General features: G+C 60.9%; 61 protein-coding genes, 3 tRNA genes and 1 rRNA gene (1 of these 65 cut by a window edge). 20 read left to right on the top strand and 45 right to left on the bottom strand.

The features are described 5' to 3' along the window. Window positions 1-279 carry the 3' portion of a DUF3299 domain-containing protein gene (locus BM019_RS22905; RefSeq protein ID WP_037005021.1) on the top strand. It extends 240 nt beyond the left edge of the window, so the window shows 279 of its 519 coding nt (coding positions 241-519); the start codon falls outside the window, past its left edge; the stop codon is at window positions 277-279. 236 nt (window positions 280-515) lie between these two features. Then, on the top strand, window positions 516-1,214 hold the full coding sequence (locus BM019_RS22900; RefSeq protein WP_009045833.1) for an OmpW/AlkL family protein: 699 nt from the start codon (window positions 516-518) through the stop codon (window positions 1,212-1,214). A 58-nt stretch (window positions 1,215-1,272) separates the two neighbouring features. Here the strand turns inward: BM019_RS22900 and BM019_RS22895 are convergent, their stop codons facing one another. Both BM019_RS22895 and BM019_RS22890 read right to left on the bottom strand, forming a co-directional pair. Further along, on the bottom strand, window positions 1,273-2,202 hold the full coding sequence (locus BM019_RS22895) for an NAD-dependent epimerase/dehydratase family protein (protein WP_092420542.1): 930 nt from the start codon (window positions 2,200-2,202) through the stop codon (window positions 1,273-1,275). Beyond that, window positions 2,195-3,079: a sugar nucleotide-binding protein gene (locus BM019_RS22890; RefSeq protein WP_023969342.1), complete on the bottom strand. Its 885-nt coding sequence runs from the start codon at window positions 3,077-3,079 to the stop codon at window positions 2,195-2,197. Before BM019_RS22890 ends, BM019_RS22895 begins: the two co-directional genes overlap by 8 nt. A 222-nt stretch (window positions 3,080-3,301) precedes the next feature. Between BM019_RS22890 and BM019_RS22885 the strand changes: the two genes are divergently transcribed. From BM019_RS22885 to BM019_RS22860, 6 genes are all read left to right on the top strand, one after another. Next, window positions 3,302-7,618, top strand: a complete 4,317-nt coding sequence (locus BM019_RS22885) for a DEAD/DEAH box helicase (RefSeq protein WP_092420539.1) — start codon at window positions 3,302-3,304, stop codon at window positions 7,616-7,618. A 192-nt stretch (window positions 7,619-7,810) separates the two neighbouring features. Continuing rightward, window positions 7,811-9,022: an MFS transporter gene (locus BM019_RS22880; RefSeq protein WP_009045837.1), complete on the top strand. Its 1,212-nt coding sequence runs from the start codon at window positions 7,811-7,813 to the stop codon at window positions 9,020-9,022. Between the two features lie 261 nt (window positions 9,023-9,283). Then, a complete protein-coding gene (locus tag BM019_RS22875) occupies window positions 9,284-10,210 on the top strand; it encodes a DUF72 domain-containing protein (RefSeq protein ID WP_092420536.1) in 927 nt (308 codons plus the stop codon). Further along, entirely contained in the window at window positions 10,207-11,004 is a 798-nt protein-coding gene (locus BM019_RS22870; RefSeq protein ID WP_092420533.1) for an endonuclease/exonuclease/phosphatase family protein, read from the top strand. The genes BM019_RS22875 and BM019_RS22870 overlap by 4 nt, the downstream gene beginning before the upstream one ends. Continuing rightward, window positions 11,001-12,302: a cardiolipin synthase ClsB gene (gene clsB / locus BM019_RS22865; protein ID WP_092420530.1), complete on the top strand. Its 1,302-nt coding sequence runs from the start codon at window positions 11,001-11,003 to the stop codon at window positions 12,300-12,302. The genes BM019_RS22870 and clsB overlap by 4 nt, the downstream gene beginning before the upstream one ends. Next, window positions 12,289-13,284 (top strand): lysylphosphatidylglycerol synthase domain-containing protein, encoded by a 996-nt coding sequence (locus tag BM019_RS22860; protein WP_092420527.1) that lies wholly within the window; start codon window positions 12,289-12,291, stop codon window positions 13,282-13,284. Before clsB ends, BM019_RS22860 begins: the two co-directional genes overlap by 14 nt. Window positions 13,285-13,367: 83 nt before the next feature. Here the strand turns inward: BM019_RS22860 and BM019_RS22855 are convergent, their stop codons facing one another. The 3 genes from BM019_RS22855 to BM019_RS22845 form a co-directional block, all read right to left on the bottom strand. Further along, window positions 13,368-14,123, bottom strand: a complete 756-nt coding sequence (locus BM019_RS22855; RefSeq protein ID WP_062824457.1) for an alpha/beta hydrolase family protein — start codon at window positions 14,121-14,123, stop codon at window positions 13,368-13,370. Beyond that, window positions 14,113-15,222, bottom strand: a complete 1,110-nt coding sequence (locus tag BM019_RS22850) for a DUF3182 family protein (RefSeq protein WP_092420524.1) — start codon at window positions 15,220-15,222, stop codon at window positions 14,113-14,115. Before BM019_RS22850 ends, BM019_RS22855 begins: the two co-directional genes overlap by 11 nt. A gap of 182 nt (window positions 15,223-15,404) precedes the next feature. After that, window positions 15,405-16,412 carry a GlxA family transcriptional regulator gene (locus BM019_RS22845; RefSeq protein WP_092420521.1) on the bottom strand — a complete coding sequence of 336 codons (1,008 nt, stop codon included), beginning with the start codon at window positions 16,410-16,412 and terminating at the stop codon, window positions 15,405-15,407. 103 nt (window positions 16,413-16,515) lie between these two features. Between BM019_RS22845 and BM019_RS22840 the strand changes: the two genes are divergently transcribed. The 11 genes from BM019_RS22840 (at window position 16,516) to BM019_RS22790 (ending at window position 29,884) form a co-directional block, all read left to right on the top strand. Next, on the top strand, window positions 16,516-17,082 hold the full coding sequence (locus tag BM019_RS22840; protein ID WP_092420518.1) for a cysteine hydrolase family protein: 567 nt from the start codon (window positions 16,516-16,518) through the stop codon (window positions 17,080-17,082). A gap of 732 nt (window positions 17,083-17,814) precedes the next feature. After that, complete coding sequence (locus BM019_RS22835; RefSeq protein ID WP_092420515.1) at window positions 17,815-19,698, top strand: 3-dehydroquinate synthase; 1,884 nt, start codon at window positions 17,815-17,817, stop codon at window positions 19,696-19,698. Beyond that, a complete protein-coding gene (locus BM019_RS22830) occupies window positions 19,695-20,579 on the top strand; it encodes a UbiA family prenyltransferase (RefSeq protein WP_092420512.1) in 885 nt (294 codons plus the stop codon). The genes BM019_RS22835 and BM019_RS22830 overlap by 4 nt, the downstream gene beginning before the upstream one ends. After that, complete coding sequence (locus BM019_RS22825) at window positions 20,576-21,343, top strand: EboA domain-containing protein (RefSeq protein ID WP_092420509.1); 768 nt, start codon at window positions 20,576-20,578, stop codon at window positions 21,341-21,343. Before BM019_RS22830 ends, BM019_RS22825 begins: the two co-directional genes overlap by 4 nt. A gap of 49 nt (window positions 21,344-21,392) precedes the next feature. Continuing rightward, entirely contained in the window at window positions 21,393-22,277 is an 885-nt protein-coding gene (locus BM019_RS22820; protein WP_092305544.1) for a TatD family hydrolase, read from the top strand. Further along, entirely contained in the window at window positions 22,274-23,506 is a 1,233-nt protein-coding gene (gene eboE, locus BM019_RS22815; protein WP_092420506.1) for a metabolite traffic protein EboE, read from the top strand. The genes BM019_RS22820 and eboE overlap by 4 nt, the downstream gene beginning before the upstream one ends. Further along, complete coding sequence (locus BM019_RS22810) at window positions 23,496-24,941, top strand: alkaline phosphatase family protein (protein ID WP_092420503.1); 1,446 nt, start codon at window positions 23,496-23,498, stop codon at window positions 24,939-24,941. The genes eboE and BM019_RS22810 overlap by 11 nt, the downstream gene beginning before the upstream one ends. Further along, on the top strand, window positions 24,920-26,059 hold the full coding sequence (locus BM019_RS22805) for a hypothetical protein (protein ID WP_092420500.1): 1,140 nt from the start codon (window positions 24,920-24,922) through the stop codon (window positions 26,057-26,059). The genes BM019_RS22810 and BM019_RS22805 overlap by 22 nt, the downstream gene beginning before the upstream one ends. A 10-nt stretch (window positions 26,060-26,069) precedes the next feature. After that, window positions 26,070-28,466 carry a hypothetical protein gene (locus BM019_RS22800; RefSeq protein ID WP_092420497.1) on the top strand — a complete coding sequence of 799 codons (2,397 nt, stop codon included), beginning with the start codon at window positions 26,070-26,072 and terminating at the stop codon, window positions 28,464-28,466. Window positions 28,467-28,589: 123 nt separating this feature from the next. Further along, entirely contained in the window at window positions 28,590-28,799 is a 210-nt protein-coding gene (locus BM019_RS22795; protein ID WP_092420494.1) for a hypothetical protein, read from the top strand. 29 nt (window positions 28,800-28,828) lie between these two features. Next, window positions 28,829-29,884, top strand: a complete 1,056-nt coding sequence (locus BM019_RS22790; RefSeq protein WP_092420491.1) for a hypothetical protein — start codon at window positions 28,829-28,831, stop codon at window positions 29,882-29,884. A gap of 95 nt (window positions 29,885-29,979) precedes the next feature. Here BM019_RS22790 and BM019_RS22785 read toward each other — a convergent pair whose 3' ends face one another. Further along, entirely contained in the window at window positions 29,980-30,492 is a 513-nt protein-coding gene (locus BM019_RS22785) for a single-stranded DNA-binding protein (protein WP_009045846.1), read from the bottom strand. A gap of 9 nt (window positions 30,493-30,501) precedes the next feature. Beyond that, a complete protein-coding gene (locus BM019_RS22780) occupies window positions 30,502-31,896 on the bottom strand; it encodes an MFS transporter (protein WP_092420488.1) in 1,395 nt (464 codons plus the stop codon). 180 nt (window positions 31,897-32,076) lie between these two features. On the opposite strand from BM019_RS22780, the gene uvrA reads away from it, so the two are divergent. Beyond that, window positions 32,077-34,911 carry an excinuclease ABC subunit UvrA gene (gene uvrA / locus BM019_RS22775; protein WP_007924172.1) on the top strand — a complete coding sequence of 945 codons (2,835 nt, stop codon included), beginning with the start codon at window positions 32,077-32,079 and terminating at the stop codon, window positions 34,909-34,911. Window positions 34,912-35,002: 91 nt separating this feature from the next. Here uvrA and bfr read toward each other — a convergent pair whose 3' ends face one another. The 38 genes from bfr to rrf form a co-directional block, all read right to left on the bottom strand. Further along, window positions 35,003-35,467 carry a bacterioferritin gene (bfr, locus tag BM019_RS22770; RefSeq protein ID WP_007924173.1) on the bottom strand — a complete coding sequence of 155 codons (465 nt, stop codon included), beginning with the start codon at window positions 35,465-35,467 and terminating at the stop codon, window positions 35,003-35,005. A 155-nt stretch (window positions 35,468-35,622) separates the two neighbouring features. Next, on the bottom strand, window positions 35,623-37,071 hold the full coding sequence (locus tag BM019_RS22765) for a catalase (protein WP_053262849.1): 1,449 nt from the start codon (window positions 37,069-37,071) through the stop codon (window positions 35,623-35,625). Window positions 37,072-37,242: 171 nt separating this feature from the next. Further along, on the bottom strand, window positions 37,243-37,629 hold the full coding sequence (gene rplQ / locus BM019_RS22760; RefSeq protein WP_007924175.1) for a 50S ribosomal protein L17: 387 nt from the start codon (window positions 37,627-37,629) through the stop codon (window positions 37,243-37,245). Window positions 37,630-37,671: 42 nt separating this feature from the next. Then, window positions 37,672-38,673, bottom strand: coding sequence for a DNA-directed RNA polymerase subunit alpha (rpoA, locus tag BM019_RS22755; protein WP_007924176.1), 1,002 nt, complete (start codon window positions 38,671-38,673; stop codon window positions 37,672-37,674). Window positions 38,674-38,695: 22 nt separating this feature from the next. Next, a complete protein-coding gene (gene rpsD / locus BM019_RS22750) occupies window positions 38,696-39,316 on the bottom strand; it encodes a 30S ribosomal protein S4 (RefSeq protein ID WP_003176404.1) in 621 nt (206 codons plus the stop codon). Between the two features lie 18 nt (window positions 39,317-39,334). Next, on the bottom strand, window positions 39,335-39,724 hold the full coding sequence (rpsK, locus tag BM019_RS22745) for a 30S ribosomal protein S11 (protein WP_007924177.1): 390 nt from the start codon (window positions 39,722-39,724) through the stop codon (window positions 39,335-39,337). Window positions 39,725-39,754: 30 nt separating this feature from the next. Beyond that, window positions 39,755-40,111 carry a 30S ribosomal protein S13 gene (gene rpsM / locus BM019_RS22740; RefSeq protein ID WP_009045849.1) on the bottom strand — a complete coding sequence of 119 codons (357 nt, stop codon included), beginning with the start codon at window positions 40,109-40,111 and terminating at the stop codon, window positions 39,755-39,757. Window positions 40,112-40,241: 130 nt separating this feature from the next. Beyond that, on the bottom strand, window positions 40,242-40,358 hold the full coding sequence (rpmJ, locus tag BM019_RS22735) for a 50S ribosomal protein L36 (protein WP_002555468.1): 117 nt from the start codon (window positions 40,356-40,358) through the stop codon (window positions 40,242-40,244). Between the two features lie 24 nt (window positions 40,359-40,382). Continuing rightward, a complete protein-coding gene (gene secY, locus BM019_RS22730; protein ID WP_007924182.1) occupies window positions 40,383-41,711 on the bottom strand; it encodes a preprotein translocase subunit SecY in 1,329 nt (442 codons plus the stop codon). Then, entirely contained in the window at window positions 41,712-42,146 is a 435-nt protein-coding gene (gene rplO, locus BM019_RS22725) for a 50S ribosomal protein L15 (protein ID WP_092420485.1), read from the bottom strand. Between the two features lie 3 nt (window positions 42,147-42,149). Next, window positions 42,150-42,326 carry a 50S ribosomal protein L30 gene (rpmD, locus tag BM019_RS22720; RefSeq protein ID WP_003176408.1) on the bottom strand — a complete coding sequence of 59 codons (177 nt, stop codon included), beginning with the start codon at window positions 42,324-42,326 and terminating at the stop codon, window positions 42,150-42,152. A 2-nt stretch (window positions 42,327-42,328) separates the two neighbouring features. Beyond that, a complete protein-coding gene (gene rpsE / locus BM019_RS22715) occupies window positions 42,329-42,829 on the bottom strand; it encodes a 30S ribosomal protein S5 (protein ID WP_007924184.1) in 501 nt (166 codons plus the stop codon). A 3-nt stretch (window positions 42,830-42,832) separates the two neighbouring features. Continuing rightward, complete coding sequence (rplR, locus tag BM019_RS22710) at window positions 42,833-43,183, bottom strand: 50S ribosomal protein L18 (RefSeq protein ID WP_003186037.1); 351 nt, start codon at window positions 43,181-43,183, stop codon at window positions 42,833-42,835. Window positions 43,184-43,193: 10 nt separating this feature from the next. Beyond that, window positions 43,194-43,727: a 50S ribosomal protein L6 gene (gene rplF / locus BM019_RS22705; RefSeq protein WP_007924185.1), complete on the bottom strand. Its 534-nt coding sequence runs from the start codon at window positions 43,725-43,727 to the stop codon at window positions 43,194-43,196. A 12-nt stretch (window positions 43,728-43,739) separates the two neighbouring features. Next, a complete protein-coding gene (gene rpsH, locus BM019_RS22700) occupies window positions 43,740-44,132 on the bottom strand; it encodes a 30S ribosomal protein S8 (RefSeq protein ID WP_003228724.1) in 393 nt (130 codons plus the stop codon). A 208-nt stretch (window positions 44,133-44,340) separates the two neighbouring features. After that, on the bottom strand, window positions 44,341-44,646 hold the full coding sequence (rpsN, locus tag BM019_RS22695; protein ID WP_003228726.1) for a 30S ribosomal protein S14: 306 nt from the start codon (window positions 44,644-44,646) through the stop codon (window positions 44,341-44,343). Between the two features lie 13 nt (window positions 44,647-44,659). Next, entirely contained in the window at window positions 44,660-45,199 is a 540-nt protein-coding gene (rplE, locus tag BM019_RS22690) for a 50S ribosomal protein L5 (RefSeq protein WP_007924186.1), read from the bottom strand. 20 nt (window positions 45,200-45,219) lie between these two features. Beyond that, a complete protein-coding gene (rplX, locus tag BM019_RS22685) occupies window positions 45,220-45,534 on the bottom strand; it encodes a 50S ribosomal protein L24 (RefSeq protein WP_003186046.1) in 315 nt (104 codons plus the stop codon). Window positions 45,535-45,545: 11 nt separating this feature from the next. Beyond that, window positions 45,546-45,914 (bottom strand): 50S ribosomal protein L14, encoded by a 369-nt coding sequence (rplN, locus tag BM019_RS22680; RefSeq protein ID WP_002555479.1) that lies wholly within the window; start codon window positions 45,912-45,914, stop codon window positions 45,546-45,548. A 23-nt stretch (window positions 45,915-45,937) separates the two neighbouring features. Continuing rightward, window positions 45,938-46,204, bottom strand: coding sequence for a 30S ribosomal protein S17 (rpsQ, locus tag BM019_RS22675; RefSeq protein ID WP_003194644.1), 267 nt, complete (start codon window positions 46,202-46,204; stop codon window positions 45,938-45,940). Between the two features lie 2 nt (window positions 46,205-46,206). Continuing rightward, window positions 46,207-46,398: a 50S ribosomal protein L29 gene (gene rpmC / locus BM019_RS22670; RefSeq protein WP_002555481.1), complete on the bottom strand. Its 192-nt coding sequence runs from the start codon at window positions 46,396-46,398 to the stop codon at window positions 46,207-46,209. Next, entirely contained in the window at window positions 46,398-46,811 is a 414-nt protein-coding gene (gene rplP / locus BM019_RS22665) for a 50S ribosomal protein L16 (protein ID WP_003228729.1), read from the bottom strand. The genes rpmC and rplP overlap by 1 nt, the downstream gene beginning before the upstream one ends. A gap of 12 nt (window positions 46,812-46,823) precedes the next feature. Beyond that, window positions 46,824-47,510, bottom strand: coding sequence for a 30S ribosomal protein S3 (rpsC, locus tag BM019_RS22660; RefSeq protein ID WP_007924192.1), 687 nt, complete (start codon window positions 47,508-47,510; stop codon window positions 46,824-46,826). A 13-nt stretch (window positions 47,511-47,523) separates the two neighbouring features. Beyond that, a complete protein-coding gene (rplV, locus tag BM019_RS22655) occupies window positions 47,524-47,856 on the bottom strand; it encodes a 50S ribosomal protein L22 (protein ID WP_003103908.1) in 333 nt (110 codons plus the stop codon). Window positions 47,857-47,869: 13 nt separating this feature from the next. Continuing rightward, complete coding sequence (gene rpsS / locus BM019_RS22650) at window positions 47,870-48,145, bottom strand: 30S ribosomal protein S19 (RefSeq protein ID WP_002555486.1); 276 nt, start codon at window positions 48,143-48,145, stop codon at window positions 47,870-47,872. A 16-nt stretch (window positions 48,146-48,161) separates the two neighbouring features. After that, a complete protein-coding gene (gene rplB / locus BM019_RS22645; RefSeq protein WP_007924198.1) occupies window positions 48,162-48,986 on the bottom strand; it encodes a 50S ribosomal protein L2 in 825 nt (274 codons plus the stop codon). Between the two features lie 14 nt (window positions 48,987-49,000). After that, entirely contained in the window at window positions 49,001-49,300 is a 300-nt protein-coding gene (gene rplW, locus BM019_RS22640; protein WP_002555488.1) for a 50S ribosomal protein L23, read from the bottom strand. Then, window positions 49,297-49,899 carry a 50S ribosomal protein L4 gene (gene rplD, locus BM019_RS22635; RefSeq protein WP_007924200.1) on the bottom strand — a complete coding sequence of 201 codons (603 nt, stop codon included), beginning with the start codon at window positions 49,897-49,899 and terminating at the stop codon, window positions 49,297-49,299. Before rplD ends, rplW begins: the two co-directional genes overlap by 4 nt. A gap of 12 nt (window positions 49,900-49,911) precedes the next feature. Next, entirely contained in the window at window positions 49,912-50,547 is a 636-nt protein-coding gene (gene rplC, locus BM019_RS22630; protein WP_092420482.1) for a 50S ribosomal protein L3, read from the bottom strand. A gap of 80 nt (window positions 50,548-50,627) precedes the next feature. Continuing rightward, a complete protein-coding gene (rpsJ, locus tag BM019_RS22625; protein ID WP_003186070.1) occupies window positions 50,628-50,939 on the bottom strand; it encodes a 30S ribosomal protein S10 in 312 nt (103 codons plus the stop codon). A 140-nt stretch (window positions 50,940-51,079) separates the two neighbouring features. Next, window positions 51,080-52,273 carry an elongation factor Tu gene (tuf, locus tag BM019_RS22620; RefSeq protein WP_007924207.1) on the bottom strand — a complete coding sequence of 398 codons (1,194 nt, stop codon included), beginning with the start codon at window positions 52,271-52,273 and terminating at the stop codon, window positions 51,080-51,082. 84 nt (window positions 52,274-52,357) lie between these two features. After that, a tRNA-Thr gene (locus BM019_RS22615) sits at window positions 52,358-52,433 on the bottom strand. Window positions 52,434-52,459: 26 nt separating this feature from the next. After that, window positions 52,460-52,533: transfer RNA gene (locus BM019_RS22610), tRNA-Gly, on the bottom strand. 24 nt (window positions 52,534-52,557) lie between these two features. Continuing rightward, a tRNA-Tyr gene (locus BM019_RS22605) sits at window positions 52,558-52,642 on the bottom strand. 142 nt (window positions 52,643-52,784) lie between these two features. Beyond that, entirely contained in the window at window positions 52,785-53,225 is a 441-nt protein-coding gene (locus BM019_RS22600) for a hypothetical protein (RefSeq protein WP_092420479.1), read from the bottom strand. Window positions 53,226-53,232: 7 nt separating this feature from the next. After that, window positions 53,233-53,982, bottom strand: a complete 750-nt coding sequence (locus tag BM019_RS22595; RefSeq protein ID WP_037005026.1) for a pantothenate kinase — start codon at window positions 53,980-53,982, stop codon at window positions 53,233-53,235. Beyond that, on the bottom strand, window positions 53,972-54,931 hold the full coding sequence (gene birA, locus BM019_RS22590) for a bifunctional biotin--[acetyl-CoA-carboxylase] ligase/biotin operon repressor BirA (RefSeq protein ID WP_009045856.1): 960 nt from the start codon (window positions 54,929-54,931) through the stop codon (window positions 53,972-53,974). The genes BM019_RS22595 and birA overlap by 11 nt, the downstream gene beginning before the upstream one ends. Window positions 54,932-55,129: 198 nt before the next feature. After that, window positions 55,130-55,245 (bottom strand): 5S ribosomal RNA (gene rrf / locus BM019_RS22585). Window positions 55,246-55,426: the final 181 nt, after the last annotated feature.

Here is a 55,426-nt window from a genome sequence, read left to right as displayed (position 1 = left end):
CGCCTGCCCGGCTACATCGTGCCGCTGGAAGTCAGCGAGGAAGGCCGCACCACGGAGTTTCTGCTGGTGCCGTATTTCGGCGCCTGCATCCACGTGCCGCCACCGCCGTCGAACCAGATCGTGCACGTGAAAAGCCAAGTCGGCGTGAAGCTCGACGAGCTGTATCAGCCGTACTGGATCGAGGGGCCGATGCAGGTCAAGGCATCCACCAGCGAAATCGCCGACGCGGGTTACCAGATGGAGGCAGAGAAGATTTACGTGTACGAATTACAGGAGTGAAACCGCCGGTTTTGCAGTGCCGCACATAACCTCATCGCGAGCAAGCTCGCTCCTACAGGTAACCGCACTGTTCATGTAGGAGCGAGCTTGCTCGCGATCGATTCCAAAGCGCCTAGAGCCCCCTACCCCCCCTCGTTCCCACGCTGATCCGCTTTTCATTGAGCTGAGTCAAAGCCTGTTCCTTGACGATCCTTACCATTGGACCTAGCCAACTCGAATCGTCCTTTGGAGCTCCCATGCACAAGCCCCTGCTCAGCGCCTCCCTGTTCGCGCTCGCGCTCGCCGCCCCGATCGCCCACGCCCACGAAGCCGGCGACATCATCGTTCGCGCCGGTGCCATCACCGTCAATCCGAAAGCCGACAGCGGCGACGTCAAGGTCGATCGCGGTCCATTGGCCGGTGCCAACCTCGGCGGCAAGGCGACCATGAGCAGCGACACTCAGCTGGGCCTGAACTTCGCCTACATGCTGACCAACAACGTCGGTATCGAACTGCTCGCTGCCACCCCGTTCGAGCATGACGTCAAGCTCAAGGGCACCGCGCTGGACGCCGCCAACGGCAAGCTCGGTACCCTCAAGCACCTGCCGCCGACCCTGAGCGTCGTGTACTACCCACTGGACCACAAGGCCGCCTTCCAGCCTTACGTGGGTGCCGGTATCAACTACACCTGGATCTATGACGAACACGTCGGCAGCCGTGCCAGCGCCGCCGGTTTCGACAATTTCCGGGCGAAGAACTCCTGGGGCCTGGCCTGGCAGGTCGGTGCCGACTACATGCTGACCGACAACGTGATGATCAACGCCCAGGTGCGCTACGTCGACATCGACACCACCGCCTACGTGAACAACAACGCGGTCGCCGGCGGCACCCGGGCCAAGGTCGACGTGGATGTCGATCCATGGGTCTACATGGTCGGCCTGGGCTACAAGTTCTAAATCGGCCAGACAAAAAAAGGCGCCTGCAAAGGCGCCTTTTTTCATCGCTGGGGAAAGCTCAGCGGCCCAGCAAACGTGCCAGCCCGACGCTCATCGGCGTCGGTTCGGGGAGTTTGAAGCGCTGCAACAGGCGCTGGTTGTTCGCCCGCGAATGGCGAATGTCCCCAGAGCGCGCCGGGCCGTAGCTGATCGGTGGCAACTGCCCTACCACCTCGCCCAGGACCTCGAGCAATTGCTTGAGGGTGGTGGCCTGGTTCAGGCCGACATTGACCGCGCCGACTTCCAGTTGCGGTGTTTCCAGGGACTGCACCAGCACGTCCACCAGGTCTTCGACATACATGAAATCGCGAGTTTGCTCGCCATCGCCGAATACGGTGATCGGCAGGCCTTTCTGCGCGCGCTCGCAAAAGATGCTGATGACCCCGGAGTACGGCGAGGATGGATCCTGGCGCGGCCCGAAGATGTTGAAGAAGCGGAAGATCGCCGGCTCCAGCCCATGCTGGCGGCGATAGAAATCAAAGTAGTACTCGCTGGCCAGCTTGTCCGACGCATAGGGCGTCAGTGGTGCCTTGGGCGTGTCTTCGTCGATCGATTCGCCCTCGCCATTGTTGCCATACACCGCCGCGCTGGAAGCAAACAGCACACGCTTGACGCCAGCCTGGCGCATGGCTTCGCAGACGTTGAGGGTGCCGATGAAGTTGCTCTGGTGGGTACGCACCGGGTCGTCCACCGAAGCCTGTACCGAAGCGACCGCCGCCAGGTGCGCCACCGCGCGGCAGCCGCTCATGGCCCGCGCCACCAGGGCCGCATCGGCGACGTCGCCTTGGATCAGTTCGACCCGTGGGTTGTCCAGCGGCAGGTTGCCGGGTTTACCCGTGGACAGATCGTCGAGGATCCGCACCGAGTAGCCCTTGGCGAGCAAAGCGTCGGTCAGGTGCGAACCGATGAAGCCGGCACCGCCGGTGATCAAGATTGGGCCATCAGCCATGACGATAAAACCTATCCAGTAGAGCCGGGAGTGCCGCGCGCCAGGCGCGAGGCTTGATCCCGAAGGTGTGCAGAATTTTTTTGCAGGCCAGCACCGCGTGCTGCGGTTCTTCGGCAGCGTCCGGCCGGGCGGCGTGGGCCTGGGCGGTCGGCGCTTCGATGGCCAGCGGATGCAGGCTGCGGGCCTCGGTGAGGATCGCCTGGCCCAGCGCCAGCGGCGTGGTCGCCTCATGGCCGGCGTAGTGGTAAGTGCCCCACAGCGGCGCGGCGCAATCGAGTTGCTTGAGTACGGAGATGATCACCCGGGCGGCATCGTCCACCGGCGTCGGGTTGCCCCGGCGGTCGTCGGCCAGCAGCAGCTCTTCGGGTTGCTCGGCACGGGCCAGGAAACGCCCCAGGGTGCCTTCGGCGCTATCGTCCAGCAGCCAGCCGAAACGCAGCAGCACATGCTGTGGGCAGGTGGCGCGCACATTCTGCTCGATCCGCCACAAGGCCTGGCCACGCAGGCCCAGCGGTACCGGTTCGTCCTTTTCGCTGTAGGCGGTGGCCCGCGAACCGTCGAACACGCGGTAGCTGGAAGGCTGCAGAAGTATGATGTTGTGATGCTGGCACAGCTCGGAAAGCCGCTCGACCGCTCGTTCCTGGCTGGCCAGGCGTGCCTCGGGGACACTCTCCGCCTGGAACCAGTCGAAGTAGTACGCAAGGTTGATCAAGGCATCCGGACGGGTGTCGTCGAGCAGTTGCGTCAGGCTCGCGGCATCCCAGCCGTCTTGCGGCGGACGGGGGGCGAGGAAACCGATGTCTTCCTCCGCACCGAGGCGAATCAGCGCCTGCCCAAGGGCATTTCCGCCGCCCAGTAACATAAGGCGCATTCGCATAGAGTCAGCAGGCCCAATCTGTTCGGAACGATGGTTTGAATCGGCCAGACCCGCGGGTCTGGCCATGAATATTGCTCAGAATCGTTGCATTTTGCGGGTTTCCGGCGCAACCGTCACTGAGAAAGTGTAGAGCAACAAAGCACACAGCCCTTCAGGGCCGCTGCCGCCAGCGGCGACAAGGCAGGCTTGCAACTTCACTCCGGCGGTCGCATAACGTTGTGCATGAACCTTCCCCAGATCCCCGCCAACGCCCTGCCGGGTTTTCATCCCGCGGTCAGCGCCTGGTTCGACAGCTGCTTCCCGGCGGCGACCGCCGCCCAGGCCCGGGCCTGGCCGCTGATCCGCCAGCGCCGTTCGACGCTGATCGCCGCGCCCACCGGCTCGGGCAAGACCCTGACCGCCTTCCTCGCGGTGATCGACGAGCTGGTGCATCGCGGCCTGGAAAACGGCGGCACGCTGCCGGAGCAGACCCTGGTGGTCTACGTCTCGCCACTCAAGGCTTTGAGCAACGATATCCAGATCAACCTGCAGGACCCGCTGGCCGGGATCACCGCGCAACTCGAACGCATGGGCCTGCCGCAACTGCGCATCAGCACCGCGGTGCGCACCGGCGACACCCCGCAGAAAGACCGCAGCGCCATGCGCAAGAGCGCGCCGCATATCCTGGTGACCACCCCCGAATCGCTGTATGTGCTGCTGGGCTCGGCCTCCGGCCGGCAAATGCTGGCCAGCACGCGCACGGTGATAGTCGATGAGATCCACGCCATCGCCGCCAGCAAACGCGGCAGCCACCTGGCGTTAAGCCTGGAGCGCCTGCAAGCGCTATGCGCCGAGCCGCTGACGCGCATCGGCCTGTCGGCCACGCAGAAGCCCATCGAAGCGGTGTCGCGTTTCCTGGTGGGCCATGAACGCCCCTGCGAGATCGTCGATATCGGCCACGCCCGCCCCCGGGACTTGGCCATCGAAGTGCCGCCCGTGCCGCTGTCGGCGGTCATGGCCAACGACGTCTGGGAACGGGTCTACGAACGTATCGCCGAACTGGCGCGGGAACACCGCACCACCCTGGTGTTCGTCAACACCCGGCGCCTGGCCGAACGCCTGAGCCGCCACCTCAGCGAACGCCTGGGCAAGGACGCGGTGGCCGCCCACCATGGCAGCCTGGCCAAGGAGTTTCGCCTGGACGCCGAACAGCGCCTCAAGCGCGGCGACCTGCAAGTACTGATCGCCACCGCCTCGCTGGAACTGGGCATCGATATCGGCGATGTCGACCTGGTGTGCCAGATCGGCTCGCCGCGTTCGATCTCGGCCTTTCTACAAAGGGTTGGACGCTCCGGGCACCAGGTCGGCGGCACGCCCAAGGGCCGCCTGTTCGCCCTGAGCCGCGACGACCTGATCGAATGTGCCGCCCTGCTCGACTGCGTGCATCGCGGCGAACTCGACACCCTGCAGATCCCCAGGGCGCCGCTGGATGTGCTGGCGCAGCAGATCGTCGCCGAAGTCAGCAACCAGGAATGGCAGGAGCAGCCGCTGCTGGAGATGATCCGTCGCGCCTCGCCCTACAGCGACCTCGACGAAGGGCATTTCCAGGCGCTGCTGCGCATGCTCGCCGAGGGCTACAACGGGCGCCAGGGCATTCGCAGCGCCTATCTGCATCGCGATGCCGTCAACCGTAGCCTGCGCGGCCGGCGGGGCAGCCAGCTGACGGCGGTGACCAGCGGCGGCACCATCCCCGACAACGCCGACTACGCCGTGCTGCTGGAGCCCCAGGCGCTGAATATCGGCAGCGTCAACGAAGACTTCGCGGTGGAAAGCATCGCCGGCGATGTGTTTCAGCTGGGCAACACTTCGTACCGCATCCTGCGGGTGGAAACCGGCCGGGTGCGGGTCGAGGACGCCCACGGCCAGCCGCCGACCATTCCGTTCTGGCTCGGCGAAGCCCCCGGGCGCAGCGCCGAACTGTCGTTTGCCGTGGCGCGCCTGCTGGGCCGGCTCGACGAGTTGCTCGGTGCCACCCCCGGCCAACTACAGCCCGCCCTCGACTGGCTGGGCGACAGCCTGGGCCTGGACGCCGCCAGCGCCGAACAACTGGTCGAGTACCTGGCCCGCGCACGCCAGGCCCTGGGCGCGCTGCCGTCCCAGGACACATTGATCATGGAGCGCTTTTTCGATGAGTCCGGCGGCACCCAACTGATCATCCACACGCCGTTCGGCAGCCGGATCAACCGCGCCTGGGGCCTGGCGCTGCGCAAGCGCTTCTGCCGCACCTTCAACTTCGAACTGCAGGCCGCCGCCAGCGAAGACGCCATCGTGCTGTCGCTGTCCACCGGCCACAGTTTCGAGCTGGACGACGTCTGGCGTTACCTGCACAGCAACAGCGCCGAACACATCCTGGTCCAGGCCGTGCTGGAGGCGCCGCTGTTCGGCGTGCGCTGGCGCTGGAATGCCGGCGTGGCCCTGGCGCTGCCGCGCTTTGTCGGCGGGCGCAAGGTAGCGCCGCAGATCCAGCGGATGAAAAGCGAAGACCTGATCGCCAGCGTGTTTCCCGACCAGATCGCCTGCCTGGAGAATCTCGCCGGCGAACGGCAGATTCCCGATCACCCGCTGGTGGAACAGACCCTCGACGACTGCCTGCACGAAGCCATGGACAGCAAGGGCTGGCTGGCACTGTTGCGGCGCATCGAGCGCGGCGAGCTGCGCCTGATCAGCCGCGACCTGCCGGCGCCCTCGCCCCTGGCCGCGGAAATCCTCAGCGCCCGGCCCTATACCTTCCTCGACGACGCACCGCTGGAAGAGCGCCGCACCCAGGCCGTGCTCAGCCGCCGCTGGAGCGACCCCGAGTCCAGCGACGACCTCGGCGCCCTGGACGCCGAGGCCATCCAGTCGGTGCGCGAGGAAGCCTGGCCCGCCCCCGGCAACCCGGACGAAATGCATGAAGCGCTGATGAGCCTGGCCTGTATCAGCGAGGACGAAGCCCAGGCCAACCCGCGGTGGACCGACTGGCTGCAAGCCCTGGCGGACAGCGGGCGCGCCAGCCGCCTGCAGATCGGCGACGGACAGGCCCTGTGGCTGGCCGTCGAGCGCCTGGGCTGCCTGCGGGCGATTTATCCACAGGCGCCACTGCAACCGCTCCTCGAGGCGCCGCCCGGCTTCGATGAGCGATGGCAGCGCGATGAAGCGGTGGTCGAAGTGATTCGAGCCCGGCTCAGCGGCTTCGGCCCGTTGCCGCTGGAGAGTATCGCCATGCCCCTGGGCCTGAGCGCCGGCGAGGTCACCCAGGTCCTGGCGCAGCTGGAAGGCGAAGGTTATGTGCTGCGCGGCCGCTTCAGCCCCGGCGAGGCCCGGGAAGAGTGGTGCGAACGGCATCTGCTGGCGCGGATTCATCGCTACACCGTCAAACGCCTGCGCCGGGAAATCGAACCGGTGTCGCTGCAGGACCTGATGCGTTTTCTGTTCGACTGGCAGCACCTGTCCAGCGCCACCCAGGGCCAGGGCAGTGCCATGCTGGCGCAGACGGTCGCCCAGTTCGAAGGCTATGCCGCCGCGGCCGGTGCCTGGGACAGCGACCTGCTGCCGGCGCGGATCAAGGATTACTCCGCCACCTGGCTGGATGAGCTGTGCCGCAACGGCAAAGTGGTCTGGAGCCGGCTCAGCGCGCCGCACAAAACCGCCGGCGCGACCCTGCGCAATACGCCGATCGTGCTGCTGCCGCGCAACCAGGTCGCGCTGTGGAGCGGGCTGGGCGCACAGCCCGACAGCAGCGAGCTGTCACCCAAGGCGCAGAAGGTCCATGAGGCCCTGAGCCAGCACGGCGCCTTGTTCTTCGATGAATTGCAGCATGAAGCCCATATCCTGCGGACCGAACTGGAGATCGCCCTGCAGGAACTGGTGGCCGCAGGGTGGGTGAATGCCGACAGTTTTGCCGGCCTGCGTGCCTTGATCACCCCGGCCAGCAAGCGTCTGGCCCGTAGCGGCCGACGCGGGCGCGGGGCCGTGGTCGGCGGCATGGACGATGCGGGGCGCTGGGCGCTGCTACGGCGTCCGTCGCCAGTACCGGAGGGCGTCGGCGGTCATGGGCAGGCAACCCCACCGGCCACCCTGGAACACATCGCCATGACCCTGTTGCGGCGTTATGGCGTGGTGTTCTGGCGCCTGCTGGAGCGCGAGGCCGACTGGCTGCCGAGCTGGCGCGAACTGCTGCGTACTTTCCATCGGCTGGAGGCCCGCGGCGAAATTCGCGGCGGGCGTTTTGTCAGCGGCCTGGCCGGCGAGCAGTTCGCCCTGCCCGAGGCCATCGCCCTGTTGCGTGAAGTGCGCCGCCGCCCGCTGGATGGCAGCCTGATCGCGGTGTGTGGCGTCGACCCGCTGAACCTCGCCGGCACCTTGCTGCCCGGGCCGAAGGTCCCGGCCCTGGCTGGCAACCGGCTGGTGTACCGCGACGGCCTGCCCGCAGCCGCCGAGATCGCTGGCAAACCGCATGTCTGGCTGGACCTTGAGCCGCAGGCCAGCCTTGAGCTGCGGACCCGGTTGATTCGCCACTGATATCGGGCCGTGGGCGGCCTGGTGCATCGCGCCAGCCTTATCGCGAGCAAGCGTCGCTCCTACAGAAGCGGGTTGATTGCTCAGCTCGATATTTGCCTTCAGGTCAAATATCAAATACCGGAACCGCTATTTTTCCGCACGATTCAAATCCGGACACTGCGCTCCATTGTCAAATCCACCGGAGTTGCAGCCATGCCCATTGCCTTGCTCGCGCTGACCCTCAGCGCCTTCGCCATCGGGACGACTGAGTTCGTCATCGTTGGCCTGTTACCCACCATCGGCGCCGACCTCGGCGTCAGCCTGCCATCCGCCGGGCTGCTGGTCAGCCTGTATGCCCTGGGTGTCGCCGTCGGCGCGCCGGTGCTCACCGCGCTGACCGGCAAGGTCCCGCGCAAACTGTTGCTGCTGTCGCTGATGGTGCTGTTCACCCTCGGCAACCTGCTGGCCTGGCAAGCGCCCAGCTATGAATCCCTGGTCCTGGCGCGAATCGTCACCGGCCTGGCCCATGGCGTGTTCTTCTCCATCGGCTCGACCATCGCCACCAGCCTGGTGCCCAAGGAAAAAGCCGCCAGCGCGATTGCCATCATGTTCACCGGCCTGACGGTGGCCCTGGTCACCGGCGTGCCGCTGGGGACCTTTATCGGCCAGCATTTCGGCTGGCGCGAAACCTTCCTCGCGGTGTCCGCCCTGGGTGTGATCGCCTTTATCGGCAGCCTGATCTACGTGCCGAAAAACATCGCCCACAGCAAACCGGCGTCCTTGCTGCAACAACTGCAAGTGCTGAAACAACCGCGCCTGCTGCTGGTGTACGCCATGACCGCAGTGGGCTACGGCGGCTCGTTCATCGCCTTCACCTTCCTCGCGCCGATTCTCCAGGACATTTCCGGCTTCAGCGCCAGCACCGTCAGCCTGGTGCTGCTGGTCTACGGGATCTCGGTCGCCGTAGGCAACATCTGGGGCGGCAAGCTGGCGGACAAGCGCGGCCCGATCAGCGCCTTGAAGATCATCTTTGCCCTGCTGGCCGGCGTGCTGTTCCTGCTCACCTTCACCGCCGGCAACCCGTGGCTGGCACTGGCCACCGTACTGGTGTGGGGCGCCGTGGCCTTCGGCAACGTACCGGGCCTGCAGGTCTACGTGGTGCGCCAGGCCGAACACCACACCCCGCAAGCGGTAGACGTGGCCTCGGGCCTGAACATCGCCGCCTTCAACCTCGGCATCGCCGGCGGCGCCTGGGGTGGCGGCCTGATCGTCGCCCACCTGGGGCTGATCCACACTGCCTGGATCGGTGGCCTGGTGGTACTGGGCGCCCTGGCCCTGACCGCCTGGAGCGGCCGCCTGGATCGCCTCGGCCCGGTGTACGCCGAGCCGGCCGAGGGGGCGAGCCGGGTGGTGGTCGGGCATTGAGCCCACCAGCAGCCCCCAACCAGAAAAGCGCAGCCCTGACCGGCTGCGTTTTTTTATGCCCGGCCGTAAAGGGTGGCGCCTGGTGGGGCTGGCGTCAGCGACTGCCCGGCGCAGGGTTTGCCACCGCCGGGCGGCCCATCGCCCGCCAGCCCGCGGCTACGGGCTGGAAAACACCGTCCGTAGGAAGGTCGAAACTTTCCCGTCAGCCGGGCAGTCATCAAAAGACAGAGGTGGTTCGAAGGCCCCAAGACGGGAGCGGACATGGCGGCGATTCATATCGGTATTTCCGGCTGGCGCTACAAGCCCTGGCGTGGAGATTTCTACCCCGAGGGGCTGACGCACAAGCGCGAGCTGCAATTCGCTTCGCGCGCAGTCAACAGCATCGAAATCAACGGTTCGTTCTACGCGCTGCAGACCCCCGAGCGTTATGCCGACTGGTATGCCGATACGCCCAAGGACTTCGTGTTCAGCGTCAAGGCGCCACGCTACATCACCCATATCCTGCGGCTGCGGGATGTGCACAAGCCGATCGCCAACTTCTTCGCCTCGGGCGTGCTGGAGCTCAAGAACAAGCTCGGACCGATCCTGTGGCAGTTTCCGCCAAGCTTCCGGTTCGACGCCGAGCTGTTCGGCGCCTTTCTTCAGCAATTGCCCGCCGATACCGAACAGGCCGCCGCCCTCGCCCGCCAGCACGAACCACGCCTCAATGGCCACGCCAGCACCAAGGCCTACGGCAAAAAAGCCATGCGCCATGCCGTGGAAATTCGCCACGCAAGCTTTGCCGTGCCCGAATTCACCCATCTGCTGCGCCAGCACGGCGTGGCACTGGTGGTGGCCGACACCGCTGGCAAGTGGCCCTATTGCGAGGACCTGACCGGTGATTTCGTCTACTTGCGGCTGCACGGCGACAAGGAGCTGTACGCCAGCGGCTATACGCCCCAGGCCCTGAAGCGCTGGGGCGACCGGATCGAGGCCTGGCACAACGGCAAACAACCCGCCGATGCCCGGCTGATCGACGCCCGGCACACCCCCAGGGCGCGCAAGAGCCGGGAGGTGTTCTGTTATTTCGACAATGATCTCAAGGTCCGCGCGCCCTTCGACGCCCGTCGCTTGCTGCAGCGCTTCGGACTCGACAAGACACTGGCGACAGCGCCCGGCGAGCCTGCCGCGCCCGGGGTGCTGCCATGAGCCATGACGAGTCGGCCCACAACCCGGTACCGCCCGCGATCGGGCTCGCCGCCGCGCGCCGCTTCACGGTGCTGACGGTAAATACCCACAAGGGGTTCACCGCCCTGAACCGGCGCTTCATCCTGCCCGAGCTGCGCGAGGCGGTGCGCAGCGTGGCCGCCGACGTGGTGTTCCTGCAGGAGGTGCACGGCGCCCACGACCAGCACCCGCAGCGCTACAACAATTGGCCGAGCATGCCGCAATACGAATTCCTCGCCGACAGCATCTGGCCGCAGTTCGCCTATGGACGCAATGCGGTGTACCCGGCCGGCGACCACGGCAATGCGCTGCTCTCGAAATTCCAGATCATTCGCTACGACAACCTCGACATCTCCCTGTCCGGGCACGAGAGCCGCGGCCTGCTGCATTGCGTGTTGCGCCTGCCCGGCGATGCCCTGGAAGTGCACGCCATTTGCGTGCATCTGGGGTTGCGCGAAAGCCATCGCCAGCAACAGCTGGATCTGCTGCTGCAACTGATCGCCGAGCTTCCCGTCGATGCGCCCTTGATCGTCGCCGGCGACTTCAACGACTGGCGGCTGCGCGCCGATGCACAGCTCGCCCCCAGTGGCTTGCAGGAGGCCTTTGTCAGCCAGCACGGCAAACCGGCGCGCAGCTTCCCCGCGCGCCTGCCGCTGCTGCGGCTGGACCGGATCTACGTGCGTCACCTGAAAATCCACCGCCCCCAGGTCCTGGCCTCCCATCCCTGGTCCCATCTCTCCGATCATGTACCGCTGTCGGTCGAGGTCGAGTTATGAACGACATGCCCCTGGAAAAAACCACGGTGGACCACCCGCCTGACGCGGGGCTGGCCCATGAGCCGCTACGGATGGACCTCGAATACGGTTGGCACAGCAACAACCGGGTGGTGCTGCTGGAGAATGGCGAGGCGTATTTTCCCCGGGTGTTCGAAGTGCTGCGCCAGGCGCAGAACGAGATCCTGCTGGAGACCTTCATCCTCTTCGAGGACAAGGTCGGCCATGAGCTGCACCGTATCCTGATCGAGGCCGCACAGCGTGGCGTGCGTGTCATCGTCAGCCTGGACGGCTTCGGTTGCGGCGAATTGAGCACCGAGTTCCTTGCCGCCATGAGCAATGCCGGGGTGCGCTTGCAGATATTCGACCCGGCGCAGCCGATTTTCGGGGTGCGCACCAACTGGTTCCGCCGCCTGCATCGCAAGATCGTGGTGGTCGACGGCGCCATCGCCTTTGTCGGCGGGATCAATTTCTCCGCCGACCACCTGGCCGATTTCGGCCCCCAGGCCAAACAGGATTACTCGGTAGAGATCCAGGGGCCGGCGGTGGTGGATATCCACCATTTCGCCCTGCTGCAAGGCGACCGCCCGGCCCGCGCCCGCTACTGGTGGCAACGCCGCCGGCAGCGCCGCGCGGAGCTGGCCCTGACCGACCATGACGGCCAGGTGCGCCTGGTCTACCGCGACAACCGCCAGCACCGCAGCGATATCGAAGAGGTCTACCGCCAGGTATTGCGCGGGGCCCGCCAGCGGGTGGTGATCGCCAATGCCTACTTCTTCCCCGGCTATCGGCTGCTGCGCGAGATCCGCAACGCCGCGCGCCGTGGCGTCGAGGTGCGACTGATCCTGCAGGGCGAGCCGGACATGCTGGTGGCCAGGCTGGCGGCGCGCATGCTCTACGACTATCTGCTCAAGGACGGCGTGACCATCTACGAATATTGCGAACGGCCACTGCACGGCAAGGTGGCGCTGGTGGACGACGACTGGAGCACCGTGGGCTCGAGCAATCTCGACCCGCTGAGCCTGTCGCTGAACCTGGAGGCCAATGTGCTGATCCGCGACCGGGCGTTCAATCGCGACCTGTTCGAGCGCCTCGACCGACTCAGTCGCGACCACTGCCAGGCCATGCCGGCCAAGGGCTCCGGGCGTGGCCGCTTGTGGCGCCTGACCGTGGGCTTCCTGGTGTTTCACATCCTGCGTCACTTCCCGGCCTGGGCCGGCTGGCTACCCGCCCACAAGCCGCAATTGAAGCCCTTCGGCCAGGCCGCCACCCCGCGGGAGTCGCCCCATGAGCCGCACTGACGCCCATGGCTCGACGCCCGCCGCGTCGCACTCCCGATCGCGCTGGCAACGCCTGAAGAAACCGCTGACCATCGCCTTCTTCCTGCTGTTGATCGTGCTGTTCACCCTGCTGGCCCGGCGCATCGACTGGAGCGAAGTACTCGGCACCCTGGCCGACTTCAAGGTGCGCACCCTGATCATCGCCGCGGGCCTGACCCTGGCCAGCTTCCTGGTCTATGCCTGCTTCGACCTGATCGGTCGCACCTACATCCGGCAGAACCTCGGCTGGCGGCAGATCCTGCCGGTGGGGTTCATCAGCTACGCCTTCAACCTCAACCTCAGCGCCTGGGTCGGCGGGATCGCCATGCGCTACCGGCTGTACTCCAGGCTCGGGGTGAGCACCGGCAATATCGCCAAGATCCTCGGCCTGAGCCTGGCCACCAACTGGTTCGGCTACATGGTCCTGGCCGGCACGGTATTCGCCAGTGGCCTGATGAAGTTGCCGCCCGGCTGGCAACTCAGCAACGGCGCGTTGCAGGGCGTGGGCGTCCTGCTGCTGGTGCTGGGCGTGGGTTACCTGGCGGCCTGTCGGTTTTCCCGACGGCGCGAGTGGTCGATACACGGGGTCGAGATCAACTTGCCCTCGTTGCACATGGCCCTGCTGCAACTGGCCCTGGGCGCACTCAACTGGTCGCTGATGGCAGCGGTGATCTTTACCCTGCTGCCCAGCAAGCTCGATTACCCGGTGGTGCTCGGGGTGCTGCTGATCAGCAGCATCGCCGGGGTCATCACCCATATTCCGGCGGGGCTCGGGGTGTTGGAGGCGGTGTTTATCGCCCTGCTGCAACATGAGGTGTCCCGCGGCAGCCTGCTGGCCGGGTTGATCGCCTACCGGGCGATCTACTTCATCCTGCCGCTGCTGATCGCGCTGCTGATGTACCTGGTGGTGGAGGCCAGGGCCAAGGCGTTGCGCGTGGAGAAAAATCCGCGCCAAGGCAGCTGAGGCTATCGCGCAAACGCGCGCGCTCCTCTCCAGGAGCGAGCTTGCGCGCCTATTCGAGCAACGCCTTCAACCAACGCTTGCGACTATCGCGACTGAATGATGCTCAAGCGTTCTCCCACCACCATTTCCGTGATCCAGTCCACCAGGATCGAGGTGTAGGCCTGCTGCGACACAGGATCGCTCAGGGCATGGTCGGCGCCGTCGATGATCCGGTGGGTCATGGAATGGGTCTGCTGGCAGGCCGCGCGGTAGCTCATGAAGGTGGCATGGGGCACATGCTCGTCGTTTTCCGACTCCACCAGCAGCACATCCCCGGTGAACGTCGAACAGGCATGCAGCGCCCGGTTGCTGTCGGCACGCACCAGGCTGCTGCGGTAATCCAGCAGGTCGGCCTTGTCCAGGTCGCGCTTGGGGCTGTTCCAGGCTTCGTCGCGGTACAGCGCCGGGACCCGCAGCGCCAGCCAGCGCACCGGTCGCAGCGAGGTCAGGATGCTCGCCAGGTAGCCACCGTAACTGGTGCCCACCACCGCAATCGCCGAGGTATCGAGGGCCGGATGGGCCAGCAGGCGGTCATAGGCCGCCAACAGGTCGCGCAGGTTGTCTTCGCGGGTCACCCGGTTCAGCGGGATGCCGCTGCCGGCATGGCCCCGCAGGTCGAAGGTCAGGCACACGCAACCCAGCCCGGCGATGCCGCGGGCGCGCTCCAGGTCGCGCTCCTGGCTCCCACCCCAGCCGTGGACAAACAGTACGCCGGGGACTTTCGACTTGGGGCTGAGGAAAGTCCCGCGCATCTGCTCGTCATCGATGTCGATTTGAATGCTTTCGCTTCTAGCCGTCATAGGATTGGACCGTTACATATTTGAGAAGAAAATCACTGTGTTCCGCGGGCCCGCGATAGACCTCGATGGCATCGGTCGGCAAGGGCCGGTCGACATAGGTTTCCACCGCGGACACACGAATCGCGCGCATCTCCGGATGATCGATAAAGGCCTGCAAAGCCGCCACCTCGGCGCTGCTGGCACCGCCCATGCGCCACGATTGCTCGAGTACGCCGCTGCGCTGCCGGCCTTCGGCGTCCAGGCCCTGGGCGATGTCGTAGTTGCGCCGGGAGGCGAAAAACCGTGGATAGGCCTCATCGGCGGCGGCGTCGAAAACCCGCGCCTGCTGCACCGCCAGGCGCACTTCCTGCGGCAGTTGCAGTGCCAGCAACTCAGGGTAGCCACCCTGCACCACCAACAGCTCGGAACCGCCGTAGACCTGCTCGCCGTCGGCGTCTTCGGTCAGGTACTGCTGGCCGCAGTAACTGAGGACGTGGTCGGCGATAAAGGACTGGCCGACGCTGTAGGTAGCCACCTGTTGCAGATCCTGCTCCAGGACCACGCCTTCATTGAACTGCCGGGCGACGTCCGGTTGCGCCAGCAGCTCGTCGAAGCGATCCAGGTTCTCGATCACCTGCTGGCCGCGACCGGCGCAGGCATGGATCGGTTTCATGCGGATCGGCCCGCTGTAAAGCAAATGACTGGCCGCTGGCCGGGCGTCATTCAGGGAAAACACGCTCAGGCCGTCCAGCACCACATTGCGCACCCGCTGGGAGAACAGCGGCGCCCAGCCCGGCGGGGCCACGGCGTTCCTGTTCAACAGACCATGGGTAATGGCCTTGGTGCAGATAAAGTCATGCTCGACATACCCGCCCCACAGATCGTCCGGCCCCTTGAGCCGCAATTGCCGGGCCGCGGCGGGGCCGACGATGGTCTGCGTCGGCAACAGGTACAGCTCGTCCTGGCGATGCACGAGCGGGTCGTAGTCACCGGCGAACTCCAGCCCGAGGATCTGCGCCAGCCAGCGGGCCAGCGCGCGATTGGTCTCCACGACATGCTGCGAGGCCCCCGGATGGACCGAGTGGGCGACCACCCGTTTCTTGCGTTGCGTCGGGGTCATGCGTCCCCCTTCGTCATCGGCGTGATGAATGTACAAGACAGGGTGCAGGGATCACGCCAAGGCCAGGGGGAAGTCGAATGCCCCCATGGAATAAGCGCTCCAGGCCATCGCTGCTGGCATTGCGCCTGTTTTATTTTGCACGATCGGCCCGCAACGCCCGGTATTTTGCACGACCCGCAGGGTCAGCCCTGCCCGGCCCGCGCCAGCGGTGCCGGCGGGGTCACGCCGAAACGCGCGCGATACTCGCTGGGCGCAAGCCCCGTGATCTTCTTGAAGGTGGCGCGGAACGCCCCCGGGTCCTGGTAACCGACCGTCCAGGCGATATGGTCGATGGTGCCGTTGGTGAACTCGAGCATTTCCCGTGCCTTGCCTACCCGCAAGTGCTGGCAATATTCAGTGGGCTTGAGCCCGGTGGCGGCCCGGAAGCGCCGCAGGAAGGTGCGCTCCTCCAGCCCGGCCTGCTGCGCCATGACGGCAAGGGAAACGTCCACCGCGCCATTGGCCTGCAGCCAGTGCTGCACCTTGAGGATCGCCGCGTCGCCATGGCCGAGGATCGGCGCGAAGTTACTGCCGCACTGGCTGGCGCTGTCGCTGTGTTCGATCACCAGGAAACGCGCGGTGCCGCTGGCGATGCTCGGGCCCAGCAGGCGGTCGACCAGGCGCAGCCCCAGCTCGGACCAGGCCATCAGGCCGGCGGTGGTGATCAGGTCGCCGTCGTCGACGATCGGCTTGTCGGCGTTCAGGCGGATGTTCGGGTAGCGCTCGGCGAACCGCTTCGCCGAGGTCCAGTGGGTGGTGGCGCTGCGGCCGTCGAGCAGGCCACTTTCGGCCAGCAGGATCGAACCGACACAGACCCCGCCCAGGGTCGCGCCATTGGCATGCTGCTGGCGCAGCCACTGGATCAGTGCCTGCGGTGCCTGCGCCTGGGAAAAACCGGCCACCGAGGGCGGGATCAGCACCGCCAGCAATGGACCGTCAGCACCCGGGCGACTGTCGTACACCCGTACGGGCGCCTGGTCGGCCTGGGCCTGCCAGTGGCTGATGCGCAGCAGCGGCAACTGTGTGCTGCGCTGTTCGGCGGCAATGCGGTTGGCGACCTCGAACAGGTCAGTCAAACCATGCACCGCGGCCATCTGTGCGCCGGGATAGATCAGCACGCCCAGTTCGGCCACTGCGCTTTCCATACCCATTGTCAGTTTTCCCCCTGCTATTGTCGGTGCGGCCAATCCTCGACCGGCCCGCCGGAGCCAATACTGGACTCCACAGCCAACCACTACTTCAGAGGAAACACCCATGGCCAAGCAAGCGCTCATCGTAATCGATATCCAGAACGACTACTTCCCCAACGGCAAGTGGCCCCTGGTCGGCGCCGAAGCCGCCGCCGACAACGCCGCGCGGCTGATCCAGGCCTTCCGCGACAGCGGCCAGCAGGTGGTGCACATCCGCCACGAATTCACCTCCGACGGCGCACCGTTCTTCACCCCCGGCTCCAGCGGCGCGCAACTGCATCCGAAGGTCAGCAACCGCGCCGACGAGCCGGTGGTGCTCAAGCACTTCGTCAACTCGTTCCGCGAAACCGAGCTCAAGGCCATTCTTGACCAGCACGGCATCGAACAACTGGTGGTGGTCGGCAGCATGAGCCACATGTGTGTGGAAGGTACCGCCAGGGCCGCCGCCGACCTGGGCTACCCGGTGAAAGTGATCCATGACGCCTGCGCCACCCTCGACCTGGAGTTCAATGGCCAGCGAGTCGCCGCGGCACAGGTTCAGAGCGCAGTGATGTCAGCCCTGGCGTTCGCCTATGCCAGCGTCTTGTCCACCGAAGAGTTCCTTGCCGCCGAACGCATCACTCCGGCCTGAGCCCACGGCTGCGGTGAGTTTTCCCTCACCGCAGCCGCCGTGCAGCCCGATCTTCACGGACAACCGGTGCAGAAACAGCCAGGTCCATGGCGCACGACATACATGTTGTTTCAAGCAAGGCAACTTAACCGAACAACTTCACGAATGATTCTTACTACCAAATAAACAACCTCCCCCTTGAATAAGTCCATACAGTAAATTCGCCCATACAACTCAATAAAGCCCAAACCAACAAGTCACCTATTCAATAGCCAACTAATAGTCAGCCTAAGAATAGTTATTTCAAATCCTGCCTTGCCCCCCCTTCCCAAAGTATTCCCTTTATAAATTGCCGCGTTTATTTCCTTTGGTTACTTCTCTTGCATATAAAAAAAAGCAATACACTCTATAGCCGAACACCACACCAAAAAATCTTGTACTACCCCGAACCCATTGACTAAAACCCACAAAAACAGGTCATCACCGTCAATCCACAAGACTGTTCGCAACAGTACAAACACATTATTCCCAGGCTTTCCCAACGAACCAGAAAAGCGTATTGCAGCCAGCTCGCTCGGTTTACTTGCAAAACTCTCGGCCTTGGCTAAGTTGATGACTAATCGCGATCCAAGTGTTCTCCAACGGGGCAAAAACCAATAAGAACCTTTCGAGGAATTCAATAACCAAACATCTCCCCTGCCTTACAAGCTGAACTGACACGGAATAAGTCATATCAATCAAGAGGGATGCTTGATGAAGCGCAGCTCGTTGCCTCGTGCCTTCTCGCTGAAGGGTACGACTGAGAATTACTGGCTCTCGTTATTCCTGTTCTCGACCCTCGTGGTCGCCAGCTTCCTGCTGTTCGAACAGCAGATCCAACAACTGCTGAACCATCTGGGCAGCTTGCTACCCACCGACCCCACGCAACGTTTAGGCCTGGCCCTGCTGCTGGTAGCCCTACTGACGCTGGATGTGCTGCTGCCAGTACCTTCAAGCCTGGTGGCGCTGCTGGCCGTGGCAGCCCTGGGTGCCATCGGCGGCTACCTGGTGATCTTTATCGGCCTGTGCCTGGGAGCCTGCCTGGGCTACTGGCTGGGGGCGGGCTACTTTCGCCTGCTCTCCAACTGGCTCGGTCTCAGAAGCTGGCAACCCGGGCAACTGGCCTATCGCCTCAGTACCTTGTCGCTGGTCTGCCTGCGTGGTGTGCCAGTGCTGGCCGAGACCTCGGTGCTGGCCGCCGGCATGCAGCGCTACCCACAGCGCCAGTTCCTGCTGGTCACCACCCTGGCCAACGCCGGACTGGCCCTGGCCTACAGCGCCATCGGCAGTCTGCTGGTAGAGCAGAATGCCCTGCTGGCGACCATTCTCGCCAGCATGGTCCTGCCGGGTCTGTTCCTGGGCGGCCGCAGCCTGCTCAAGTCACGCGTCGCGCAGCCGCAGGGTGATCGAGCGCGCTCCCTGGAGGGTCGCTTCGAGGTGAGCTACCACTATCCGGTACTGTTCACCGACCACATCTTCCAGGCGGACAATGCCTGCCTGCACCAGCAACTCACCCGGCAGCATCCGGGGCGGACCACCGTGCTGGTGTTTGTCGACGAGCAACTGCTGCAGTGCTCCGCGCAATTACCACGGCAGATCAGCGATTACTTCAGCGCCCACACCGCCGACCTGCATCTGCAGGCCGCGCCGATCGCGGTGCCGGCGGGGGAACTGAGCAAAACCCCGGAAGTGCTCCAGCAGTTGTATGCGCACATGCTGCAGCATGGCCTGGACCGGCACTGCTATGTGCTGGCCCTGGGCGGCGGAGCGGTACTGGACGCCGTGGGCTACGCCTGCGCCACCTTCCACCGGGGCATGCGCCTGGTCCGCATCCCGACCACGGTGCTGGCCCAGAACGACGCGGGCATCGGGGTGAAAAACGGCATCAACGCCTTCGCCCAGAAGAACCTGCTGGGGGCGTTCTACCCCGCCACGGCAGTGATCAACGACTTCCAACTGCTGCTCAGCCTGTCACACCGGGACCAGATCGCCGGCCTCGCCGAGGCGGTGAAAGTCGCGGTGATCAAGGATCATGCGTTCTTCCAGTGGATGGAGCAGCAGGTCGAGGCCCTGGCCAGTTTCGAGCACAGCGCCAGCCGTTATGCCATCCGCCGCTGCGCCGAGCTGCACCTGGGCCATATCAATGGTGCCGGCGACCCCTTTGAACGGGGTAACGGCCGGCCTCTGGATTACGGCCACTGGGCCGCCCACAAGCTGGAAAACCTCAGTCGGCACCGCTTGCGCCATGGTGAGGCGGTGGCCGTGGGCATGGCTCTGGATGCGCTCTACGCCAACGCCATCGGCCTGCTGTCCGATGGGGAAGCCCAGCGCCTGCTGCACGTGCTCGACAAGCTCGGCTTCAACCTGTGCCCCGTGGAACTGCGCCTGAAAGACGCCCAGGGTGGCTCTCTGGTGCTGCAAGGGCTGGAAGAGTTCCGCCAACACCTGGGGGGGCAGTTGTCGATCCCGATGCTCAACCGCCTGGGCCAGTCCATCGATGTGCACCACATCGAACTGCCAGTGATGGAACAGGCCCTGTTGCGCCTGGCCAGCTTCGGCAGAGCGGACTTCGCCTGGAGCGAGGGCTGCGCGCAATGACGCCTTCAGCACTGAGCACCTGGCTGACCCTGGGGCGGGTCTCCAACCTGCCGACGGTATGGACCAACACCCTGGCCGCCGCCCTGCTGGCCAGCAGCGCCACCGCCCTGGCGCCGCCCTCGTCGCTGGTCTGGACCCTGCTGCTGGTGGTGCTCTCGGCGCTCTACCTGGCAGGCATGCTGCTCAACGACCTGCTGGATGCCGACTGGGATCAGCGGCACCAGAACCCGCGCCCCATTGTCCTCGGCCTGATCAGCCGCACTCAGGTGAGCCTGGCCACCATCGCCCTGCTGCTGTTGGCGCTGCTGTCGCTGCTGGGGCTCAGCCAGTTGATCGCCCAGCCTCGCTGGCTGCTGGCCAGCGCCGGGTTGTTGCTGCTGTTCATCCTGGCCTACAACCTGCTGCACAAAAAACACCCCCACAGCGTCTGGCTCATGGGCGGCTGCCGCTCGGCCCTGTACCTGACCGCCGCCGCCAGCCTGGCCATGCCACCGCAACCGTTGTGGTTGTGCGCCGCGTTGCTGGGCGCCTACATCGCCGGCCTGACTTACCTGGCCCGGCTGGAACATAAGAACCAGTTGCTCAGCCGCCTGCCGCTGCTGCTGATGCTCAGCCCGCTGGCCCTGGCCGCTTACGCCGACAACGGCGTGTTCTGGCTGGTGCTGCTTCTGTGGCTGGGCTGGTTGGGCTGGCACTACCGGCGCCATCTGGCCAACCCGCGGCAGCGACAGATCCGTGCCTTTATCGGTGCCGGCCTGGCCGCCCTGCCACTGTTCGATGCCCTGGTGCTGGCCCTGGCCAACCAACCCCTGGGCAGCCTGCTGTGCGTACTGGTGTTTTTCCTGCTTCCCCACCTTCAACGCTGGATCAAGCCGACATGAGCATGGACGTCATTGCCCCATCCTCGAATGCGCTCGCCCCCCGCCATGCCGCCTTCGCCGAACGGCGCCGGCAGCTCGACGGACAGCTCGACCCCGACACCCGCCGCTGGTGGCAAGAGGCCCTGGAACAACTGGCCCGGAAGCCTTCGGCCAATACCCTGGTGCTGCTCAGCAGCCAGTGCAAACGCCGCCTCGGTGACAGCCTGGTGCCCGACAGCCCAGGCTGGACCCGGAGCCAGCTGGCCCGCGCGCTGTTGTTGGCGCAGCTTCTGCAACAGCAGGCCAGCGCCGATCGGTTGCCCTTGTTGCGCCAGCTGTTCCTCTGGGCCGACGACTCGGAAAAGAGCGCCCTGCTCAAGGCCCTGGACGACCTGGATAGCCAAGGCCACAGCCTCGACCTGGCGCTGCAGGCGGGGCGCACCAACAACCGCGAGGTGTTCGCCGCCATCGCCCTGGACAACCCCTTCCCGGCCCGCCACTACAACGACCGGGCCTTCAATCAACTGGTGCTCAAGAGCCTGGGCATGGGCCTGGACAGCCGCCGGATCAACGGTCTGGCCCAGCGCCGCAGCGTCGATCTCAACCAGCTGGCGCTGGACCTGATGGAGGAGCAATTGGCGGCGCAGCGCAACGTTTCCGACGGGTTGCCCCAGGCCATCGCCTTCGAGTTGTTGAGCCCGGCCCAGCGTCTGCGTCTGCGCGACCTGTGCCAGCAGCGAAGACTGCCGCCGCACTGGCTCGAACACCTCCCGGCCGACGCCTGAACAAACCAGGCGCCACCACGGTTTTCTACAACCACATCAGGGACTCACCATGCTGAAATACTTCGACCCGCATATTCATATGGTCAGCCGCACCACCGACGACTATCAGAACATGGCCGCCGCTGGCATCACCGGGGTGATCGAGCCGGCTTTCTGGCAAGGCCAGGCGCGCACCAGCGTCGGCAGCTTCATCGACTACTTCGATACCCTGCTGGGCTGGGAACGCTTTCGCGCCAGCATGTTCGGCATCCACCACTTTTGCACCATCGGCCTCAACCCCAAGGAGGCCAATGACCTGTCGCTGGCCAACGAGGTGCTGGAGATCCTGCCGCGCTATCTGGTCAAGGACGGCGTCGTGGCTGTAGGGGAAGTCGGCTACGACGACATCACCCCGGAGGAAGACCGCTTTCTCGCCGCGCAACTGGAACTGGCCAAGCAGTTCAACCTGCCGGTGCTGGTGCACACCCCGCACCGCGACAAGATCGGCGGCACCAAGCGCACCCTGGCGGTGATCCGCGAAGTGGGCATCGCCGAACATCTGGTAATCATCGATCACCTCAACGAACTGACCCTGCCCCTGGTGCTCGACAGCGACTGCTGGCGCGGGCACTCCATCTACCCCAACACCAAGATGTCGGAGCAGCGCATGGTGGCCCTGCTCAAGGAGTACGGCACCGAGAAAATGGTGGTCAACAGCGCCGCCGACTGGGGCATCAGCGATCCGCTCAAGGTGCCCAAGACCGGACAGGCCATGCTCGCCGCCGGCTTCAGCGAAGCCCAGGTGGAGCAGGTGCTGTTCCACAACCCGGTGGATTTCTTCGCTCAGAGCGGGCAGCTGGACAAGCAGTGGGTGAGTGCCCCGCTGCCCATCGATCAGCGTCGTCAGTGGCAGGACAACTCCGCCCTGCGCGGCCAGGAACCGGTGGTCAAATGAGCGCTCGTCGGGGCTGGAGCGCCGCCCGGATCGGCTATTGCAGCAACGTGCACCCGGCCCCCGACCTGGCCACGCTGAGCGCCTCGATCGAGACGCACTTCCAGGGCGTGCGCCAGCAACGCGGCCTGCCCGAACAGGACAGTGGGTTGTGGATCAGCGCCCAGGCGGCGGCCGAGCTGCAACAGCCGCAGGCCCTCATGGGATTTCTCAGGTTGTTGCGGCACAGCGGGCTGCGCCTGACTTCGCTCAATGGTTTTCCCTACGGCCAATTCCACCAGGGTGCGGTGAAAGCCGAAGTCTATCTGCCCAACTGGGCCGACCCGCAGCGCCTGGAGTACAGCCTGCAACTGGCGCGGATCCTCGCCGCGGCCCTGCCGCAGGATTGCCCCAAAGGGGTGATTTCCAGCGTGCCGCTGGGGTATGCCGCCACCTGGAGCCTGGCCCACCGGCAACGGGCCGAGCAACAGCTGCGCCAGCTGACCCAGGCCCTGGCCAGGCTGCGCCGGGAGACCGGCAAGCAGATTCTGTTCTGCCTGGAAATGGAGCCCGACTGCGTGCTGGAGCACACCGACCAGGCCATCGAATTCTTCCGCCGCTGGCAAGCCACGGATCCTCATCATGAGCATCTGGCCCTGTGCTTCGATGTCTGCCATCAAGCCGTGGTCTTCGAGCATTGCCATGACGCCCTGGAGCGGCTGCGCCAGGCGGGTGTGCCGGTGGGCAAGATCCAGCTCTCCAATGCCCTGATCTGCCGTCTGCCGGACGCGGACCCGCTGCGGCGCCAGCAGGTGCTGACGGCCCTGGGGGACTTTGTCGAGGCCACCTATCTGCATCAGGTCAAAGCCCAGAACCACCAGGGCCGCCTGCTGGCCTGGCCGGACCTGCCCGCCGCGCTGCAGGCCGGCGAGCTGGCGTCCTGCCCCGAGCTGCGCATTCATTTCCATGTGCCGCTGTTCAGCGAGCAGTTGTTGCTGCCCGAACTCAGCGGCAGCCAGAGCGCGCTGTTGCAGACCTTCGATTACCTGGCGGAGCACCCGGAAGTGCGCCCGGTACTGGAGGTGGAAACCTACAGCTGGAATGTGCTGCCCGCTCCGCTGCGGCCACAGACCGAACAGGCGCTGCTCCAGGGCATCGTTGCCGAGTTGCGCTGGGTCGAAGGGCAATTACGCGAGCGGCAACTGCTGAGCGCCCCATCCCCCGCGCAGGAGGCCTGCCCCCATGGTGTCTGAAACGAGCTGCCCACCGCTGTTGCTGATCAATGTGGTTGGCTTGACGCCGAGCCTGCTGGGCGAGGCCACGCCACGGATCAATGCCCTGCTGCGCAACGCCGCGATGACCAGCCTGCAACCGGTGTTCCCGGCCGTGACCTCGACCGTGCAGGCCTCGCTGCTGACCGGCCTGACGCCCGCGGAACACGGCATCGTCGGCAACGGCTGGTACTTTCGCGACCAGGCCGAAGTGCGCTTCTGGCTGCAATCCAACGCCCTGGTCCAGGGGGAAAAGGTCTGGCAGACCCTCAAGCGCCAGCGCCCCGACTTTCGCTGCAGCCAGTTGTTCTGGTGGTTCAACATGTACGCAGAGGTGGATGCGGCCATCACCCCACGCCCCCACTACCCGGCCGATGGGCGCAAGGTGTTCGGGCTCTATTCGACGCCCGCCAGCCTGCACCAGACCCTCGAGCGGCAGATCGGCGAGTTTCCCTTCCCCGGTTTCTGGGGCCCCGCGGCGGGCATCGCCTCCAGCCGCTGGATCGTCGATTGCGCCATGGCCGAGTTCCAGCTCAACCGACCCGACCTGCAACTGATCTACCTGCCGCACCTGGATTACAGCCTGCAACGCCTGGGCCCCCAAGCCCCGTCGATCGCCGACGAGGTCCGCGCCATCGACCAGCAGGTGGGGCGCCTGCTGAGCTTCGCCCAAGCCCAGGGCGCCAGGGTGATGCTGCTCTCCGAATACGGCATCGAGGCGGTCCGGCAATCGGTGTCGATCAACCGCCTGCTGCGCCGTGAAGGATGGCTGCAGGTCCGCCAGTCGCTGAGCTGGGAATTGCTCGACCCTGGCGCCAGCGCCGCCTTCGCCGTGGTGGACCATCAGGTCGCCCATGTCTACGTGAAACGCGCCGAGGACGTGGCCCGGGTCAAGGCGCTATTGCAGCGCCAGCCGGGCATCGAGCAGGTGCTGGACAAGCCCGCGCAACGGGACTGGCAACTGGACCACGAGCGCAGCGGCGAACTGGTGGCGGTGGCCGCGGCCGGCTACTGGTTCGATTACCGCTACTGGCTCGACGACGGCCTGGCCCCCGACTTCGCCCGCACTGTGGACATCCACCGCAAGCCGGGCTACGACCCGCTGGAACTGTTCATCGATCCGGCCATCCGCTTTCCGAAACTGCGAGCGGCGCGGCGCCTGCTGCAGAAGAAACTCGGCTTTCGCTACTACATGGACCTGATCCCCCTGGATACCCGGCTAGTCCGCGGCAGCCATGGACGCTTGCCCGCCAGCCGCGCGACCGGTCCGCTGCTGATCACCAATTGCGGTCTGTCGTTGCCGGACCAGCTTCCGGCCACGGCAGTCAAGCAACTGCTCCTGCAGTACTTCCTGGAGCGCCCTCACCACGACCCGGCCAATGCCAAGGAGCTTCCATGCGGCGAGCCATCTCTATAACAGTTCTGAGTGCCGTGGCCGGTTTGGCCCAGGCCCAGAGCGCCAGCCCCTACGACTGCAGCAATTTCTTCACCTACGGGACCAGCGTCGAGAAGACCCGCAGCGACTTCCTCGCCAGCCCCGAGACCCAGGCCTGGAACTGGTTCGTCTGCCTCAACCAGCCGTCCGCCCAGGGCAGCCCCAACCGGGTCTGGGAAGGGCTCAAGCCCTCGAGTCAGGTGTTCCTGCCCAATGGTGCCCCGCCCCAGCCCTACCTGCCGGAGCAGCCTGCGCCCGACGCAGTCCTGGAACAGGCCCGGCAATTGGGGATGAACCTCGACCGGACCTTCCATGACCTGGACAGCACGCTACAGGTGGACGGCCTGCCCCTGCTGATGGGCGGCCAGGTATCGGCAGCGCAACGGGGCCAGCCGGTGCGTTTTCTCTTGCAGATGGGCCAGGGCACCTTCGACTACATCGTGCAGAAACAGGTCTACAACATGGACGGTCAGTACGCGCTGACCAGCGACCTGAAATTTCCCGAGGCCTCCTGGGAGGTAAAAACCTCGTGGATCTGGATCGGCACCGATGCCGCGTTCAAGCAACAGCTGGAAAACGACGGCTACTACGTCATCCAGGCCTACTACCCCCACCAGAACCAGTATCAGGTCGGCTATGCCGCGCTCAGCGGCATGCACGTGATCAACAAGCTGAGTCCCGAGTGGGTCTGGACCACCTTCGAGAACGTCAACAACCACAAGTACACCGTGACCAACGCCGTGCCGGCCACCCCGATGACCAACACCACCGGGCCGACGCCCCCCTCCGTACCAGTCAACAGCAGCTTCCAGGGCAACTACCCCTACCTCTCGAAGTACCAGTTGATCGGGGTCGAATTCAAACCCGTGACCCAGGTGCTGGCCAATTCGCAACTGGAGTCGGCCTTCCAGGACACCTCATCGTGCCTGGCCTGCCACGGTACCGCGGCCTACTCGAAACAGAAGGGTTACTTCAATTTCGCGATGAAAGAGGACGGCGGGATCGTCTACCCCACCACCCCGCTGCCGGCTTCGGACTTCGCCGATTACAACAAACTGGACTTTGTCTGGTCGCTTAAACGCGCCCAGTGGCAACGCTAAGGAGCCTGACATGAGCGTATTGAACTTCCCCCGCATCTACCTCAACGGCCATATGTTCTGGAACCCGCCAACGGCCAACAACAACGATGCACTGCCGCTCTATGACGCGGTCAGGATGGACCTCAACTGGCAGTTCCTGAAGTACTACGACATCAATCCCCAGAACGCCCCCGAAGCGCTGATGCCCTGGACCATCCAGCCGTTGTCCAGTACCCAGGTGCCTCGCTATGTATTGCAGGTGCCGACCAATGCCGGGGCCTTCCGCAATCCGTTCATGCCCGCCGAATGGGACCTGTTCGGCGACAATGCCTGCGGTACCGTGAGCTACAAGGACACCCAGTCAACGATCATTGGTGGCGAGTTCCAGGCCAATACCTACATCGATCGGGACCCGCTGGTCAGCAAGAGCTTTCAGTTGCTCGGCAACCCCTTTGGCAGCAAGGCGCCCACGCCCGCCCGCTTCGTCGATATCAGCCCCTGGCAGAACACCTTCACCGCGCTGTATTTCGACAAGCTGGTGCTGGGCGACGTCCAGTGCGGCCTGACCCTCAACCGCCAGTACCGGATGCTCGACCGCTTCCTGAACTTCAACTGGGCATCCACCTTCGGCGGCCTGAGCTATGTGACGACCACCTGGCAGACCTGCTTTGCGAGGGAAAACCTGGACTGGGCCGTCGGCGATTCGCTCCTGCTGCAACAGCTCCAGCAGCAGATGATCGAGCAAGGCGCCAAGGGCCTGATGTTCCGCTTCTCCACCTACCTGACCTACTACGACAAGAACGGCGTGTTCAACGACTTCCCGCCGGTCAATACCCACTCCGGCGACCCCGTGGACGCAGCCCGGGTGCAGCGGATGTATGAGCAGGGGCTGAACAACGTCGCCGATATTTTCTACAACCCGGCCTACAGCAGCACGGCGGGCACCCTGGGCCTGTGGTTCGACGACGAATTCCCCACCGCCCCGGCCGGCCGGCGCCTGGTCCCGGCGGAGCCGGTGCCGGTCTACAAGACCACGCCTGGCGATATGCAAGACACCAAGGCCACTCTGGGCGTGATCCCTGTCCAGATCACCGACGACACCCTGTCGCTGGACCTGTCCAACGGCATTCCGTTCTATCCGGTCGATCCCAAGGCCCCCATCGCGGTGGCCGAGAAATTCAATGCCGGCATCCTCCACCTGGGGGTGCGCCAGCAAGACCGGTTCATCTCCGCCGTCATGATCACCTACCCCCAGTACCGTCAGTCGGCCTTCAACCAGCGCTCAGGCATTCTCGACCTGCCCCTGACTGTCGAGCAAAAGAACCTGCTCGAGAGCGGTCCCCTGGAACTGCAACAACTGCTGGCAAGCGCCGAACCGGTGATCGCCGCCACCCAGCGACAGTGGACCGCCGAAGTGGTCGAGAGTGGCGGATTCATCGATGTGGGCGACCACAAGACGCTGACGATAATGGTGCAGAAGGACGGCAAGCCCGCGCCGGAGGGCACCGAACTGCTGGTCGCCGAATACGGCAACGCCTATATGGTGACCACCAGCGACTATTACCTGGCATTCAGCAACGAGGCCGACTTCACCCTGTTCTACGATTACCCGGAAGAACCTACGCTGAACCGCTCCAACCGGCCGCAGTTCATCGACACGCCGGTGGCTGTCAGCTATCTGGCCACTGGCAGCGGCCGCCGGCTCACGGACAGGCGCACGGTCGTCACCTCCAATACCGTGCCGGAGGGAGAACCGGTCGGTTATCAGCAGTTCCTCGACCAACCCATTACCGTCAACCTGCGCCCCTGCCTGGTTTTCGACAATGCCATCGCCCAGACCGGAACCCTGCGCGACGAAACGGCTACCAGCAGCGTCAACTACAGCATCGCCAGGATCCGCACCGACGCCAGCGGTGTCGCCCGACTGGGAATCAGGGCAGAAGCACCGGGTTTCCCTACCCTGCGTTTCTTCCTGCCCGAAGGCGGCAAGATGCCCGCCGTGCCCTTCAGCTTCAACTACTCCGAGGCCTACACCGACTGCCTCGCGCCTTTGCGGGTGCTGCCGCTGGAGCCGAAGCTGCAGCAGGACTTCATCGACTACTGGAACACCATCTACCGGGACCTGAACGCCAGCCAGCTGATGTGGAACAACTTCATCTACCCGCAGATCCTGCAGCCCTTCTATTACCTGTACCCGATCATGAACAAGTTCATGCCGCTCAACTCCCAGCAGCGCGTGGAAGGCGCCATCGACCAGTTGATCGTGCTGATCAGCAAGGAGTACCAGGAAGAAAGCACGCTCTCGATGCCCATCACCCGTGACATGTCGCAGAGCCGGCGGGCCGTGCTGGAGCTTTGGGCCAACGCCCTGGTGAAGCACAATTACCCGCCGATGCCCCTGAGCATGAAGGACTTCCCCCCCTGCTGACAGGAACCCCATACCGGGAACACCGGGTGACACAGCGTCACCCGGCACCTCACAGGAGTGCCGCCATGAACGCCCGTCTCTTGCGCCCACCACCCCGTCTTTCCCCAGCGTCTGGACTGGATCATGTACCGGGTGAGCAATGACAGCTACAAGAGCAGCCCGGCCAACCCGCCCGACGCGGTCATGGGGGCCAAGGACCGCATCCTGATGCGCGCCGACAACCGCTACAAAGGCACCACGCTGTTCATGCCCGTGGTGCGCTCGATGTCGCCCAGCCAGCGCGCCCTACTCAGGGCCTATCTCACCGGCGCGCCCTGGCAGCCGCCGCTATGAACCGACCCAACGCCAACTGGAGAGAACCGATGACAGCTCCCCTACGGATTCCCCCCCGGCCCCGTGAAGACTTGCGTGCGCACACGGTCATTCGCGAGAACCTGCTCAACCCCCGGGGCCTCTGTCTGCAAGCCGATGGCAGCCTGCTGCTGGCCGAAGCCGGCTCCGGGCGGCCGGACCAACCGTTCAGTGGGCGCATCAGCCGGCTGCGCCCCGACCCGCGCCGGACGGGTGCCTACCTGATGCCCGAAACGCTGGCCCATGGCTTTCGCTCCATGAACATGCAAGCACGCATGCTGCGCGACGAAATCCTGGGGCTGTCGGATATCGCCTGCGGCGCAGGGCGTTGCCTGGCCAGCCTGACCGACTACGTCGAAGGCTCGAAAGTCCTGGACCTGGCCTGTAGCCCTCCCGAGCCTGTGTTTCACAGCCGCGGCAACCTCAACGCCCTGTGCTATCACCCCACGCGCCATCGCTGGCTGGCAGTCAAACCCGATAGCAACCAACTGGTGGAGTTCAGCGGCACCGGCGATGAGCGGGTCCTGGTCGAGCTGCCCGACCTGGGCCAGGATCAGGATGCGGTGCCCGTTACCCTGGTCTACGAACCGAGCACCGGCGCCATGCTGATCAGCCTGTTCTCCGGCGAGTTGCACCAGGACCCGAGCCGCCGGGGCATCGACTTCGCCGACCAGGCCGGCCAGGTGATCCGGGTCTGGCCGGAAAGCGGTCACAGCGAAGTCCTGATCGAAGGCCTACAACTGCCCACCGGCCTGGCACTGACCCCGACGGGACAACTGCTGGTGCTGGAACTCTGCGACCGTCTGCTGCAACCGCTGCTCACGGACTGGGACGGCGAATGCCTGCACGGCGGCTTCGCCCGCTTCAGCGGCCGCCTGCTGTGCTGCAACCTGCAGACAAGAGAAGTGAGTATCCTCGCCCAGGGCCTGGATACCCCGTCCAACCTGTGCCTGGTACCGAGGGCCGTACTGATCAGCGAAGGCATGGGCTTGAGTGGCCGCCCCTTGCCCACCCCCGACGGCCCGCCCGTCCCCTTGACCGGAAGGCTGCGGCGAGTCGAACTCTAAAGCGGCGACACCAGGCCGGTGTTTCAAGCGGCCAAAAAAACGGAGCCCATCAAGGGCTCCGTTTTTCACTCATGACCTGCGTTCTAAGGTATGGCCTAGAACGGAATATCGTCATCGAAGCTGTCGTCGAAGTTCTGCGCCGGCTGTGGCGAGGACTGCTGAGGCGCTGGACGCGATTCGCGTTGTGGCGCCTGCGAAGGCTGCGGACGCGACTGCTGCGGACGTGGCGCGGAGTTGCCCATGCCCTGGCCCTGGTCGCCCTGAGGACGGCCGCCCAGCAGCTGCATGGTGCCCTGCATGTCGACGATGATTTCAGTGGTGTAACGCTTGATGCCGTCTTTTTCCCACTCGCGGGTCTGCAGCTTGCCTTCGATGTAGACCTGCGAACCTTTGCGCAGGTATTCGCCGGCGATTTCCGCGACCTTGCCGAACATCGACACACGGTGCCACTCGGTCTTCTCGACCTTCTGGCCGGTCTGCTTGTCGGTCCATTGTTCGCTGGTGGCCAGACTCAGGTTGGTCACGGCGTTACCGTTAGGCAGGTAGCGAACTTCAGGATCCTGGCCGCAAGTGCCGACCAATATGACTTTGTTAACCCCACGGGCCATAACGTTCTCCTAGGCTTCGCACGCCGATCGGGCTGGGTTGACCAGCTGCTCGAGGGCCGCGCGATCCAATAATTCGGTGTCCAATTTGATGTAAATGGCGGCTTCTTCGGCCACCATCACTGCATCTGTTACCCCAACAACGGCCTTCAGGCGCTCGACCAGACCGGCTTCGCGGATCGCTTCGGGCGATAACGGCAAGCGCAGGCTCGTCACGTAAGGTGGTTCGCGCATGGTAACAGCAAAGGCCAGCCAGAGTGCAGCCAACCCTGCGCAACCCAGGAATACAACCGACAAACCGCCATGCTGGAACAACCAGCCGCCGAGAATGCCACCCAGCGCCGAACCGAGGAACTGGCTGGTGGAATAGACCCCCATGGCCGTACCCTTGCCACCGGCCGGTGAAACCTTGCTGATCAGCGACGGCAGCGAAGCTTCCAGCAGGTTGAACGCGGTGAAGAACACCACCGTGCCGATCACCAGCGCCTGCAGGCTGTCGCCGAACTCCCAGAAGAATAGCTCGGTGAGCAGCAGCGTACTGACCGCGCCCAACAGAACTCGTTTCATTTTGCGTTTCTTCTCGCCGTAGATGATGAACGGGATCATGGCGAAGAAGGAGATCAACAGCGCGGTGAGGTAGACCCACCAGTGCTGTTCCTTGGGCAGGCCGGCTTTTTCCACCAGGGCCAGCGGCAAGGCGACGAAGCTCGACATCAGCATCGCGTGCAACACGAAGATACCAAGATCCAGGCGCAGCAGGTCCGGGTGCTTGAGCGTCGGCAACAAGGCCTGGCGCGCGACCCCGGATTCACGGTGCTGCAACGGGCCGGTCGAGTGCGGCACCATGAAGGCGACGATGAAAATGCCCAGCAGCGCCATGCCGCCGGTGGCGAAAAACAGCCCGGGCAAGCCGAAAGCGCGGGTCAGCAGCGGGCCGGCCACCATGGCCACGGCAAAGGACAGGCCGATGGTCATGCCGATCATGGCCATGGCCTTGGTGCGGTGCTGCTCCCGGGTCAGGTCCGACAACAGCGCCATGACCGCCGCGGAAATCGCCCCGGCGCCCTGCAGGATGCGCCCGGCGATCACGCCCCAGATTGAATCGGCGTTGGCCGCCAGCACACTGCCCAGGGCAAAGACGATCAGCCCCAGGTAAATCACCGGACGACGGCCGATACGGTCGGAAATGATCCCGAACGGGATCTGGAAAATCGCCTGGGTCAGGCCGTAAGCGCCGATCGCCAACCCGATCAGGGCCGGGGTCGCTCCCGCCAGGTCCATCCCATAGGTCGCCAGGACCGGCAACACCATGAACATGCCAAGCATACGGAAGGCGAACACCAGGGCCAGACCGCTTGCCGCGCGGGTCTCGGCGCCACTCATGCGCTCGCTGTGGGGATCATGCATGGAAAAACCTCGTGTGAACCGGCGGCGATTCTACCAGTCCGATCGATTGACGGGGTATATGGCGACGCTTTGCCGCGCAGGTTTCATCTACGGCTGCACAGGCCGCATTTGATAGTGTGCATCCATCCAGTATTTGCCCTTATACTCCTACGTTTTCGACGCCCGCCGAGCGAGGCCACTTTGGACAAGATCCTGATTCGTGGGGCCCGAACCCACAACCTGAAGAACATCGACCTGACCCTGCCACGGGACAAACTGATCGTCATCACCGGCCTGTCCGGATCCGGCAAATCGTCCCTGGCGTTCGACACGCTGTACGCCGAAGGCCAGCGCCGTTATGTCGAGTCGCTGTCGGCCTATGCCCGGCAATTCCTGTCGATGATGGAAAAACCTGACGTCGACACCATCGAAGGTTTATCGCCGGCAATTTCCATCGAGCAGAAATCCACCTCGCACAACCCGCGCTCCACCGTGGGCACCATCACCGAGATCTACGACTACCTGCGCCTGCTGTATGCCCGCGTGGGTACGCCACGCTGCCCGGATCACGACATCCCGCTGGAAGCCCAGACCGTCAGCCAGATGGTCGACCTGGTGCTGGCCCAGCCGGAAGGCAGCAAGCTGATGCTGCTGGCGCCGGTGATTCGCGAGCGCAAGGGCGAGCACCTGTCGGTCTTCGAGGAACTGCGCGCCCAGGGCTTCGTCCGTGCCCGGGTCAACGGCAAGCTCTACGAGCTGGATGAGCTGCCGAAGCTGGATAAACAGAAGAAGCACTCGATCGATGTGGTGGTCGACCGCTTCAAGGTCCGCGCCGACCTGCAGCAACGTCTGGCCGAGTCGTTCGAGACCGCACTGAAGCTGGCCGACGGTATCGCCCTGGTGGCGCCGATGGACGACGAACCCGGCGAAGAAATCATCTTCTCCGCGCGCTTCGCCTGCCCGATCTGTGGCCACGCCATCAGCGAACTGGAGCCCAAGCTGTTCTCCTTCAACAACCCGGCCGGTGCCTGCCCGACCTGCGATGGCCTGGGGGTCAAGCAGTTCTTCGACATCAAGCGCCTGGTCAATGGCGAGCTGACCCTGGCCGAAGGGGCGATTCGCGGCTGGGACAGGCGTAACGTCTATTACTTCCAGATGCTTGGCTCGCTGGCATCGCATTACGGCTTCAGCCTGGAAGTGCCGTTCAACCAACTGCCGGCCGATCAGCAGAAGGTCATTCTCAACGGCAGCGGCACGCAGAACGTCGACTTCAAGTACCTCAACGATCGTGGCGATATCGTCAAACGCTCCCACCCGTTCGAAGGCATAGTGCCGAACCTGGAACGTCGCTACCGCGAGACCGAATCGGCCACCGTGCGCGAGGAGCTGGCCAAGTTCCTCAGCACCCAGCCGTGCCCGGATTGCCGCGGCACCCGCCTGCGTCGCGAAGCCCGCCACGTGTGGGTCGGCGAGAAGACGTTGCCGGCCGTTACCAGTCTGCCGATCGGCGATGCCACCGATTACTTCGGCACCCTGTCGCTAACCGGACGCCGTGGCGAGATTGCCGACAAGATCCTCAAGGAAATCCGCGAGCGTCTGCAGTTCCTGGTCAATGTCGGCCTGGATTACCTGACCCTGGATCGCAGCGCCGATACTCTGTCCGGCGGCGAGGCGCAGCGTATTCGTCTGGCCAGCCAGATCGGCGCCGGCCTGGTGGGGGTGATGTACATCCTCGACGAACCCTCCATCGGCCTGCACCAGCGCGACAACGATCGCTTGCTGGGCACCCTGAAACACCTGCGGGATATCGGCAATACGGTGATCGTGGTCGAACACGACGAGGACGCCATTCGCCTGGCCGACTATGTGGTGGACATCGGCCCGGGCGCTGGCGTGCATGGCGGACAGATCGTCGCCGAGGGTACTCCCGACGAGGTGATGTCCCATCCCGACTCGCTGACCGGCAAATACCTGTCAGGGCGCGTGAAAATCGCCGTGCCGGCCAAGCGTACGCCGCGCAACAAGAAGCTTTCACTGTCCCTAAAAGGGGCTCGCGGCAACAACTTGCGCAACGTCGACCTGGAGATCCCGATCGGCCTGCTGACCTGCGTGACCGGTGTCTCCGGCTCGGGCAAGTCGACCCTGATCAACAACACCCTGTTCCCCCTCAGCGCCACGGCGCTGAACGGCGCGACCACGCTGGAAGCCGCTGCGCACGACAGCATCAACGGCCTGCAGCACCTGGATAAGGTGGTGGATATCGACCAGAGCCCGATCGGTCGCACCCCGCGCTCCAACCCGGCGACCTACACCGGGCTGTTCACGCCGATCCGCGAACTGTTTGCCGGGGTACCCGAGTCGCGCTCGCGCGGCTACGGCCCGGGCCGCTTCTCCTTCAACGTCAAGGGCGGACGCTGCGAAGCCTGCCAGGGCGACGGCCTGATCAAGGTGGAAATGCACTTCCTGCCGGACATCTACGTGCCGTGCGATGTGTGTAAGAGCAAGCGCTACAACCGCGAAACCCTTGAGATCAAATACAAGGGCAAGAGCATCCACGAGGTCCTGGAAATGACCATCGAGGAAGCGCGGGAGTTCTTCGACCCGGTGCCGGCGCTGGCGCGCAAGCTGCAGACGCTGATGGATGTGGGGCTTTCCTACATCAAGCTGGGGCAGTCGGCAACGACCTTGTCCGGCGGTGAGGCGCAGCGGGTCAAGCTGTCTCGCGAGCTGTCCAAGCGTGACACCGGCAAGACCCTCTACATCCTCGACGAGCCAACCACCGGCCTGCACTTTGCCGATATCCAGCAGTTGCTGGACGTTCTGCATCGCCTGCGTGACCACGGCAACACCGTGGTGGTGATCGAGCACAACCTGGACGTGATCAAGACCGCCGACTGGCTGGTGGACCTGGGGCCGGAAGGCGGCTCCAAGGGCGGACAGATCATTGCCGAGGGTACGCCGGAGCAGTTGGCAGAAATGCCGCAATCCCATACCGGCTACTACCTCAAGCCACTGCTGACCCGCGACCGGGCCTGAGCCCAATGAAAAAGCCCCTGCCATTGTGAAATGACAGGGGCTTTTTTGTGCTCGTCAGTCCTGCATTTGCCTGCAGGCGCTGGCTAAAGCATCAGAACTGCGACTGCAGATAGTTTTCCAGACCGATCGATTTGATCAGGCCCAACTGCTTTTCCAGCCAGTAGGTATGGTCTTCTTCGGTATCGGCCAACTGCACACGCAGGATGTCGCGGCTGACATAGTCCTTGTGCTTCTCGCACAGTTCGATGCCTTTGCACAGTGCAGCGCGGACCTTGTACTCCAGGCGCAGGTCGGCGGCGAACATGTCTGGCACGGTGGTACCGATATCCAGATCGTCAGGGCGCATGCGTGGCGTGCCCTCGAGCATCAGGATGCGACGCATCAATGCATCGGCGTGTTGAGTCTCTTCTTCCATCTCGTGATTGATGCGCTCGTAGAGCTTGCTGAAGCCCCAGTCCTCATACATGCGCGAATGGATGAAATATTGGTCACGCGCCGCCAGTTCGCCCGTCAGCAACGTGTTGAGGTAATCGATTACGTCCGGGTGACCTTGCATCGCCCTACATCTCCCTGCTTGAAAGTCTGTATTTTGAACCAAGCTGACTTGCAGGTCACTGGAAAAACGCTAACAAAGTGAAGATTTTCAGAGAAAAGTAGCCGAAAAAACGCAAAAACCGCCAAAATGAGGGCGGTTCTGCTTCTCGTTTAGACTTAGTTAAGCTGTACGCCCAACGCCTTTGCGATTCCTTCTCCATAAGCCGGGTCAGCCTTGAAGAAATGCTGCAGTTGACGCTGGACCACATCCGAACTGACACCCGCCATTGCACCGGCGATGTTGTTGATCAATAGGGCTTGCTGCTGATCATTCATCAGGCGGAACAGAGCGCCCGCATGGCTGTAGTAGTCGGTGTCTTCGCGGTGATCGTAACGATCCGCCGCACCGCTGAGGGCCAGCGCCGGCTCCGCGTAGCGAGGAGCCTGCTTCGGTGCATCGGCGTAGCTGTTCGGCTCATAGTTCGGTGCCGCGCCACCATTGCTGCCAAAGGCCATGGAGCCGTCGCGCTGGTAGCTGTTCACCGGGCTGCGTGGGGCGTTGACCGGCAGTTGCTGGTGATTGGTGCCGACACGATAGCGATGAGCGTCAGCGTAAGCGAATACGCGGCCTTGCAGCATGCGGTCCGGCGACAGGCCGACGCCTGGAACCATGTTGCTAGGACCAAAGGCAGCCTGCTCGACTTCCGCGAAGTAGTTCAGCGGGTTGCGGTTCAATTCCAGCTCACCGACCTCGATCAGCGGGAACTCCTTCTGCGACCAGGTCTTGGTCACGTCGAACGGGTTCTCGTAGTGAGCGGCAGCCTCAGCCTCGGTCATGATCTGAATGCATACGCTCCATTTCGGGAAATCGCCGCGCTCGATCGCGTTGAACAGGTCACGTTGGGCGTAATCCGGATCGGTACCCGCCAGGCGGGCAGCCTCGGCCGGTGCCAGGTTCTTGATGCCCTGCTGGGTCTTGTAGTGCCATTTCACCCAGTGACGCTCGCCCTTGGCGTTGATCAAGCTGTAGGTGTGGCTACCGAAGCCGTGCATATGACGATAGCCGTCCGGAATCCCGCGATCCGAGAACAGGATGGTGACTTGGTGCAGCGCCTCGGGAGAGTGTGACCAGAAGTCCCACATGGCCTGGCCGCTCTTCAGGTTGCTCTGCGGCAAACGTTTCTGGGTGTGGATAAAGTCGGGAAACTTCAGTGGATCGCGAATGAAGAACACAGGCGTGTTGTTGCCGACGATGTCCCAGTTACCTTCTTCGGTATAGAACTTCAGGGCAAAACCGCGCGGGTCGCGTTCGGTATCAGCCGAACCACGCTCGCCACCTACGGTGGAGAACCGCAGGAAGGTAGGAGTCTGCTTACCCACGGACTCGAAAAGCTTGGCGCTGGTGTATTCGGTGATGTCGCGGGTCACTGTGAAAGTGCCATAGGCACCCGAGCCCTTGGCGTGTACGCGACGCTCAGGAATATTTTCACGGTTGAAGTGGGCAAGCTTCTCGATCAGGTGAAAATCATCGAGCAGCAGCGGGCCACGAGGGCCAGCAGAACGGGAATTCTGGTTATCGGCGACTGGAGCGCCACTTGCGGTGGTAAGCGTTTTGTTTTGGCTCATGCTCAATCTTCCTCTGTCAGTCTTGGAACTGCCGGCTAATCGGCTGACGAGGAGTATCGACCATCAAGATGACAGCATCAAATGCATTAAATGATTGCTATCGATAGTAATTTTCTAATACAGCAGACACAAAAAACCGGGCACTAGGCCCGGTTCTTTGTATTTGACGTCTTACTCAGCGGATACAGCTTCACCGCCGACAGCACGATCAACCAACTCGACGTACGCCATAGGCGCGTTGTCGCCAGCGCGGAAACCGCACTTGAGGATGCGCAGGTAGCCACCCTCACGGGTAGCGTAACGCTTGCCCAGGTCGTTGAAGAGCTTACCAACGATAGCTTTCGAACGAGTACGGTCGAAAGCCAGACGGCGGTTAGCCAGGCTGTCTGTCTTGGCCAAAGTGATCAGCGGCTCAGCAACGCGGCGCAGTTCTTTAGCTTTCGGCAGTGTAGTTTTGATCAGCTCGTGCTCGAACAGCGACACCGCCATGTTTTGGAACATGGCCTTGCGGTGCGAGCTGGTGCGGCTCAGGTGACGACCACTTTTACGATGACGCATGGTTCATTCCTTACCAAACACAACGTTCGGTGATTACGACGATCAGGCAGTCGCCTTGTCGTCCTTCTTAAGACTTGCAGGCGGCCAGTTGTCGAGGCGCATGCCGAGGGACAGACCGCGGGAGGCCAGAACGTCCTTGATTTCGGTCAAGGATTTCTTGCCAAGGTTCGGAGTCTTCAACAGTTCTACTTCGGTACGCTGAATCAGGTCGCCGATGTAGTAAATGTTTTCCGCCTTAAGGCAGTTAGCCGAACGTACAGTCAGTTCCAGATCGTCAACCGGGCGAAGCAGGATCGGATCGATCTCGTCTTCCTGCTCGATTACCACTGGCTCACTGTCACCTTTGAGGTCGACGAACGCAGCCAACTGCTGTTGCAGGATGGTTGCAGCACGACGGATAGCCTCTTCAGGATCCAGAGTACCGTTGGTTTCCAGATCAATAACCAGCTTGTCCAGGTTGGTACGCTGCTCGACACGGGCGTTTTCCACCACGTATGCGATACGGCGAACCGGGCTGAACGAAGAGTCAAGCTGCAAGCGACCGATGCTGCGGCTTTCGTCTTCATCGCTCTGACGCGAGTCTGCCGGTTCATAACCACGACCACGAGCTACTACGAGCTTCATGTTCAGGGCGCCGTTAGACGCCAGGTTAGCGATTACGTGATCGGGGTTAACGATCTCGACATCATGATCCAGCTGAATATCGGCAGCGGTAACCACCCCCGAACCCTTCTTCGACAAGGTCAGCGTAACTTCGTCACGGCCGTGCAGCTTGATAGCCAGACCTTTAAGGTTCAACAGGATTTCAATTACGTCTTCCTGTACACCTTCGATGGCGCTGTACTCGTGGAGCACACCGTCAATCTCGGCCTCGACTACTGCACAGCCGGGCATTGAGGACAACAGGATGCGGCGCAGCGCGTTGCCCAGGGTGTGGCCAAAACCACGCTCGAGAGGCTCGAGGGTGATCTTGGCGCGGGTTGGACTGACAACCTGCACATCAATATGGCGGGGTGTCAGGAACTCATTTACCGAAATCTGCATGGATGCACCTATTTTCTAGCCCTTACTTGGAGTAGAGCTCGACAATCAGGCTTTCGTTGATGTCGGCGGACAGATCACTGCGAGCTGGAACGTTCTTGAAAACGCCCGACTTCTTCTCAGTGTCTACTTCTACCCATTCTACGCGGCCACGTTGGGCACACAGATCGAGAGCTTGGACAATGCGAAGTTGGTTTTTTGCTTTCTCGCGAACAGCAACCACGTCACCAGCACGAACCTGGTAGGACGGAACGTTAACGGTCTGACCGTTTACGCTGATCGACTTGTGCGATACCAGCTGACGGGATTCGGCACGAGTCGAACCGAAGCCCATACGGTATACAACGTTGTCCAGACGGCATTCGAGCAGTTGCAGCAGGTTTTCACCAGTTGCACCCTTCTTGCCAGCAGCTTCTTTGTAGTAGCCGCTGAATTGACGCTCGAGAACGCCGTAGATACGACGGACCTTCTGCTTTTCACGCAGTTGGGTGCCGTAGTCGGACTGGCGACCGCGGCGCTGGCCGTGGATACCAGGTGCTGCTTCGATGTTGCACTTGGATTCGATAGCGCGCACGCCGCTCTTCAGGAAGAGATCGGTGCCTTCGCGACGAGCCAGTTTGCATTTTGGACCAATGTAACGAGCCATTCTTTACAATCTCCTGGATTACACGCGGCGCTTCTTCGGCGGACGGCACCCGTTATGCGGGATTGGCGTCACGTCGGTGATGCTGGCGATCTTGTAGCCACAGCCGTTCAAAGCGCGGACTGCGGATTCACGACCTGGACCTGGGCCCTTGACGTTAACGTCGAGGTTTTTCAGGCCATATTCCAGCGCAGCTTGGCCAGCACGCTCAGCAGCTACTTGAGCAGCGAACGGGGTGGACTTGCGGGAACCGCGGAAACCCGAACCACCGGAGGTTGCCCAGGAAAGAGCGTTACCTTGACGGTCGGTGATGGTCACGATGGTGTTGTTGAAAGACGCGTGGATGTGGGCGATGCCATCAACCACTGTCTTTTTAATCTTTTTACGAGGACGAGCAGCAGGTTTTGCCATGACTAAATTCCTGTCGATTCGCTGGTGCGATTACTTGCGGATCGGCTTACGCGGACCTTTGCGAGTACGCGCGTTGGTCTTGGTACGCTGACCGCGCACTGGAAGACCACGACGATGGCGCAGACCGCGGTAGCAGCCCAGATCCATCAAGCGTTTGATTTTCATGTTGATTTCGCGACGCAGGTCACCTTCAGTGGTGAACTTCGCCACTTCGCCACGCAGCTGTTCAATTTGCTCGTCGCTCAGATCCTTGATCTTTGCGGCTGGGTTGACCCCAGTCTCTGCACAGATTTTCTGCGCAGTCGTGCGACCAACACCATAGATGTAGGTCAGCGAGATAACAGTATGCTTGTTATCTGGAATGTTAACGCCTGCAATACGGGCCATTCAGTGGGACTCCAATTGACAGCTACCTACGCCCCGGAAGCCAAGAAATAGGGCGCGAGATAATATCGCTGTAATAACAAATAATCAACCCAGCAGCGCACTAGCTGCTGGGCTTGAAGCACAATCACACTCAGCCTTGGCGCTGTTTGTGACGCGGTTCCGCGCTGCAAATTACTCGAACAACACCTTCGCGGCGAATAATCTTGCAGTTACGGCACAGCTTTTTCACCGATGCACGAACTTTCATCACCAACTCCTCGAACCTTATGGGTCAGCGCAGCATGCCGCTGCCGTAACCCTTCAGGTTGGCTTTCTTCATCAGGGATTCGTACTGGTGCGAAACGAGGTGCGATTGTACTTGCGACATAAAGTCCATAACAACCACGACCACGATCAGCAACGAGGTCCCGCCAAGGTAGAACGGAACGTTTGCTGCAACCACCAGGAACTGGGGCAACAGGCAGACGGCCGTCATATATAGAGCACCGAACATGGTCAAGCGGGTCAGAACGCCATCAATGTAGCGCGCAGACTGCTCACCTGGACGGATACCCGGAATAAAGGCACCGGACTTCTTCAGGTTTTCCGCTACGTCTTTCGGATTGAACATCAACGCCGTATAGAAGAAGCAGAAGAAAATAATCCCTGCACTAAACAGCAGAATATTCAACGGCTGACCAGGAGCGATCGACTGCGAGATGTCCTGCAACCAGCCCATACCTTCAGACTGACCGAACCAGGCACCCAACGAAGCCGGGAACAGCAAAATGCTGCTCGCGAAAATAGCAGGAATAACGCCTGCCATATTCACTTTCAGCGGCAAGTGGCTAGTCTGCGCAGCAAACACCTTGCGGCCCTGCTGACGCTTGGCATAGTGAACAGCAATACGACGCTGGCCACGCTCAATGAACACCACAAAACCGATAATCGCTACTGCCAGCAAACCGATGGCAACCAGGGCAAAAATGTTGATATCACCCTGACGCGCAGACTCGAAAGACTGCCCGATCGCTCTCGGAAGACCGGCGACGATACCTGCGAAAATCAACATCGAGATACCGTTGCCAACACCACGCTCAGTAATCTGCTCACCCAGCCACATCATGAACATCGCACCAGCCACAAAAGTGGATACCGCGACGAAATGGAAGCCAAAGTCACCAGTGAACGCAACGCCCTGCCCCGCCAGGCCAACGGACATGCCGATGGCCTGAACAAGAGCTAGGACGACAGTGCCGTAGCGGGTGTACTGGCTGATCTTGCGACGGCCAGCTTCACCTTCCTTCTTCAACTGCTCCAGCTGCGGGCTAACGGCGGTCATCAGCTGCATGATGATCGATGCCGAGATGTACGGCATGATCCCCAGTGCAAAGATGCTCATCCGTTCCAGCGCGCCGCCGGAAAACATGTTGAACAAGCTAAGAATGGTCCCCTCATTCTGTCGAAACAGGTCTGCGAGTCGGTCAGGGTTGATACCTGGAACCGGGATGTGTGCGCCTATTCGGTAGACGATAATCGCCAAGAACAGAAAACGCAGACGAGCCCAGAGTTCAGACATACCGCCTTTGCCGAGCGCAGAGAGAGCACCTTGCTTAGCCATTTATTCCTCGAACTTGCCGCCAGCTGCTTCGATAGCCGCACGCGCACCTTTGGTGGCTGCGATGCCCTTGATAGTCACAGCGCGAGTAACTTCGCCGGACAGCATGATTTTCACACGCTGTACGTTTTGGTTAATCACGTTGGCATCTTTCAGGGACTGCACGGTGACGATGTCGCCTTCCACTTTAACCAGCTCGGACAGACGCACTTCTGCGCGGTCCATGGCCTTCAGGGATACGAAACCGAACTTTGGCAGGCGACGATGCAGCGGCTGTTGACCGCCTTCAAAGCCTGGAGCAATGGTGCCACCGGAGCGGGAAGTCTGACCTTTGTGACCACGGCCACCAGTCTTACCCAAACCACTACCGATACCACGGCCCGGACGATGCTTTTCGCGACGGGAACCCGGCGCTGGACTCAGATCATTGAGTTTCATCGATTAACCCTCGACACGCAGCATGTAGTAAGCCTTGTTGATCATCCCGCGGTTCTCGGGAGTATCCTGGACTTCTACAGTGTGACCGATGCGACGCAGACCCAGACCCTTAACGCACAGTTTGTGGTTAGGGATACGGCCGGTCATGCTTTTGATCAGCGTTACTTTAACGGTAGCCATGATCAGATGATCTCCTGGACGCTTTTGCCACGCTTGGCGGCAATGGATTCAGGGGACTGCATTGCTTTCAAACCCTTGAAAGTGGCGTGAACCACGTTTACTGGGTTAGTCGAGCCGTAGCACTTGGCCAGAACGTTCTGAACGCCAGCAACTTCGAGGACAGCACGCATAGCGCCGCCAGCGATGATACCGGTACCTTCAGAAGCAGGCTGCATGTACACCTTCGAAGCGCCGTGAGCGGACTTCATTGCGTACTGCAGGGTAGTGCCGTTCAGATCAACTTGGATCATGTTGCGGCGAGCAGCTTCCATTGCCTTCTGGATCGCAGCAGGCACTTCACGCGACTTGCCACGGCCGAAGCCAACGCGACCTTTACCATCACCAACCACGGTCAACGCGGTGAAAGTGAAGATACGGCCGCCTTTTACGGTTTTGGCTACGCGGTTAACTTGAACCAGCTTCTCAATGTAGCCTTCGTCGCGCTTTTGGTCGTTATTTGACATAACTTAGAACTCCAGCCCAGCTTCACGAGCAGCATCAGCCAGCGCCTTGACGCGGCCGTGGTACTTGAAGCCAGAGCGGTCGAAAGCCACCTGCGAGACGCCAGCGGCTTTTGCACGCGTAGCGACCAGCTGGCCAACCTTAGTGGCCGCGTCGATGTTGCCAGTGGCGCCATCACGCAGTTCTTTATCCAAAGTCGAGGCACTTGCCAGGACCTTGTTGCCGTCGGCCGAAATGACCTGGGCGTAGATGTGCTGCGAAGAGCGGAACACGCAGAGACGCACGACTTCGAGTTCGTGCATTTTCAGGCGTGCTTTGCGAGCGCGACGCAGTCGAGTAACTTTTTTGTCGGTCATTTGCTATGCCCTACTTCTTCTTGGCTTCTTTACGACGGACGACTTCGTCCGCGTAGCGCACACCTTTACCTTTGTAAGGCTCTGGCGGACGGAAGTCGCGGATCTCAGCGGCCACTTGACCTACCAGCTGCTTGTCGATGCCCTTGATCAGGATATCGGTCTGGCTAGGAGTCTCAGCGGTGATGCCTTCCGGCAGCTCGTAGTCCACTGGATGCGAGAAGCCAAGGGCCAAGTTCAGCACTGTGCCTTTTGCTTGCGCCTTGTAACCAACACCGACCAGCTGGAGCTTGCGCTCGAAGCCTTGGCTTACGCCTTGGACCATGTTGTTTACCAACGCACGAGTGGTACCGGCCATTGCGCGAGTTTGTTGGTCGCCATTGCGAGCAGCGAAACGCAGCTCACCAGCTTCCTGAACAATTTCAACGGACGAGTGTACGTTCAGTTCGAGAGTGCCCTTGGCACCCTTCACCGAAAGCTGTTGGCCGGCGAATTTAACTTCAACACCAGCTGGCAGCTTAACGGGGTTCTTAGCGACGCGAGACATGCTTATCCCCCCTTAGAACACAGTGCAAAGAACTTCGCCGCCGACACCGGCAGCGCGCGCAGCACGATCAGTCATCACACCTTTGTTGGTGGAGACGATAGACACGCCGAGACCGCCACGAACTTTCGGCAGATCTTCAACGGACTTGTACTGACGCAGGCCTGGACGGCTAACGCGCTTCACTTCCTCGATGACCGGACGGCCTTCGAAGTATTTCAGCTCGATGGACAGCAGTGGCTTGGTTTCGCTGCTGATCTGATAACCCGCGATGTAACCTTCGTCCTTCAGGACTTTTGCTACAGCCACCTTCAGCGTGGAAGACGGCATGCTTACGACGGACTTTTCAGCCATCTGGGCATTACGGATTCGAGTTAGCATGTCCGCTAACGGGTCCTGCATACTCATGGGCTAGACGCTCCTGATACAAAAAAAATGAGCCTTGCGGCTACAGCTTGTCGCCGAGAAATTCCGGGCAAAAAACACGGGCTCAGGCGAGCCGGTCATTCTAGACACACCCCAGAAATGAATCAAGCCCCAAAAGGGGCTTGATTCATGTTCAAGGCCACCGGCGGTCAGGATCTTGCGACCCCGAACACCGAGACTTTGATAGCTATTACCAGCTGGCTTTAACCAGACCTGGTACGTCACCACGCATTGCAGCTTCACGCAGCTTGTTACGGCCGAGGCCGAACTTGCGGTAAACGCCGTGCGGACGACCAGTCAGGCGGCAGCGGTTACGCATGCGCGAAGCGCTTGCGTCACGTGGCTGCTTCTGCAGAGCTACGGTAGCTTCCCAACGCGCTTCTGGACTTGCGTTCAGATCGACGATGATAGCTTTCAGCGCTGCACGCTTGGTGGCGTACTTGGCAACGGTGAGCTGACGCTTCAGCTCACGGTTTTTCATGCTCTTCTTGGCCATTTTCCTACTCCAATCAGTTGCGGAACGGGAATTTGAAAGCACGCAGCAGAGCGCGGCCTTCATCATCGTTCTTGGCAGTGGTGGTCAGGGTAATGTCCAGACCGCGGAGAGCATCGATCTTGTCGTAGTCGATTTCCGGGAAGATGATCTGCTCTTTCACGCCCATGCTGTAGTTGCCACGACCGTCGAAGGACTTGGCATTCAGGCCGCGGAAGTCGCGAACCCGAGGCAGGGAGATCGACAGCAGACGATCCAGGAACTCGTACATACGCTCACGACGCAGGGTCACTTTGACGCCGATCGGCCAACCTTCACGGACTTTAAAGCCAGCGATGGATTTCCGAGCGTAGGTCACAACGACTTTCTGGCCGGTGATCTTTTCCAGGTCAGCAACAGCGTGCTCGATGACTTTTTTGTCGCCGATCGCTTCGCCCAGACCCATGTTCAGGGTGATTTTGGTAACGCGCGGAACTTCCATCACGTTCGAAAGCTTAAGTTCATCCTTAAGTTTCGGAGCGATTTCCTTCCGGTAAATCTCTTGTAGTCGTGCCATGGTCTTCTACCTAGCAGTGTTCAAGCATCAACCGCTTTTTGGGTCGACTTGAAGACACGAATTTTTTTGCCGTCTTCTACTTTGAAACCAACGCGGTCAGCCTTGTTGGTTTCGCCGTTGAAAATGGCGACGTTGGAAGCGTGCAGTGGCGCTTCTTTCTCGACGATACCGCCCTGTACGCCCGACATCGGGTTAGGCTTGGTATGACGCTTAACCAGGTTCAGACCACCAACAACCAGACGGTTGTCAGCGAGAACCTTAAGCACCTTACCGCGCTTACCCTTGTCTTTGCCGGCGATCACGATGATCTCGTCGTCACGACGAATCTTTTGCATGTCGGATCTCCTTACAGCACTTCTGGGGCGAGCGAGACGATCTTCATGAACTTCTCAGTACGAAGTTCACGGGTCACTGGCCCAAAGATACGGGTGCCGATCGGCTCTTGCTTGTTGTTCAACAGAACAGCAGCGTTGCCATCAAAGCGGATGATGGAGCCGTCAGCACGACGGACGCCATGGCGAGTGCGGACTACAACAGCAGTCATCACTTGACCTTTCTTCACCTTACCGCGAGGAATTGCTTCCTTGACGGTAACCTTGATGATGTCACCGATACCAGCGTAACGACGATGGGAGCCACCCAGCACCTTGATGCACATAACACGGCGAGCGCCGCTGTTATCGGCCACATCGAGCATGGATTGAGTCTGAATCATATAATTTCTCCGACCCTTAGCCCTTAGACTTCCACAGCGCGTTCGAGAACATCAACCAGAGCCCAAGACTTGGTCTTGGCCATCGGACGAGTTTCACGAATAGTGACTTTGTCGCCGATGTGGCACTGGTTGGTTTCGTCGTGCGCGTGCAGCTTAGTCGAACGCTTAACGTATTTACCGTAGATAGGGTGCTTAACGCGACGCTCGATCAGAACGGTGATGGTCTTGTCCATCTTGTCGCTGACAACACGGCCAGTCAGCGTACGGACAGTTTTTTCGGCTTCAGCCATGATTACTTACCTGCCTGCTGGTTGAGCACAGTCTTCACGCGAGCGATGTCACGCTTAACTTGCGAGAGCAGATGAGACTGCCCCAACTGGCCAGTTGCCTTCTGCATACGCAGATTGAACTGGTCGCGCAGCAGGCCGAGCAGTTGCTCGTTCAGCTGCTGTGCGGATTTTTCACGAAGTTCATTCGCTTTCATCACATCACCGTCCGTTTAACAAAGGAGGTGGCGAGCGGCAGCTTTGCAGCAGCCAGGGCGAAAGCCTCACGCGCCAGCTCTTCAGAAACACCCTCGATTTCATACAGGACTTTGCCTGGCTGAATCTGGGCAACCCAGTATTCGACGTTACCCTTACCTTTACCCATCCGAACTTCGAGTGGCTTCTTGGAAATAGGCTTGTCCGGGAATACACGGATCCAGATCTTGCCGCCACGTTTTACGTGACGGGTCAGAGCACGACGCGCTGACTCGATCTGACGAGCGGTGAGACGACCACGAGCAACAGACTTCAGCGCGAACTCGCCGAAGCTGACTTTGCTACCGCGCAATGCCAGACCACGGTTGTGGCCGGTCATTTGCTTGCGGAACTTCGTACGCTTTGGTTGCAACATTTGGCGTACCCCTTACTTAGCAGCTTTTTTACGAGGCGCAGGTGCTTGTGGCTTCAGCTCTTCTTGGCGACCACCAATTACTTCGCCTTTGAAGATCCAAACCTTCACACCGATCACACCGTAAGTGGTGTGAGCTTCGTAGGTGGCATAGTCGATATCGGCACGCAGGGTGTGCAGTGGCACACGACCTTCGCGATACCATTCAGTACGTGCGATTTCAGCACCGCCGAGACGACCGCTCACTTGGATTTTGATGCCTTTGGCACCAATGCGCATGGCGTTCTGTACTGCGCGCTTCATAGCGCGACGGAACATTACGCGACGCTCCAGCTGCTGAGCTACGCTCTGGGCAACCAGCATACCGTCGAGCTCCGGCTTGCGGATCTCTTCGATATTGATGTGCACAGGCACACCCATTTGCTTGGTCAGGTCCTGACGCAGTTTCTCAACATCTTCACCTTTCTTGCCGATCACGATGCCGGGACGAGCGGTGTGGATGGTGATGCGTGCAGTTTGAGCCGGACGATGGATATCGATACGGCTTACGGACGCGCTTTTTAGTTTGTCTTGGAGGTACTCACGCACATTCAGATCTGCGAGCAAATAGTCCGCATAAGTCCGACCGTCTGCGTACCAGACGGAGGTGTGCTCCTTGACGATTCCCAGGCGAATGCCAATGGGATGTACTTTCTGACCCATCTCTTCGACTCCGTTACTTGTCAGCAACCTTGACAGTGATATGGCAAGACCGCTTGACGATGCGATCAGCACGGCCTTTGGCACGTGGCATGATGCGCTTCAGCGAACGCCCTTCGTTGACGAAAACGGTGGAGACCTTCAGGTCATCAACGTCTGCGCCTTCGTTATGCTCGGCGTTGGCTACGGCCGACTCCAGCACTTTCTTCATGATCTCGGCGGCTTTCTTACTGCTGAAAGCCAACAGGTTGAGCGCTTCGCCCACCTTCTTCCCGCGGATCTGGTCGGCGACCAAGCGGGCTTTCTGGGCGGAGATTCGAGCGCCCGACAACTTAGCGGCTACTTCCATCGTTCCTTACCCCTTAACGCTTGGCTTTCTTGTCAGCCACGTGCCCGCGATATGTACGGGTACCGGCGAACTCGCCCAGTTTGTGGCCGACCATGTCTTCGTTCACGAGAACTGGAACATGTTGACGACCGTTATGCACAGCAATGGTCAGACCGACCATTTGTGGCAGGATCATGGAACGGCGCGACCAGGTCTTAACTGGTTTGCGATCGTTCTTTTCCGCCGCCACTTCGATCTTCTTCAGTAGGTGAAGATCAATAAAAGGACCTTTTTTCAGAGAACGTGGCACTGTCGTATCCCTCTATTTACTTGCGACGACGGACGATCATTTTGTCGGTACGCTTATTACCACGAGTCTTCGCGCCCTTAGTCGGGAAGCCCCATGGCGATACCGGATGACGACCACCAGAGGTACGACCTTCACCACCACCATGTGGGTGGTCAACCGGGTTCATGGCAACACCACGAACGGTTGGGCGAACGCCACGCCAGCGTTTGGCACCAGCTTTACCCAGCGAACGCAGGCTGTGCTCGGAGTTCGAGACTTCGCCCAGGGTCGCACGGCATTCAGCCAGGACTTTACGCATCTCACCAGAACGCAGACGCAGGGTCACGTAGACACCTTCACGAGCGATCAGCTGAGCCGAAGCACCAGCGGAACGAGCGATTTGCGCGCCTTTACCTGGCTTCAGTTCGATGCCGTGTACGGTGCTACCAACTGGAATGTTACGCAGTTGCAGAGCGTTGCCCGGCTTGATCGGTGCCAGAGCACCTGCGATCAGCTGGTCGCCAGCACTCACGCCTTTAGGGGCGATGATGTAGCGACGCTCGCCGTCTGCGTACAGCAGCAAAGCGATGTGAGCAGTACGGTTTGGATCGTATTCGATACGCTCGACAGTGGCAGCGATGCCATCTTTGTCGTTGCGACGGAAGTCGACCAGACGGTAGTGCTGCTTATGACCACCACCAACGTGACGAGTGGTAATACGGCCATTGTTGTTACGACCACCAGACTTCGATTTCTTCTCGAGCAGCGGTGCGTGAGGAGCGCCTTTATGCAGCTCCTGGTTGACCACCTTGACCACAAAACGGCGGCCAGGGGAAGTCGGTTTGCATTTAACGATTGCCATGATGCACCCCTTCCTTACTCAGCACTGCTGCTGAAATCGAGATCTTGGCCTGGCTGAAGGGAGATAACTGCCTTCTTCCAGTCATTACGCTTGCCCAGACCGCGAGCGGTACGCTTGCTCTTACCCAGAACGTTCAGGGTAGTAACGCGCTCCACTTTCACGCTGAACAGGCTTTCGACGGCCTTCTTGATTTCCAGCTTGGTTGCATCAGTAGCAACCTTGAAAACGAACTGGCCTTTCTTGTCTGCCAGAACCGTAGCCTTCTCGGAAACGTGCGGGCCAAGCAGAACTTTAAATACGCGTTCCTGGTTCATCCCAGCAGCTCCTCGAATTTCTTCACGGCCGACACAGTGATCAACACTTTGTCGTATGCGATCAGACTAACTGGATCGGAACCTTGCACGTCACGTACATCAACGTGTGGCAGGTTACGAGCAGCCAGGTACAGGTTCTGATCAACAGCGTCAGACACGATCAGAACGTCGGTCAGACTCATGTTGTTCAGCTTGCCCAGCAGATCTTTGGTTTTCGGAGTTTCAACAGCGAAATCCTGAACCACGACCAGACGATCAGTACGCACCAGCTCAGCAAGGATGGAACGCATTGCTGCGCGATACATCTTCTTGTTCAGCTTCTGGGAGTGATCCTGTGGACGAGCTGCGAAAGTGGTACCGCCGCCACGCCAGATTGGGCTACGGATAGTACCGGCACGAGCACGGCCAGTACCTTTCTGACGCCATGGGCGCTTGCCGCCACCGGAAACGTCGGAACGGGTCTTTTGCTGCTTGCTACCTTGACGGCCGCCGGCCATGTAGGCCACGACTGCTTGGTGAACCAGCGTCTCGTTGAATTCGCCGCCAAATGTCAGTTCGGAAACTTCGATCGCTTGAGCGTCATTTACATTTAATTGCATGTCAGCTTCCCCTTAACCGCGAGCCTTGGCCGCCGGACGTACAACCAGGTTGCCGCCAGTAGCGCCAGGAACAGCACCCTTGACCAACAACAGATTGCGTTCAGCGTCGACGCGCACTACTTCCAGGGACTGCACGGTCACGCGCTCAGCGCCCATATGACCGGACATTTTTTTGCCCTTGAATACACGACCAGGAGTCTGGCACTGGCCAATAGAGCCCGGGACGCGGTGGGAAACGGAGTTACCGTGGGTGTTATCTTGACCGCGGAAATTCCAACGCTTGATGGTACCGGCGAAGCCTTTACCTTTCGACTGACCGGTAACATCTACCAGTTGGCCAGCTGCGAAGATTTCTGCATTGATCAGATCGCCAGCTTGGTACTCGCCTTCTTCAAGGCGGAACTCCCAAACGCCACGACCGGCAGCAACGTTCGCTTTAGCGAAGTGACCTGCTTGAGCAGCAGTCACGCGCGAAGCACGACGCTCACCTACAGTGACTTGCACTGCACGATAGCCATCGGTTTCTTCAGTTTTGAACTGGGTGACGCGATTCGGCTCGATCTCAATGACCGTGACCGGAATGGAGACACCTTCTTCGGTGAAAATACGGATCATACCGCATTTACGACCGACTACACCAATAGTCATGTTGTAAACCTCATGAGTGTACGGGGCTTTCACCCGCTATGGCCGCCCATTTCAGAGCGTTACACGACTAAGACCGAGTCTTAGCCGAGGCTGATCTGCACTTCCACACCTGCCGCAAGATCAAGCTTCATAAGAGCATCAACGGTTTTATCCGTTGGCTGGACGATGTCCAGTACGCGCTTATGAGTACGGATCTCGTACTGGTCACGCGCGTCTTTGTTGACGTGCGGGGAGACCAGAACGGTGAACCGCTCTTTACGGGTAGGCAGTGGAATAGGACCACGCACTTGAGCACCAGTACGTTTCGCGGTTTCCACGATTTCCTGGGTGGATTGGTCGATCAGGCGATGGTCGAAAGCCTTCAACCTGATACGGATTTGCTGATTTTGCATTGGATTTCAGACTCCAGGCTGCTATTCCCACCGGGCGCAATACGCCCGTTAAAAGGAGGCGCAATTCTATAGACGGCCCCACAGAGTGTCAACCCAATAAAAAAGCCCCCGCAAGCGGGGGCTTTTTCATGAGTCGTCGATTACTCGATGACTTTGGCTACGACGCCAGCGCCGACGGTACGACCGCCTTCACGGATAGCGAAACGCAGACCATCTTCCATCGCGATGGTTTTGATCAGAGTGACAGTCATCTGGATGTTGTCACCTGGCATTACCATTTCAACGCCTTCTGGCAGCTCGCAGTTACCAGTCACGTCAGTAGTACGGAAGTAGAACTGTGGACGGTAGCCTTTGAAGAACGGAGTATGACGGCCGCCTTCTTCCTTGCTCAGAACGTACACTTCAGCAGTGAACTTGGTGTGCGGCTTAACGGTACCTGGCTTAACCAGAACCTGGCCACGCTCAACGTCGTCACGCTTGGTGCCACGCAGCAGAACGCCGCAGTTCTCACCAGCACGACCTTCGTCCAGCAGCTTGCGGAACATCTCAACACCGGTGCAGGTGGTTTTCTGAGTGTCGCGCAGACCAACGATCTCAACTTCTTCCTGGATGCGAACGATACCACGCTCAACACGACCAGTTACCACGGTACCGCGGCCGGAGATCGAGAATACGTCTTCGATCGGCATCAGGAACGGCTTGTCGATAGCACGCTCTGGCTCTGGGATGTAGGTATCCAGAGTTTCTACCAGCTTCTTAACAGCGGTAGTGCCCATTTCGTTGTCGTCTTGGCCGTTCAGAGCCATCAGAGCCGAACCGATGATGATTGGAGTGTCATCACCCGGGAAGTCGTAAGTGCTCAGCAGGTCGCGCACTTCCATCTCAACCAGTTCCAGCAGCTCAGCGTCGTCTACCATGTCAGCCTTGTTCAGGAAGACAACGATGTACGGAACGCCTACCTGACGGGACAGCAGGATGTGCTCGCGAGTTTGCGGCATCGGACCATCGGCAGCCGAGCAAACCAGGATCGCGCCGTCCATCTGGGCAGCACCAGTGATCATGTTTTTGACGTAGTCGGCGTGACCTGGGCAGTCAACGTGCGCGTAGTGACGAATGTTCGAGTCGTACTCTACGTGCGCAGTGTTGATGGTGATACCACGAGCTTTTTCTTCCGGGGCGCTGTCGATCTTGTCGAAGTCAACACGAGCCGAACCGAAAACCTCGGAGCAGACGCGAGTCAGTGCAGCAGTCAGAGTGGTTTTACCATGGTCAACATGACCAATGGTACCAACGTTGACGTGCGGCTTATTACGTTCGAACTTTTCCTTAGCCATCGAAATCACCCCTAGGAGAAGAATTGAGCAAGTCACACAAGCCATTAAAACAAAGGCAGATATTTTCATATCTGCCTTGTTATATGGAGCTCTTGAGCGGATTTGAACCGCTGACCTCACCCTTACCAAGGGTGTGCTCTACCAACTGAGCTACAAGAGCGAAACACTTTGCACAACCTGCAAACTTGGAGCGGGTAGCGGGAATCGAACCCGCATCATCAGCTTGGAAGGCTGAGGTTCTACCACTAAACTATACCCGCGGAGCCTGCAGCTCACGCTAAATCTGGTGGAGGGGGAAGGATTCGAACCTTCGAAGTCGTAGACGTCAGATTTACAGTCTGATCCCTTTGGCCGCTCGGGAACCCCTCCTAAGCGAGGCAGCATTCTACATCATGCCACCCTTCTGTCAAGCATTTTCTCATTAAAAACCTGAGGTTAGCTGCGTTGACCTTGCTTCGCTGCGTCTACCTCTAGAGGTCTTCACTGCGGAGCGGGCGCCATTCTATGCAAACTATTCGGCAGTTGCAATGCCTTCGCATGACATTATTTTATGTTTTAACTCATTGAATTCTTTAGCAAGATTCTGCAGCAGCGAATCATCCAGCAAATGCTTGCTTTCAGGAGCCACCCGCAACCAGTAACCAGAAGCATCAGGCAACCCCAAGGACTTCAATCGGACCTCCGCCCCCAATGCCGACAAACGCTGCTCGAGCATTTGAGCCTGATCACGACGAGCAAAACCACCTATATAGAGGCAATCGGCTTGAGCACTCCCCCCGTTGTCACGCCTAGAGAGCGCGCCAGACGACTCACTCAACAAGCGGATATCCTGCTGGGCCCCTTTATAAAGCGTCAGAGGTGTTACCTCCTTGGCACGTAAAGGCGCTTCCTGCTGATGCCAGACGTAATAGAACACATTGAGAACCAGGAGCAGCAGGAACAACCAGCGCATAGAAACCTCAGGACAATGGGCACGCCATAGCCAAGCCGACAAAAACCAGATCCGGAACCACTCGCCCTTGCGGCACAACCCCAGAAACCAGATCAGCATCACCACCGGTGAGAAATACTACGAAATCATCTCCCCAGTAACCACGCGCCAACTCCAACTGAGTCAGAACGAACCCCCTCAACATCAATGAGCAGCCGCGCTCTACCGCCTCAACCGTCGTACGACCCGGCAACAGGCTCACCAGCGCGCGTTCGGCAGACAAATCATCGTACCGAATTCGACGAGTGTGAGTTCTCAGCTGATTACGCATCAATGGCATCCCTGGGCAGATAAACCCCCCCAGGTGCTCGCCATCCGCAGCAATGAAATCCGCAGTAACCGCCGTCCCGAAATCGAGTACCAGACAGGCACCAGCTGCAAGGCGAAAGCCTCCCAGCATGGCAAGCCAGCGATCCAGGCCAAGTCGCTCAAACTCCTCATAACCATTTCGTACGCCGGCCATTTCTTTCGCAGGCACAGCACAGACCACCGCCACGCCAAAAGCCTGTACCAACATGGAAGCAAGCTTGCTCGTCTCCTCAGCCGTGCGCACGCTGACCAAACGGCAGCGGGTCAAAACCAAGCCGTTTAGCGTACGCAGATGCCCGACCAAAGCATCATCGGAATCAACCACACCCTCAGCAAATACCCCAAGCGCAGCATTATCCAGAACGCGCCATTTAATGAAGCTGTTTCCGCAATCAAGCTCAAGAATCATCACGTAACCTCAAGCTGAGCTCACCACCGCTGTAGACCTTCTCAACCCCATCCACCCTCAATCGCAATGCGCCCTGCTGATCGATGCCCATAACAACACCGTCTATTTTATTGACCCCAGCAATCAGAGACACCGCACTACCTTGCCACAAGTGATTCTGCTCCCATTCCTCTTGAATAGAGGAAAAGCCCTGGGTTTGGTGGCGCTCCAGGTAAGCCTTCAGCATCATGTTCAGCCGAGCAACCAACTGGTTGCGATCAACCTGCTTGCCGGACTCAAGCCGTACAGACGTCCACTGCTGATCAATCTCGTCGGTTTTCTGCATGCTGACGTTGATACCTACACCCAGAACTACATGACAGACATCAGCAGGATCCCCAACCAACTCCAACAGGATTCCGGCGATTTTTTTGCGTCCAACTAAAACATCGTTTGGCCACTTCAGGCCCGCACCAGCAATTCCAAACTCGCGCAAGGTTTGCATGACCGCCAGCCCGACTACCAAGCTGAGCCCTTCAAGCTGACGCATTCCACCATCGATACGCAGTACGAGGCTGTAATAAACATTTTCTGCAAAAGGGCTAGCCCATTTTCGCCCTCTCCGACCACGCCCCGCCGTCTGACGTTCAGCGAGCACCAGGAACGGCGTAGGCACACCACGCTCGACAGCCCTCAGTGCTTCGGCATTTGTAGAGTCGATAGAATCGAAAACCAGCACAGCCCAAGGGCAATCCTTTGATTGCTCGTAAATATCAGCCGGATCCAGAAGCGTCAGCGGAGCCGCCAACTGATAACCGCGGCCGCGAACTTTATGGATAGAGAGCCCCAACTCAGCCTCCAACTGCTGCAACTGCTTCCACACGGCACTGCGACTAACACCCAAGGCGGCACCAAGGGCCTGGCCCGAGTGAAACCGCCCATCCTTCAGAAGCTCCAACAATGTCAGCATGCAGATCTCGCCTCACAATGAGGCAGGCATGATAGCCATGCCTAAGGCTGTTGCATAGAAAGCGTGACCAGGCACAATCAAGCAGCTAGCAGCTGCAATTTGAAGTCGAAGGGCGCTGCTCTCCGTTGACTGGAAAGGTTTTTCCGCGCGCAAAAACAAAACCCCAACTGCTTTCGCAATTGGGGTTTCGGAATTTAATCTTGACGATGACCTACTCTCACATGGGGAAACCCCACACTACCATCGGCGATGCATCGTTTCACTTCTGAGTTCGGGATGGGATCAGGTGGTTCCAATGCTCTATGGTCGTCAAGAAATTCGGTGTGCCGAGCCGTCTTTCGACGTTTCAGCAAATTGGGTATGCGATAGTTTGTGTGTTTTCTCGAACTTTCGGTTCGTTTCGTCTTCACACACCGCAATCTGGCTGTTACGCGCAAATTGCTTGGGTGTTATATGGTCAAGCCTCACGGGCAATTAGTATTGGTTAGCTCAACG

The sequence above is a fragment of the Pseudomonas sp. NFPP07 genome, from assembly GCF_900115645.1.
Taxonomy (GTDB): domain Bacteria; phylum Pseudomonadota; class Gammaproteobacteria; order Pseudomonadales; family Pseudomonadaceae; genus Aquipseudomonas; species Aquipseudomonas chlororaphis.
Note: the sequence above shows the minus strand (reverse complement) of the source record. Positions and strands in the feature narration are given on the sequence as shown.

Coding starts and splice junctions, on each gene's coding strand:
- rpmC (WP_002555481.1), bottom strand. CDS start 46,398: ATGAAAGCGAATGAACTTCGTGAAAAATCCGCACAGCAGCTGAACGAG.
- rplD (WP_007924200.1), bottom strand. CDS start 49,899: ATGCAATTAAATGTAAATGACGCTCAAGCGATCGAAGTTTCCGAACTG.
- rpsM (WP_009045849.1), bottom strand. CDS start 40,111: ATGGCCCGTATTGCAGGCGTTAACATTCCAGATAACAAGCATACTGTT.
- rpsJ (WP_003186070.1), bottom strand. CDS start 50,939: ATGCAAAATCAGCAAATCCGTATCAGGTTGAAGGCTTTCGACCATCGC.
- BM019_RS22885 (WP_092420539.1), top strand. CDS start 3,302: ATGAACCTTCCCCAGATCCCCGCCAACGCCCTGCCGGGTTTTCATCCC.
- clsB (WP_092420530.1), top strand. CDS start 11,001: ATGAACGACATGCCCCTGGAAAAAACCACGGTGGACCACCCGCCTGAC.
- rplV (WP_003103908.1), bottom strand. CDS start 47,856: ATGGAAGTAGCCGCTAAGTTGTCGGGCGCTCGAATCTCCGCCCAGAAA.
- BM019_RS22830 (WP_092420512.1), top strand. CDS start 19,695: ATGACGCCTTCAGCACTGAGCACCTGGCTGACCCTGGGGCGGGTCTCC.
- rplR (WP_003186037.1), bottom strand. CDS start 43,183: ATGACCGACAAAAAAGTTACTCGACTGCGTCGCGCTCGCAAAGCACGC.
- rpsE (WP_007924184.1), bottom strand. CDS start 42,829: ATGTCAAATAACGACCAAAAGCGCGACGAAGGCTACATTGAGAAGCTG.
- rplF (WP_007924185.1), bottom strand. CDS start 43,727: ATGTCTCGCGTCGCTAAGAACCCCGTTAAGCTGCCAGCTGGTGTTGAA.
- rpsN (WP_003228726.1), bottom strand. CDS start 44,646: ATGGCCAAGAAGAGCATGAAAAACCGTGAGCTGAAGCGTCAGCTCACC.
- rplP (WP_003228729.1), bottom strand. CDS start 46,811: ATGTTGCAACCAAAGCGTACGAAGTTCCGCAAGCAAATGACCGGCCAC.
- bfr (WP_007924173.1), bottom strand. CDS start 35,467: ATGCAAGGTCACCCGGACGTAATCGATTACCTCAACACGTTGCTGACG.
- rpsQ (WP_003194644.1), bottom strand. CDS start 46,204: ATGGCTGAAGCCGAAAAAACTGTCCGTACGCTGACTGGCCGTGTTGTC.
- BM019_RS22840 (WP_092420518.1), top strand. CDS start 16,516: ATGGCCAAGCAAGCGCTCATCGTAATCGATATCCAGAACGACTACTTC.
- BM019_RS22805 (WP_092420500.1), top strand. CDS start 24,920: ATGCGGCGAGCCATCTCTATAACAGTTCTGAGTGCCGTGGCCGGTTTG.
- rplQ (WP_007924175.1), bottom strand. CDS start 37,629: ATGCGTCATCGTAAAAGTGGTCGTCACCTGAGCCGCACCAGCTCGCAC.
- BM019_RS22845 (WP_092420521.1), bottom strand. CDS start 16,412: ATGGGTATGGAAAGCGCAGTGGCCGAACTGGGCGTGCTGATCTATCCC.
- BM019_RS22870 (WP_092420533.1), top strand. CDS start 10,207: ATGAGCCATGACGAGTCGGCCCACAACCCGGTACCGCCCGCGATCGGG.
- BM019_RS22890 (WP_023969342.1), bottom strand. CDS start 3,079: ATGCGAATGCGCCTTATGTTACTGGGCGGCGGAAATGCCCTTGGGCAG.
- rpsK (WP_007924177.1), bottom strand. CDS start 39,724: ATGGCAAAACCTGCTGCTCGTCCTCGTAAAAAGATTAAAAAGACAGTG.
- BM019_RS22800 (WP_092420497.1), top strand. CDS start 26,070: ATGAGCGTATTGAACTTCCCCCGCATCTACCTCAACGGCCATATGTTC.
- BM019_RS22785 (WP_009045846.1), bottom strand. CDS start 30,492: ATGGCCCGTGGGGTTAACAAAGTCATATTGGTCGGCACTTGCGGCCAG.
- BM019_RS22855 (WP_062824457.1), bottom strand. CDS start 14,123: ATGACGGCTAGAAGCGAAAGCATTCAAATCGACATCGATGACGAGCAG.
- BM019_RS22875 (WP_092420536.1), top strand. CDS start 9,284: ATGGCGGCGATTCATATCGGTATTTCCGGCTGGCGCTACAAGCCCTGG.
- rplC (WP_092420482.1), bottom strand. CDS start 50,547: ATGACTATTGGTGTAGTCGGTCGTAAATGCGGTATGATCCGTATTTTC.
- rplB (WP_007924198.1), bottom strand. CDS start 48,986: ATGGCAATCGTTAAATGCAAACCGACTTCCCCTGGCCGCCGTTTTGTG.
- rplX (WP_003186046.1), bottom strand. CDS start 45,534: ATGCAAAAGATTCGTCGTGACGACGAGATCATCGTGATCGCCGGCAAA.
- secY (WP_007924182.1), bottom strand. CDS start 41,711: ATGGCTAAGCAAGGTGCTCTCTCTGCGCTCGGCAAAGGCGGTATGTCT.
- BM019_RS22835 (WP_092420515.1), top strand. CDS start 17,815: ATGAAGCGCAGCTCGTTGCCTCGTGCCTTCTCGCTGAAGGGTACGACT.
- rplE (WP_007924186.1), bottom strand. CDS start 45,199: ATGGCACGACTACAAGAGATTTACCGGAAGGAAATCGCTCCGAAACTT.
- BM019_RS22810 (WP_092420503.1), top strand. CDS start 23,496: ATGGTGTCTGAAACGAGCTGCCCACCGCTGTTGCTGATCAATGTGGTT.
- rpsH (WP_003228724.1), bottom strand. CDS start 44,132: ATGAGTATGCAGGACCCGTTAGCGGACATGCTAACTCGAATCCGTAAT.
- rpmJ (WP_002555468.1), bottom strand. CDS start 40,358: ATGAAAGTTCGTGCATCGGTGAAAAAGCTGTGCCGTAACTGCAAGATT.
- rpsD (WP_003176404.1), bottom strand. CDS start 39,316: ATGGCTCGTTACATTGGTCCAAAATGCAAACTGGCTCGTCGCGAAGGC.
- BM019_RS22825 (WP_092420509.1), top strand. CDS start 20,576: ATGAGCATGGACGTCATTGCCCCATCCTCGAATGCGCTCGCCCCCCGC.
- rplN (WP_002555479.1), bottom strand. CDS start 45,914: ATGATTCAGACTCAATCCATGCTCGATGTGGCCGATAACAGCGGCGCT.
- BM019_RS22795 (WP_092420494.1), top strand. CDS start 28,590: ATGTACCGGGTGAGCAATGACAGCTACAAGAGCAGCCCGGCCAACCCG.
- BM019_RS22765 (WP_053262849.1), bottom strand. CDS start 37,071: ATGAGCCAAAACAAAACGCTTACCACCGCAAGTGGCGCTCCAGTCGCC.
- BM019_RS22790 (WP_092420491.1), top strand. CDS start 28,829: ATGACAGCTCCCCTACGGATTCCCCCCCGGCCCCGTGAAGACTTGCGT.
- BM019_RS22780 (WP_092420488.1), bottom strand. CDS start 31,896: ATGCATGATCCCCACAGCGAGCGCATGAGTGGCGCCGAGACCCGCGCG.
- rplO (WP_092420485.1), bottom strand. CDS start 42,146: ATGAAACTCAATGATCTGAGTCCAGCGCCGGGTTCCCGTCGCGAAAAG.
- BM019_RS22880 (WP_009045837.1), top strand. CDS start 7,811: ATGCCCATTGCCTTGCTCGCGCTGACCCTCAGCGCCTTCGCCATCGGG.
- rpoA (WP_007924176.1), bottom strand. CDS start 38,673: ATGCAGATTTCGGTAAATGAGTTCCTGACACCCCGCCATATTGATGTG.
- BM019_RS22860 (WP_092420527.1), top strand. CDS start 12,289: ATGAGCCGCACTGACGCCCATGGCTCGACGCCCGCCGCGTCGCACTCC.
- BM019_RS22850 (WP_092420524.1), bottom strand. CDS start 15,222: ATGACCCCGACGCAACGCAAGAAACGGGTGGTCGCCCACTCGGTCCAT.
- BM019_RS22900 (WP_009045833.1), top strand. CDS start 516: ATGCACAAGCCCCTGCTCAGCGCCTCCCTGTTCGCGCTCGCGCTCGCC.
- BM019_RS22600 (WP_092420479.1), bottom strand. CDS start 53,225: ATGCGCTGGTTGTTCCTGCTGCTCCTGGTTCTCAATGTGTTCTATTAC.
- tuf (WP_007924207.1), bottom strand. CDS start 52,273: ATGGCTAAGGAAAAGTTCGAACGTAATAAGCCGCACGTCAACGTTGGT.
- rplW (WP_002555488.1), bottom strand. CDS start 49,300: ATGAACCAGGAACGCGTATTTAAAGTTCTGCTTGGCCCGCACGTTTCC.
- rpmD (WP_003176408.1), bottom strand. CDS start 42,326: ATGGCTACCGTTAAAGTAACGCTGATCAAAAGCATGACCGGCCGTATC.
- BM019_RS22820 (WP_092305544.1), top strand. CDS start 21,393: ATGCTGAAATACTTCGACCCGCATATTCATATGGTCAGCCGCACCACC.
- BM019_RS22595 (WP_037005026.1), bottom strand. CDS start 53,982: ATGATTCTTGAGCTTGATTGCGGAAACAGCTTCATTAAATGGCGCGTT.
- birA (WP_009045856.1), bottom strand. CDS start 54,931: ATGCTGACATTGTTGGAGCTTCTGAAGGATGGGCGGTTTCACTCGGGC.
- rpsC (WP_007924192.1), bottom strand. CDS start 47,510: ATGGGTCAGAAAGTACATCCCATTGGCATTCGCCTGGGAATCGTCAAG.
- BM019_RS22895 (WP_092420542.1), bottom strand. CDS start 2,202: ATGGCTGATGGCCCAATCTTGATCACCGGCGGTGCCGGCTTCATCGGT.
- eboE (WP_092420506.1), top strand. CDS start 22,274: ATGAGCGCTCGTCGGGGCTGGAGCGCCGCCCGGATCGGCTATTGCAGC.